The following is a 57,671-nucleotide window of genomic DNA, read 5'->3' as shown; positions in this document are numbered from 1 at the left end:
GGATCAGAAAGGTCTGCGTGCGCAGTCACTGAAAGAGATCAAAGGCGTGCAGTGGATCCCGGACTGGGGTCAGGCGCGTATCGAGTCGATGGTCGCTAACCGTCCTGACTGGTGTATCTCCCGTCAGCGTACCTGGGGCGTACCGATGTCACTGTTCGTGCACAAAGACACTGAAGAGCTGCATCCGCGTACTCTCGAACTGATGGAAGAAGTGGCAAAACGCGTTGAAGTTGATGGCATTCAGGCGTGGTGGGATCTTGATGCGAAAGAGATCCTCGGCGACGAAGCTGACCAGTACGTGAAAGTGCCTGATACGCTGGATGTGTGGTTTGACTCTGGATCTACCCACTCTTCCGTTGTTGACGTGCGTCCGGAATTTGCCGGCCACGCTGCGGACATGTATCTGGAAGGTTCTGACCAACACCGTGGTTGGTTCATGTCTTCCCTGATGATCTCCACTGCGATGAAAGGCAAAGCGCCGTATCGTCAGGTACTGACTCACGGCTTTACCGTGGATGGTCAGGGTCGCAAGATGTCTAAATCCATCGGCAACACCGTTTCGCCGCAGGATGTGATGAACAAACTTGGCGCGGATATTCTGCGTCTGTGGGTGGCATCAACCGACTACACCGGCGAAATGGCTGTTTCTGACGAGATCCTGAAACGTGCTGCTGACAGCTATCGTCGTATCCGTAACACCGCGCGCTTCCTGCTGGCAAACCTCAATGGTTTCGATCCAGCAAAAGATATGGTGAAACCGGAAGAGATGGTGGTACTGGACAGATGGGCCGTGGGTTGTGCGAAAGCGGCTCAGGAAGACATCCTCAAGGCTTACGAAGCATACGATTTCCACGAAGTGGTACAGCGCCTGATGCGCTTCTGCTCCGTTGAGATGGGCTCTTTCTACCTCGACATCATCAAAGACCGTCAGTACACCGCTAAAGCGGACAGCGTGGCGCGTCGTAGCTGCCAGACTGCGCTGTATCACATCGCAGAAGCGCTGGTTCGCTGGATGGCGCCGATCCTCTCCTTCACCGCTGATGAAGTGTGGGGCTACCTGCCGGGCGAGCGTGAAAAATATGTCTTCACCGGTGAGTGGTACGAAGGCCTGTTTGGTCTGGCAGACAGCGAAGCGATGAACGATGCATTCTGGGACGAGCTGCTGAAAGTGCGTGGCGAAGTGAACAAAGTCATCGAGCAGGCTCGTGCGGATAAGAAAGTCGGCGGTTCTCTGGAAGCGGCAGTGACCCTGTACGCGGAACCCGAACTGGCGGCGAAACTGACCGCGCTGGGTGATGAATTACGATTTGTCCTGTTGACCTCTGGCGCTGCCGTTGCAGACTATAACGACGCACCTGCTGATGCGCAGCAGAGCGAAGTACTCAAAGGGCTGAAAGTCGCGTTGAGTAAAGCCGAAGGTGATAAGTGCCCACGCTGCTGGCACTACACCCAGGATGTCGGCAAGGTGGCGGAACACGCAGAAATCTGCGGCCGCTGTGTCAGCAACGTCGCCGGCGACGGTGAAAAACGTAAGTTTGCTTGATGAGTCAATCGATCTGTTCAACAGGGCTACGCTGGCTGTGGCTGGTGGTAGTCGTGCTGATTATCGATCTGGGCAGCAAATATCTGATCCTCCAGAACTTTGCTCTGGGGGATACGGTTCCGCTGTTCCCGTCGCTTAATCTGCATTATGCGCGTAACTATGGCGCGGCGTTTAGTTTCCTTGCCGATAGCGGCGGCTGGCAGCGTTGGTTTTTTGCCGGTATTGCGATTGGTATTAGTGTGATCCTGACGGTGATGATGTATCGCTCGAAGGCTACGCAAAAGCTAAACAATATCGCTTACGCGCTGATTATTGGCGGCGCACTGGGCAACCTGTTCGACCGTCTGTGGCACGGCTTTGTGGTCGATATGATCGACTTCTACGTCGGCGACTGGCATTTCGCCACCTTCAACCTCGCCGATAGCGCAATCTGTGTCGGTGCGGCATTGATTGTGCTGGAAGGTTTTTTACCTTCTAAAGCGAAAAAGCAATAATAAACCCTGCCGGATGCGATGCTGACGCATCTTATCCGGCCTACCGATTGCTGCGAAATCGTAGGCCGCATCCGGCAAAAATCCTCAAATACAAGAGCAAACCTGCATGTCTGAATCTGTACAGAGCAATAGCGCCGTCCTGGTGCACTTCACGCTAAAACTCGACGATGGCACTACCGCCGAGTCTACCCGCAACAACGGTAAACCGGCGCTGTTCCGCCTGGGTGATGCTTCTCTTTCCGAAGGGCTGGAGCAACATCTGCTGGGGCTGAAAGTGGGCGATAAAACCACCTTCTCGCTGGAGCCAGATGCGGCGTTTGGCGTGCCGTCACCAGACCTGATTCAGTACTTCTCCCGCCGTGAGTTTATGGATGCAGGCGAGCCAGAAATTGGCGCAATAATGCTTTTTACCGCAATGGATGGCAGTGAGATGCCTGGCGTGATCCGCGAAATTAACGGCGACTCCATTACCGTTGATTTCAACCATCCGCTGGCCGGGCAGACCGTTCATTTTGATATTGAAGTGCTGGAAATCGATCCGGCACTGGAGGCGTAACATGCAGATCCTGTTGGCCAACCCGCGTGGTTTTTGTGCCGGGGTAGACCGCGCTATCAGCATTGTTGAAAACGCGCTGGCCATTTACGGCGCACCGATTTATGTCCGCCACGAAGTGGTGCATAACCGCTACGTGGTCGATAGCCTGCGCGAGCGTGGGGCTATCTTTATTGAGCAGATCAGCGAAGTGCCGGACGGCGCGATCCTGATTTTCTCTGCGCATGGCGTTTCTCAGGCCGTACGTAACGAAGCGAAAAGCCGTGATTTGACGGTATTCGACGCCACCTGTCCGCTGGTGACCAAAGTGCATATGGAAGTCGCCCGCGCCAGTCGTCGTGGCGAAGAGTCTATTCTCATCGGCCACGCCGGGCACCCGGAAGTGGAAGGTACGATGGGGCAGTACAGCAACCCGGAAGGGGGAATGTATCTGGTCGAATCGCCGGACGATGTGTGGAAGCTCACGGTCAAAAACGAAGAGAAACTCTCCTTTATGACCCAAACCACGCTGTCGGTGGATGACACGTCTGATGTTATCGACGCGCTGCGTAAACGCTTCCCGAAAATTGTCGGGCCGCGCAAAGATGACATTTGTTACGCCACTACCAACCGTCAGGAAGCGGTTCGCGCCCTGGCAGAGCAGGCGGAAGTTGTATTGGTGGTCGGTTCGAAAAACTCCTCCAACTCCAACCGTCTGGCGGAACTGGCACAGCGTATGGGCAAACGCGCGTTTTTAATTGACGATGCGGCAGATATCCAGGAAGAGTGGGTGAAAGAAGCGAAATGTGTCGGTGTGACTGCGGGCGCATCAGCTCCGGATATTCTGGTACAGAACGTCGTCGCACGTTTACAGCAGCTTGGCGGTGGTGAAGCCATTTCGCTTGAAGGCCGTGAAGAAAACATTGTTTTCGAAGTGCCGAAAGAGCTGCGTGTCGATATTCGTGAAGTTGATTAAGTCATTAGCAGCCTAAGTTATGCGAAAATGCCGGTCTTATTACCGGCATTTTTTATGGAGAAAACATGCGCTTGCCGATTTTTTTGGATACCGACCCTGGTATCGACGATGCCGCAGCGATTGCTGCCGCGATCTTTGCCCCACAACTCGATCTCCAATTGATGACGACTGTCGGAGGCAATGTATCGGTGCAGAAAACTACCCGAAATGCGCTGCAATTGCTGCATTTCTGGGATGCGGATATCCCACTCGCCCAGGGGGCGGCAACACCGTTGGTACGCGCACCGCGTGATGCGTCTTATGTTCATGGCGAATCCGGCATGGATGGTTATGACTTCGTTGAGCACAATCGAAAACCACTGGAGAAACCGGCGTTTCTGGCGATTCGTGATGCGCTAATGTGCGCGCCTGAACCCGTTACCCTGGTGGCGATCGGGCCGTTGACGAATATCGCGCTATTGCTTTCACAGTGCCCGGAATGCAAACCGCATATTCGTCGTCTGGTGATCATGGGCGGTTCTGCCGGTCGTGGCAATTTCACGCCGAATGCCGAGTTTAATATTGCGATTGATCCTGAAGCGGCGGCCCAGGTCTTCCAGAGCGGACTGGAGATTGTGATGTGTGGCCTGGACGTCACCAATCAGGCGATGCTCACTCCCGAATATCTCACCACACTACCGGAATTGAATCGCACCGGAAAAATGCTTCATGCACTGTTTAGTCACTACCGCAGCGGCAGTATGCAAAGTGGCCTGCGAATGCACGATCTCTGTGCCATTGCCTGGCTGGTTCGCCCGGACTTGTTCACTCTCAAGCCGTGTTTTGTGGCGGTAGAAACACAAGGTGAATTTACTACGGGTACGACAGTCGTCGATATTGACGGTCGGCTGGATAAACCGGCAAATGTTCAGGTTGCGCTGGATCTGGACGTGAAAGGTTTCCAGCAGTGGGTGGCGGAGGTGCTGGCGCTGGCGCCGTAACCTGTCACATGTTATCGGCATGTAGTCATTCACTGACTCATGCCTTTCACTGATATCCCTCCCTGTTTATCATTAATTTCTAATTATCAGCGTTTTTGGCTGGCGGCGTAGCGATGCGCTGGTTACTCTGAAAACGGTCTATGCAAATTAACAAAAGAGAATAGCTATGCATGATGCAAACATCCGCGTTGCCATCGCGGGAGCCGGGGGGCGTATGGGCCGCCAGTTGATTCAGGCGGCGCTGGCATTAGAGGGCGTGCAGCTTGGCGCGGCGCTGGAACGCGAAGGATCTTCTTTACTGGGCAGCGATGCTGGCGAACTGGCTGGAGCAGGAAAAACCGGCGTTATCGTACAAAGCAGCCTTGATGTTGTAAAAGATGATTTTGATGTGTTTATCGATTTTACCCGTCCGGAAGGTACGCTGAACCATCTCGCTTTTTGCCGCCAACATGGCAAAGGGATGGTGATTGGCACCACGGGTTTTGATGACGCAGGTAAACAGGCGATTGGTGAAGCTGCCAAAGATATTGCGATTGTCTTTGCCGCCAACTTTAGCGTCGGTGTCAACGTCATGCTTAAGTTGCTGGAGAAAGCGGCTCAGGTCATGGGTGACTACACTGATATCGAAATTATCGAAGCGCATCATCGACATAAAGTCGATGCGCCGTCAGGCACTGCGCTGGCGATGGGGGAAGCGATTGCCCATGCGTTGGATAAAGATCTGAAAGATTGTGCCGTTTACAGCCGCGAAGGGCATACCGGTGAACGCGTTCCCGGAACGATAGGTTTTGCCACTGTACGTGCCGGAGACATCGTGGGTGAACATACCGCCATGTTTGCCGATATCGGCGAACGTCTGGAGATCACTCATAAGGCTTCCAGCCGCATGACATTTGCTAACGGCGCAGTAAGATCGGCATTGTGGCTGAGTGGCAAGGAAAGTGGTCTTTTTGATATGAGAGATGTGCTTAATCTCAATAAATTGTAACCACAAAACATTTGTAATGGAGCAAAAATAACACATTTAATTTATTGATTATAAAGGGCTTTAATTTTCAGCCCTTTTATTTTTGGTGTTATGTTTTTGAATTTTATTCAAGTGCTAAAAATTACATGTTTTGTCTTCTGCTTTTGTTGTTTTAATGTAAATTTTGACCATCTGGTCCACTTTTTTTCTTCGTGTTCTTTGTTTACACATTCTTCTCGCTGCGCAAGCGTTTTCCAGACCTTGTTAGATTGTGTTTTTGTCGGTTAGTGCCTGTAAAACAGGTGTGAGGCATAAAATTATATAATAAATCCCGCTATTGAGTTGACTTTTAGCGCCCATATCTCCAGAATGCCGCCGTTTGCCAGAAATTCGTCGGTAAGCAGATTTGCATTGATTCATCGCATCATTGTGAATTAATATGCAAATAAAGTGAGTGAATATTCTCTGGAGGGTGTTTTGATTAAGTCAGCGCTATTGGTTCTGGAAGACGGAACCCAGTTTCACGGTCGGGCCATAGGGGCAACAGGTTCGGCGGTTGGGGAAGTCGTTTTCAATACTTCAATGACCGGTTATCAAGAAATCCTCACTGATCCTTCCTATTCTCGTCAAATCGTTACTCTTACTTATCCCCATATTGGCAATGTCGGCACTAATGACGCCGATGAAGAATCTTCTCAGGTACATGCACAAGGTCTGGTGATTCGCGACCTGCCGCTGATTGCCAGCAACTTCCGTAATACCGAAGACCTCTCTTCTTACCTGAAGCGCCATAACATCGTAGCGATTGCCGATATCGATACCCGTAAGCTGACGCGTTTACTGCGCGAGAAAGGCGCACAGAACGGCTGCATCATCGCGGGCGACAACCCGGATGCGGCGCTGGCATTAGAAAAAGCCCGCGCGTTCCCTGGCCTCAATGGTATGGATCTGGCAAAAGAAGTGACTACCGCAGAAGCCTATAGCTGGACACAAGGGAGTTGGACGCTGACCGGCGGCCTGCCAGAAGCGAAAAAAGAAGACGAGCTGCCGTTCCACGTCGTGGCTTATGATTTCGGTGCCAAGCGCAACATCCTGCGGATGCTGGTGGACAGAGGCTGTCGCCTGACCATCGTTCCGGCGCAAACCTCTGCGGAAGACGTGTTGAAAATGAATCCGGACGGTATCTTCCTCTCCAACGGCCCTGGCGATCCGGCACCGTGCGATTACGCCATTACCGCCATCCAGAAATTCCTCGAAACCGACATCCCGGTATTTGGTATCTGCCTCGGTCATCAGCTGCTGGCGCTGGCAAGTGGGGCGAAGACCATCAAAATGAAATTTGGTCACCACGGCGGCAACCATCCGGTGAAAGATATTGAGAAAAATGTGGTGATGATCACCGCGCAAAACCACGGTTTTGCGGTGGACGAAGCAACATTACCTGCAAACCTGCGTGTTACACATAAATCCCTGTTCGACGGTACGTTACAAGGGATTCATCGCACCGATAAACCGGCGTTCAGCTTCCAGGGGCACCCTGAAGCCAGCCCTGGTCCACACGACGCAGCGCCGTTGTTCGACCACTTTATCGAGTTAATTGAGCAGTACCGTAAAACCGCTAAGTAATCAGGAGTAAAAGAGCCATGCCAAAACGTACAGATATAAAAAGTATCCTGATTCTGGGTGCGGGCCCGATTGTTATCGGTCAGGCGTGTGAGTTTGACTACTCTGGCGCGCAAGCATGTAAAGCCCTTCGCGAAGAGGGTTACCGCGTCATTCTGGTGAACTCCAACCCGGCGACCATCATGACCGACCCGGAAATGGCTGATGCGACCTACATCGAGCCGATTCACTGGGAAGTGGTACGTAAGATTATTGAAAAAGAGCGTCCGGATGCGGTGCTGCCAACGATGGGCGGTCAGACGGCGCTGAACTGTGCGCTTGAGCTTGAGCGTCAGGGCGTGCTGGAAGAGTTCGGTGTGACCATGATTGGTGCTACCGCCGACGCGATTGATAAAGCAGAAGACCGCCGCCGTTTCGACGTGGCGATGAAGAAAATCGGCCTTGAAACCGCGCGTTCTGGTATCGCACATACTATGGAAGAGGCGCTGGCGGTTGCCGCTGAAGTTGGCTTCCCGTGCATCATTCGACCTAGCTTTACTATGGGCGGTAGTGGTGGCGGTATCGCCTATAACCGCGAAGAGTTTGAAGAAATTTGCGCCCGTGGTCTGGATCTCTCCCCGACCAAAGAGTTGCTGATTGATGAGTCGCTGATCGGCTGGAAAGAGTACGAGATGGAAGTGGTGCGTGATAAAAACGACAACTGCATCATCGTCTGCTCTATCGAAAACTTCGATGCGATGGGCATCCACACCGGTGACTCCATCACCGTGGCGCCAGCCCAGACGCTGACCGACAAAGAATATCAAATCATGCGTAACGCCTCGATGGCGGTACTGCGTGAAATTGGCGTTGAAACTGGCGGTTCCAACGTTCAGTTTGCGGTTAACCCGAAAAACGGTCGCCTGATTGTTATCGAAATGAACCCGCGTGTGTCGCGTTCTTCGGCGCTGGCATCGAAAGCCACCGGCTTCCCGATTGCCAAAGTGGCGGCGAAACTGGCGGTGGGTTACACCCTTGACGAGCTGATGAACGACATCACCGGCGGGCGTACTCCGGCCTCCTTCGAGCCATCCATCGACTACGTGGTCACTAAAATTCCTCGCTTCAACTTCGAGAAATTCGCCGGTGCGAACGACCGTCTGACCACTCAGATGAAATCGGTTGGCGAAGTGATGGCGATTGGTCGCACGCAGCAGGAGTCCTTGCAAAAAGCCCTGCGCGGCCTGGAAGTGGGTGCGACCGGCTTCGACCCGAAAGTGAGCCTCGACGACCCGGAAGCCCTGACCAAAATCCGCCGCGAACTGAAAGATGCTGGCGCAGAGCGTATCTGGTACATCGCCGATGCCTTCCGTGCGGGCTTGTCTGTAGACGGCGTTTTCAACCTGACCAACATTGATCGCTGGTTCCTGGTGCAAATTGAAGAGCTGGTGCGTCTGGAAGAGAAAGTGGCAGAAGTGGGCATCACAGGCCTGAACGCTGACTTCCTGCGCCAGTTGAAACGCAAAGGCTTTGCTGATGCGCGTCTGGCAAAACTGGCGGGCGTGCGCGAAGCGGAAATCCGCAAGCTGCGCGACCAGTATGATTTGCATCCGGTCTACAAACGTGTGGATACCTGTGCGGCAGAGTTCGCTACCGACACCGCTTATATGTACTCCACCTATGAAGAAGAGTGCGAAGCGAATCCGTCTACTGACCGTGAAAAAATCATGGTGCTCGGCGGCGGCCCGAACCGTATCGGTCAGGGTATCGAATTCGACTACTGCTGCGTACACGCCTCGCTGGCGCTGCGTGAAGATGGTTACGAAACCATTATGGTTAACTGTAACCCGGAAACTGTCTCTACCGACTACGACACGTCCGACCGTCTCTACTTTGAGCCGGTAACTCTGGAAGATGTGCTGGAAATCGTGCGTATTGAGAAGCCGAAAGGCGTTATCGTTCAGTACGGCGGTCAGACCCCGCTGAAACTGGCGCGCGCACTGGAAGCCGCTGGCGTGCCGGTTATCGGCACCAGCCCGGATGCCATCGACCGTGCAGAAGACCGTGAACGCTTCCAGCACGCGGTTGACCGTCTGAAACTGAAACAACCGGCGAACGCTACCGTTACCGCTATTGAAATGGCGGTTGAGAAGGCGAAAGAGATTGGCTACCCGCTGGTGGTGCGCCCATCTTACGTTCTCGGCGGTCGGGCGATGGAAATTGTCTACGATGAAGCCGACCTGCGCCGTTACTTCCAGACGGCGGTGAGTGTCTCTAACGATGCGCCGGTGCTGCTGGATCATTTCCTTGATGACGCGGTAGAAGTTGATGTGGACGCCATCTGCGACGGCGAAATGGTGCTGATTGGCGGCATCATGGAGCACATCGAGCAGGCAGGCGTGCACTCCGGCGACTCCGCGTGTTCTCTGCCTGCGTACACACTGAGCCAGGAAATTCAGGATGTGATGCGCCAGCAGGTGCAGAAACTGGCCTTCGAATTGCAGGTGCGCGGTCTGATGAACGTGCAGTTTGCAGTGAAAAACAACGAAGTCTACCTGATTGAAGTTAACCCGCGTGCGGCGCGTACCGTTCCGTTCGTCTCCAAAGCCACCGGTGTACCGCTGGCAAAAGTGGCGGCGCGCGTGATGGCAGGGAAATCGCTGGCTGAGCAGGGCGTAACTAAAGAAGTTATCCCGCCGTACTACTCGGTGAAAGAAGTGGTGCTGCCGTTCAACAAATTCCCCGGCGTTGACCCGCTGTTAGGGCCAGAAATGCGCTCCACCGGGGAAGTGATGGGCGTCGGTCGCACCTTCGCTGAAGCGTTTGCTAAAGCGCAACTGGGTAGTAACTCCACCATGAAGAAACACGGTCGTGCGCTGCTCTCCGTGCGTGAAGGCGACAAAGAACGCGTGGTTGATCTGGCGGCAAAACTGCTGAAACAGGGCTTCGAGCTGGATGCGACCCACGGTACGGCGATTGTGCTGGGCGAAGCGGGTATTAATCCACGTCTGGTGAACAAAGTGCATGAAGGTCGTCCGCACATTCAGGATCGTATTAAGAATGGCGAATATACCTACATCATCAACACCACGTCAGGTCGTCGCGCGATTGAAGACTCCCGCGTGATTCGTCGCAGCGCGCTGCAATATAAAGTACATTACGACACCACCCTGAACGGCGGTTTTGCTACCGCGATGGCACTGAATGCAGATGCGACCGAAAAAGTTATTTCGGTACAGGAAATGCACGCGCAGATCAAATAATAGCGTGTCATGGCAGATATTTTTTATCCGCCAATTTGATCGAATAACTAATACGGTTCTCTGATGAGAACCGTTTTTTTTACCAGTAAGGATAATCTTTCCGGGAAACTCTATTTTTGATGATGTAAGCAGGATTTAGCTCACACTTATTGACAGGGAAGTTGCATACTATCGATATATCCACAATTTTAATATGGCCTTGTTTGATTGCTTCAAAACGAGTCATAGCCAGACTTTTAATTTGTGAAACTGGAGTTCGTATGTGTGAAGGATATGTTGAAAAACCACTCTATTTGTTAATCGCCGAATGGATGATGGCTGAAAATCGCTGGGTGATAGCAAGAGAGATCTCTATTCATTTCGATATTGAACACAGCAAGGCGATTAATACCCTAACTTATATTCTGTCGGAAGTCGCAGAAATAAGCTGCGAAGTTAAGATGATCCCTAATAAGCTGGAAGGGCGGGGATGTCAGTGCCAGCGACTGGTTAAAGTGGTCGATATTGATGAGCAAATTTACGCGCGCCTGCGCAATAACAGCCGGGAAAAATTAGTCGGCGTAAGAAAGACGCCGCGTATTCCTGCCGTCCCGCTCACAGAACTTAACCGTGAGCAGAAGTGGCAGATGATGTTGTCGAAGAGTATGCGTCGTTAATTTAATTTCGTTGATACCGTGCGGCCTGGTTGCCGGATGCGATGCTGGCGCATCTTATCCGGCCTACGGTTGCGCTCCTGGTTGGTCGGATAAGGCGTTTACGCCGCATCCGATGATGTTACCGCTTTGGCGTCACATCCGTCGTCCCCTGCAAACGGGGACGATTTTCCTCCATTTGCCTCAACGGTTGCGTTTCATGTAACGCTGCATGGCAGCGCCCGACAAGATCCTGATACTCTTTGGTATTCAATTGCTTCCAGTGCAACTCGTCATCGCTGACGCTGCGCACGGCACGGGCTGGCGTGCCCATCAACAACTGGCGTTTCTCGCCGCGAAAGCCTGCTTTGACAAAGCTCATGGCGGCAACAATGCTCTCTTCACCAATGACCGCGCCATCCATAATCACGCTGTTCATCCCGACCAATGCATCACGACCGATCACACAGCCATGCAGGATCGCGCCATGACCGATATGACCGTTTTCCCCGACAATGGTGTCAGTATCGCTGTAGCCATGCATAATGCAGCCATCCTGAATATTGGCTCCCGCTTGCACAATCAGTCGTCCGTAATCACCACGCAGCGAGGCGAGGGGACCGATGTAGACACCGGCTCCCACAATTACATCGCCAATCAATACCGCACTGGGATGGACAAACGCCGTCGGGTGAACCACCGGAATTAATCCCTCAAAGGCGTAATAGCTCACGGTTATTAACGCCCTTTCCACACCGGATCGCGCTTCTCAGCAAACGCCAGCGGCCCTTCAATGGCATCTTCCGAATGCAGAACTGAGGGATAGTTTTTCAACACACCGCTGCGAATATAGCGATATGCTTCTTCAACCGGCATTTCGCTGGTGGTGCGATAGATCTCTTTCAGTGCCGCAATTGCCAGCGGGGCGCTATTAACAAGCTGCTGCGCCAGTTCGCGGGCGTTATCCATCAGTTCAGCCTGGCTAACCACGCGGTTGACTACCCCCCAATGCAGCGCCTCTTCTGCGCCCATTCGTCTGCCGGTCATCACCATTTCATTGACGACGGCAGGTGGCAGGATCTTCGGCAGACGCAGCACGCCGCCGCTGTCCGGGACAATACCCAGTTTGGCTTCCGGCAGGGCGAAGCTGGCATTATCGGCACAAACAATAAAATCTGCCGCCAGCGCCAGTTCAAAGCCGCCGCCAAAGGCGTAGCCGTTCACGGCTGCGATAACCGGTTTATCGAGATTGAAAATTTCGGTTAACCCAGCAAATCCGCCTGGCCCGAAATCAGCATCCGGCGCTTCGCCTTCTGCTGCCGCTTTTAAATCCCAGCCGGCGGAAAAGAATTTCTCTCCGGCTCCGGTAATAATAGCGACGCGCAATTGCGGATCGTCACGGAAATTAAGAAATACTTCGCCCATCTCAAAGCTGGTTTTTGCATCAATAGCATTGGCTTTTGGACGATCAAGGGTAATTTCCAGAATTGATCCATTGCGGGTCAGATGTAATGATTCACTCATTCCTTTTCTCCATTTTTATTTTTTCAGGGACGACAACATCTCTGCAAAGAATGCATTTATTTTTAGAGCGTGATTATTAGCTGGCAGGATAATTCCCTGCCATTATGTTTATTTCAGATTCTTTCTGATTATTTTCCCCGAGCAATTACGCGGCAGATCTTTTCTGATCTCCAGATAAGAAGGCACTTTAAATTTCGCCATATTTTGTTCACAGAAGCAGAAAAATTCTTCCTCGCTCAATGTTTCACCTTCATTCAGCACCACAAAGGCCTTGATAGCTTCATCGCGAATAGAATCTTTAATACCAACAACCACGATATCCTGAATTTTCGGATGGGTGGCGATGATATTTTCCAGCTCCACGCAGGAAACATTCTCGCCACCGCGTTTGATCATATTGCAGCGACGATCGACGAAATAAAAAAAGCCCTCTTCGTCGCGGTATCCGGTATCGCCAGTATGAAGCCAGCCATCGGCTTCCAGGACTTTGGCGGTGGCTTGCGGGTTGAGAAAGTACTCTTTGAAGATGGTTTTCCCTGGTACGCCTTTAATACAGATTTCACCGATCTCACCTGCCGGGAGCGGGCGATTGTGATCGTCGCGGATCTCCGCTTCGTAGCAAAACCCCGCCCGACCAATCGACGGCCAGCGTCGTTTATCGCCAGGGCGATCGCCGATAATGCCCACAATGGTTTCTGTCATCCCATAAGACGTCAGCAAGCGAACGCCGAAGCGTTCACAAAAAGCGTCTTTTTCCTGCTCCGACAGGTTGAGATAAAACATCACTTCCCGCAGGCAGTGTTGTCGGTCGTTCGCAGAAGGCGGCTGCACCATCAACGTACGAATCATCATCGGAATACATTCGGTAACGGTGGCATGGTACTTCTGTACCTGTCCCCAGAAGGCGCGGGCGCTGTATTTCTCGACCAGCACAAAGGTGGCTCCGGCAGAAAACGCCGCCATCGCCGCAGTGCACTGGCAATCGATATGAAATGCAGGCATTACCGTCAGGTAGACGTCATCGTCACGCAGGGCGCACTGCCAGGCGGAGTAATATCCGGCGAAGCGCAGATTGTAATGGGTAATCACCACCCCTTTCGGTCGGGAGGTGGTGCCGGAGGTAAAGAGAATTTCCGCCGTATCGTCGGTCGATAGCGGCGGCGCATAGCACAAGGTGGCAGGTTGTTGCTCTTTCAGTTGAGTAAACGAACTGACGCCATCATCAGCGGGAAACGCCACATCGGTCAGGCAAATGTGCCGTAGCTGCGTGGTATCTTCCTGCTGAATCTGTTGATACATGGAGTAGAATTGCGCACTGGTCACCAGCAGACACGCCTGGCTGTTTTGCAGGATCCACGCACTTTCTTCGCGCAGCAGGCGGGCGTTAATCGGCACCATAATCGCGCCAATTTTTGCCAGCCCGAACCAGCAAAAGATAAATTCCGGGCAGTTGTCCAGATGCAGCGCGACCTTGTCGCCTTTGCGGATCCCCAGCGTATAAAACAGGTTTGCCGTGCGGTTAATCTCCTGATTTAACTCAAGATAACTGTACCGGTTAACGACTCCGCCGCTGGATTCACAAATCAGCGCCGTTTTATGACCGTAAACGTCCGCCAGATCGTCCCACATTTGACGTAGATGTTGTCCGCCAATGATATCCATTGCACCTCTATCCATTTTGTTCGTTTGTTATTGAGCGGGCGCTAGTCGGGTAACCCGACCTACGCCACGCGTTTAATCCTCAACTTTGGCCAGACCTTTGCTGACCAACTCCTGAATGTCGTTTTCGCTGTAGCCGATATTTTTCAAAATGGCAGCCGTGTCCATGCCGTGTGATGGCATTCCGCGCCAGATTTGGCCGGGGTTATTTTTGAATTTCGGCATGATGTTCGGTCCTTTGCAGGTGCGACCATCCATCGTTTGCCACTGGGTGATTGATTCGCGGGCAACGTACTGCGGATTGCTTTCCAGTTCCGGTACGGTCAGCACTTTGGCGCAGGCGATATTCAGTTCGGCAAAGCGTTCTTTTACTTCCGCGATGGTGTGTGCTGCCAGCCAGGTATCGAGTTTCTCTTCAACCAGCGGGCCGTAAGGGCATTCGATACGGTGGATAAGCTGAGTGCCTTCCGGGATTTCCGGCGTACCAAGCAGATGCGCAAGACCAATATCTTTAAAGCACTCTGCGATCTGAGTAATACCCACCAGTTCCATCACAATGTAGCCGTCGGCGCATTTGTACAGACCGCAACCAGCGTAGTAGGGATCTTTACCTTTGGTCATGCGCGGGCACATTTCGCCACCGTTGAAGTAATCCATCATGAAGTACTGACCCATGCGCAGCATCACTTCATACATGGCGATGTCGATACTTTCGCCTTTACCGGTTTCGCGCACTTTGTGCAGTGCCGCCAGCGCCGCCGTGGTGGCGGTCAGGCCGGAGAAGTAATCGGCGGTATACGGGAAGGCAGGCATTGGCTGGTCAACATCACCGTTCTGAATCAGGTAACCACTGAAGGCCTGGGCGATGGTGTTATAGGCCGGAAGGTTGGTGTACTCCTCGGTGCCGTACTGACCAAAACCGGACAGGTGAGCGATAACCAGTTTCGGGTTGTGCTGCCACAGGACTTCATCAGTAATGCCACGACGGGCAAAGGCTGGGCCTTTACTGGCTTCGATGAAGATATCGGTGGTTTCCATTAATTTCAGAAACGCTTCGCGGCCTTCATCTTTGAAGATATTTAATGACAGCGCGTGCAGGTTGCGACGAGAAAGCTGCGGGTAGTTTGGTTGAACGCGAATGGTGTCGGCCCAGGCGACGTTCTCGATCCAGATAACTTCCGCCCCCCATTCTGCGAACATTTGCCCGGCGAATGGCCCGGCGATTTCGATACCGGAGAAGACAACGCGCAATCCGGCCAGCGGCCCGAATTTCGGCATGGGTAGATGATCCATATTAGCTCCTGAAAAATTTATGTAGCGCATGACTGCCGGATGCGGCGTAAACGCCTTATCCGGCCAACCGTAGGCCTGATAAGACGCGGCAAGCGTCGCATCAGGCAGCGCACGGACTTAGCGGTATTGCTTCAGCACCGCACGACCCAGCGTCAGGATCTGCATTTCGTCAGATCCCCCGGAGACGCGGTCTACACGCAGGTCACGCCAGAAGCGGCTGATGCGGTGGTTACCCGCAATCCCGACGCCGCCCAGCACCTGCATTGCGCTGTCCACCACTTCAAATGCCGCATTGGCGCAGAAGTATTTGCACATCGCAGCATCGCCAGAGGTGATGGTGCCGTTGTCTGCTTTCCACGCTGCTTCATACAGCATGTTTTTCATGGAGTTTAATTTGATCGCCATGTGGGCGAATTTTTCCTGAATCAACTGGAAACGACCAATAGCCTCGCCAAACTGCACTCGCTGATTGGCGTAGCGCGCCGCATCTTCAAAGGCGCACATCGCCGTACCGTAGTTGGTGAGGGCTACCAGGAAACGTTCGTGGTCGAACTCTTCTTTCACGCGGTTAAAGCCGTTACCTTCCCGACCGAACATGTCTTTCTCGTCCAGTTCCACATCGTCAAAGGTGATTTCACAGCAGCTATCCATACGCAGACCGAGCTTCTCAAGTTTGGTCACTTTGATGCCCGGTTTGCTCATATCAACAAACCATTCGGTGTAGACAGGTTTGTCCGGAGAAGCACCGTCGCGCGCCATCACCACGATGTACGGGGTGTAGGCGCTGCTGGTAATAAAACACTTACTACCATTAAGATAAATCTTACCATTTCTACGGGTATAAGTCGTTTTCAGGCTACCCACGTCGGAGCCCGCGCCCGGTTCGGTAATCGCTGAGTTCCACATCTGCTTACCCGTGCCACGGAACGCCATAATCTTGTCGATCTGCTCTTGTGTGCCTTCGCGCAGGAAGGTGTTAAACCCACCCGGCAACTGGTACAGCACGTAGGTTGGCGCCCCCAGACGCCCCAGTTCCATCCACACGGCGGCGAGGGTGACGAATCCTGCGTCCAGACCACCGTGTTCTTCGGGGATCAGCAGGCTATCGATACCCATATCCGCCAGTGCTTTAACAAATCGTTCCGGGTAGACGCTGTCACGGTCGCACTCGGCAAAATAGGCTTCCCAGTTTTCACTGGCCATCAGTTCACGGATACCGGCGACAAACAGTTCCTGCTCATCATTTAAATTAAAATCCATCTTTCAACCTCTTGATATTTTTGGAGTTAATTAATCTTTCCAGTTCTGTTTCGCGTCTTTAATAAAGGAGAGCGTCACCATAATGTTGACGAAGAACAGCGGGCATCCTCCGGCGATAATGGCGGTTTGAATCGGTTTCAGGCCGCCGAGCGCCAGCAGAACAATGCCGATAATGCCAACCAGAATTGACCAGCCGATACGCACCAGCAGCGGCGGCTCTTCGCCGTCGCGTACTTCGCGGCAGGTGGACATCGCCAGGGTATAAGAGCAGGCGTTAACCAGCGTAACGGTGGCAATAAAGCAAAGAATGAAGAAGCCCCACATGGTGGCGGTGCTGAGCGGCAGAGCGGCCCAGGTTTCGATGATGGCGCGCGCCACACCGTACTGTTCGATCAGGTTCGGAATGTTGATGATGTTTTTATCTATCAACAGCAAAGTGTTACTACCAAGCACGGTCCACAAGATCCAGGTGGAGGCTGTCAGCCCCAGCACCATGCCGAAGCACAGTTCACGCACGGTACGACCACGGGAAATACGCGCCAGGAAGATACTCATCTGGATAGCGTAAATCACCCACCATGCCCAGTAGAAAACCGTCCAGCCCTGCGGGAAGCCGCCTTTGGCGATAGGATCGGTATAGAACAACATGCGCGGCAGATACATCAGCAACATCCCCACCGAGTCGGTGAAGTAGTTCATGATGAAGCTAGCACCACTGACGATAAACACCCAACCCAGCATCAGGAAGCTCAGGTAGCTACGCACATCACTGGCGATACGTACCCCTTTTTGCAGGCCGCAGGCGACGCAAATGGCGTTGAGGATAATCCAGCAGGTAATGATGATGGCGTCCAGTTGCAGGGTATGCGGAATGCCAAACAACCACTGCATACACTCGGTCACCAGCGGTGTGGCAAGGCCGAGACTGGTGCCCATCGCGAAGATCAAGGCGACGAGATAGAAGTTATCGACAATAGTACCGAACAACCCTTTGGCGTGTTTTTCACCTACCAGCGGCACCAGGGTGGAGCTGGGGCGAATCACTTCCATTTTGCGGACAAAGAAGAAGTAAGCGAAGGCGACTGAAAGGAAGCTGTAAGTGGCCCACGGCAGAGGTCCCCAGTGGAACAAGCTGTAAGCCAGCCCTAACTCTTTCGCGCCGGTTGAGTTAGGTTCTAAGCCAAACGGCGGGGTGGAGATGTAGTAGTAGATCTCAATAGAGCCCCAGAACAGTACGGCAGCAGACGTACAGGAGGCGAACATCATAAAGATCCAACTGGCGGTACTAAATTCAGGCGGTTCGTTACCTAAACGCTTTTTGGCATACGGGCCAAACACCAGCCAGAACCAGCCGAAAAGCATCACCACCATATACCATTCAAATGCCCATCCCCATACATTGGTGACGTAACTGAATACAGCATTAATAACGACATTCGCCGCATCCAGATCTCTGACTGTAAGCCAGCAAAGTATGCCAACGATTATTAACGGCGGAAAGAATACCTTCGGTTCTATTCCCGTTTTTCTCTTTTTATCTTTCATGAGTTAATTCCACTGTGAAAACGAATATTTATTTTGCGTTCCCGTTTGTTTTATTTTGTTAACATTTAATATAATTATTATTAACCTCGTGGACGCGTTAATGGCTAACTCATAATGGGTATTCAATTGGCTGTATTCTGTGATTTTAATCACATTTTTCTATCGGGTAAAAACAAGAGCTTTTGATGTTAATATTATTTATTAATCAATTAGTTATGTTTGGTTGTGCGTAAAAAAATAGCATCTGACTTTCAATATTGGTGATCCATAAAACAATATTGAAAATTTCTTTTTGCTACGCCGTGTTTTCAATATTGGTGAGGGACTTAACAATATTGAAAGTTGGATTTATCTGCGTGTGACATTTTCAATATTGGTGATTAAAGTTTTATTTCCAAATTAAAGGGCGTGATATCTGTAATTAACACCACCGATATGAACGACGTTTCCTTCATGATTTCTGGAGATGCAATGAAGATTATTACTTGCTATAAGTGCGTGCCTGATGAACAGGATATTGCGGTCAATAATGCTGATGGTTCATTAGACTTCAGCAAAGCCGATGCCAAAATAAGCCAATACGATCTCAACGCTATTGAAGCGGCTTGCCAGTTAAAACAGCAGGCGGCAGAGGCGCAGGTGACGGCCTTAAGTGTGGGTGGTAAAGCCCTGACCAACGCCAAAGGGCGTAAAGATGTGTTGTCGCGCGGCCCGGATGAACTGATTGTAGTGATTGATGATCAGTTCGAGCAGGCACTGCCACAACAAACTGCGACCGTACTGGCTGCGGCTGCCCAGAAAGCAGGCTTTGATCTGATCCTCTGCGGCGATGGTTCTTCCGACCTTTATGCCCAGCAGGTTGGTTTGCTGGTGGGCGAAATCCTCAATATTCCGGCAGTTAACGGCGTGGGCAAAATTATCTCCCTGACGGCAGATACCCTCACCGTTGAGCGCGAACTGGAAGATGAAACCGAAACCTTAAGCATTCCGCTGCCTGCGGTTGTTGCTGTTTCCACTGATATCAACTCCCCACAAATTCCTTCGATGAAAGCCATTCTCGGCGCGGCGAAAAAGCCAGTCCAGGTATGGTCGGCGGCGGATATCGGTTTTAACGCAGAGGCAGCCTGGTCAGAACAACAGGTTGCCGCGCCGAAACAGCGCGAGCGTCAGCGCATCGTGATTGAAGGCGACGGCGAAGAACAGATCGCCGCATTTGCTGAAAATCTTCGCAAAGTCATTTAATTACAGGGGATGCTATGAACACGTTTTCTCAAGTCTGGGTATTCAGCGATACCCCTTCTCGTCTGCCGGAACTGATGAACGGTGCGCAGGCTTTAGCTAATCAAATCAACACCTTTGTCCTCAATGATGCCGACGGCGCACAGGCAATCCAGCTTGGCGCTAATCATGTCTGGAAATTAAACGGCAAACCGGACGATCGGATGATCGAAGATTACGCCGGTGTCATGGCTGACACTATTCGCCAGCACGGCGCAGACGGTCTGGTGCTGTTGCCAAACACCCGTCGCGGCAAATTACTGGCGGCAAAACTGGGTTATCGCCTTAAAGCGGCGGTGTCTAACGATGCTAGCACCGTCAGCGTACAGGACGGTAAAGCGACAGTGAAACACATGGTTTACGGTGGTCTGGCGATTGGCGAAGAACGCATTGTCACGCCGTATGCGGTACTGACCATCAGCAGCGGCACGTTCGATGCGGCTCAGCCAGACGCGTCACGTACTGGCGAAACGCACACCGTGGAGTGGCAGGCTCCGGCTGTGGCGATTACCCGCACGGCAACCCAGGCGCGCCAGAGCAACAGCGTCGATCTCGACAAAGCCCGCCTGGTGGTCAGCGTCGGTCGCGGTATTGGCAGCAAAGAGAACATTGCGCTGGCAGAACAGCTTTGCAAGGCGATAGGTGCGGAGTTGGCCTGTTCTCGTCCGGTGGCAGAAAACGAAAAATGGATGGAGCACGAACGCTATGTCGGTATCTCCAACCTGATGCTGAAACCTGAACTGTACCTGGCTGTGGGGATCTCCGGGCAGATCCAGCACATGGTTGGCGCTAACGCGTCGCAAACCATTTTCGCCATCAATAAAGATAAAAATGCGCCGATCTTCCAGTACGCGGATTACGGCATTGTTGGCGACGCCGTGAAGATCCTTCCGGCGCTGACCGCAGCTTTAGCGCGTTGATCCACTCTGGCAGGGCTGCATTTCGGCCCTGCCGCTGACAGGGAGCTCTTATGTCCGAAGATATCTTTGACGCCATCATCGTCGGTGCAGGGCTTGCCGGTTCGGTTGCCGCACTGGTGCTCGCCCGCGAAGGGGCGCAAGTGTTAGTTATCGAGCGTGGCAATTCCGCAGGTGCCAAGAACGTCACCGGCGGGCGTCTCTATGCCCACAGTCTGGAACACATTATTCCAGGTTTCGCCGAATCTGCCCCCGTAGAACGCCTGATTACCCATGAAAAACTCGCGTTTATGACGGAAAAGTCAGCGATGACTATGGACTACTGCAACGGTGACGAAACCTCGCCATCCCAGCGTTCTTACTCTGTTTTGCGCAGTAAATTTGATGCCTGGTTAATGGAGCAGGCCGAAGAAGCGGGCGCGCAGTTAATTACCGGGATTCGTGTCGATAACCTCGTACAGCGCGATGGCAAAGTCGTCGGTGTAGAAGCCGATGGCGATGTGATTGAAGCGAAAACGGTGATCCTTGCTGATGGGGTGAACTCCATCCTTGCCGAAAAGTTGGGGATGGCAAAACGCGTCAAACCGACGGATGTGGCGGTTGGCGTGAAGGAACTGATCGAGTTACCGAAGTCGGTTATTGAAGACCGTTTTCAGTTGCAGGGTAATCAGGGGGCGGCTTGCCTATTTGCGGGTTCCCCCACCGATGGCCTGATGGGCGGCGGCTTCCTTTATACCAATGAAAATACCCTGTCGCTGGGGCTGGTTTGCGGCCTGCATCATCTGCATGACGCAAAAAAATCGGTGCCGCAAATGCTGGAAGATTTCAAACAACATCCGGCCGTTGCACCGCTGATCGCGGGCGGCAAGCTGGTGGAATATTCCGCTCACGTAGTGCCGGAAGCAGGCATCAACATGCTGCCGGAGTTGGTTGGTGACGGCGTACTGATTGCCGGTGATGCCGCCGGAATGTGTATGAACCTCGGTTTTACCATTCGCGGTATGGATCTGGCGATTGCCGCCGGGGAAGCCGCAGCAAAAACCGTGCTTTCAGCGATGAAAAGCGACGATTTCAGTAAGCAAAAACTGGCGGAATATCGTCAGCATCTTGAGAGTGGCCCGCTGCGCGATATGCGTATGTACCAAAAACTACCGGCGTTCCTTGATAACCCACGCATGTTTAGCGGCTACCCGGAACTGGCGGTGGGCGTGGCGCGTGACCTGTTCACCATTGATGGCAGCGCGCCGGAACTGATGCGCAAGAAAATCCTCCGCCACGGCAAGAAAGTGGGCTTCATCAATCTGATCAAGGATGGCATGAAAGGAGTGACCGTTTTATGACTTCTCCCGTCAATGTGGACGTCAAACTGGGCGTCAATAAATTCAATGTCGATGAAGAGCATCCGCACATTGTTGTGAAGGCCGATGCCGATAAACAGGCGCTGGAGCTGCTGGTGAAAGCGTGCCCCGCAGGTCTGTACAAGAAGCAGGATGACGGCAGTGTGCGCTTCGATTACGCCGGATGTCTGGAGTGCGGCACCTGTCGCATTCTGGGGCTGGGGTCGGCGCTGGAACAGTGGGAATACCCGCGCGGCACCTTTGGTGTGGAGTTCCGTTACGGCTGATGTTGGTTTGATACGTAACGCCGTACTAACTCTCATTGCAAAAAAACAGGAATAACCCATGCAACCGTCCAGAAACTTTGACGATCTTAAATTCTCTTCTATTCACCGCCGCATTTTGCTGTGGGGAAGCGGTGGTCCGTTTCTGGATGGTTATGTACTGGTAATGATTGGCGTGGCGCTGGAGCAACTGACTCCGGCGCTGAAACTGGACGCTGACTGGATTGGCTTGCTGGGCGCGGGAACGCTCGCCGGGCTGTTCGTCGGCACATCGCTGTTTGGCTATATCTCCGATAAAGTTGGACGGCGCAAAATGTTCCTCATTGATATTATCGCCATTGGCGTGATATCGGTGGCGACGATGTTTGTCTCATCCCCCGTCGAACTGCTGGTGATGCGGGTACTCATCGGCATTGTCATCGGCGCGGATTATCCCATCGCCACCTCGATGATCACCGAGTTCTCCAGCACCCGTCAGCGGGCGTTTTCCATCAGCTTTATTGCTGCCATGTGGTATGTCGGCGCAACCTGTGCCGATCTGGTTGGCTACTGGCTTTATGATGTGGAAGGTGGCTGGCGCTGGATGTTGGGCAGCGCGGCGATCCCCTGTTTGTTGATTTTGATTGGTCGATTCGAACTGCCTGAATCTCCCCGCTGGTTGTTACGCAAAGGGCGAGTAAAAGAGTGCGAAGAGATGATGATAAAACTGTTTGGCGAACCGGTGGCTTTCGATGAAGAGCAGCCGCAGCAAACCCGTTTTCGCGATCTGTTTAATCGCCGCCATTTTCCTTTTGTCCTGTTTGTTGCCGCCATCTGGACCTGCCAGGTGATCCCAATGTTCGCCATCTACACCTTTGGCCCGCAAATCGTTGGTTTGTTGGGGCTGGGCGTCGGCAAAAATGCGGCGCTGGGAAACGTGGTGATTAGCCTGTTCTTTATGCTCGGCTGTATTCCGCCGATGCTGTGGCTAAACACTGCCGGACGGCGTCCATTGTTGATTGGCAGCTTTGCCATGATGACGCTGGCGCTGGCGGTTTTGGGGCTGATCCCGGATATGGGGATCTGGCTGGTAGTAATGGCCTTTGCGGTGTATGCCTTTTTTTCTGGCGGGCCGGGTAATTTGCAGTGGCTCTATCCTAATGAACTCTTCCCGACAGATATTCGCGCCTCTGCCGTGGGCGTGATTATGTCCTTAAGCCGTATTGGCACCATTGTTTCGACCTGGGCACTGCCGATCTTTATCAATAATTACGGTATCAGTAACACGATGCTAATGGGGGCGGGGATCTCGCTGTTTGGCTTGTTGATTTCCGTAGCGTTTGCCCCGGAAACACGTGGGATGTCACTGGCGCAGACCAGCAATATGACGATCCGCAGGCAGCGAGCGGGGTAATTTATTCAGATTTCTCTCTTTTCTGAATCAATATTATTGACTATAAGCCGCGTGAATATGTGACTACACTTTGTGGGAAAATAAAGGCGTAAACACGCGGGCTAATAACTATGATCCTCATAATTTATGCGCATCCGTATCCGCATCATTCCCATGCGAATAAACGGATGCTTGAACAGGCAAGGACGCTGGAAGGCGTCGAAATTCGCTCTCTTTATCAACTCTATCCTGACTTCAATATCGATATTGCCGCCGAGCAGGAGGCGCTGTCTCGCGCCGATCTGATCGTCTGGCAGCACCCGATGCAGTGGTACAGCATTCCACCGCTCCTTAAACTTTGGATCGATAAAGTCCTCTCGCACGGCTGGGCTTACGGTCACGGCGGTACGGCGCTGCATGGCAAACACTTGCTGTGGGCGGTGACGACCGGCGGCGGGGAAAGCCATTTTGAAATAGGTGCGCATCCGGGCTTTGATGTGCTGTCGCAGCCGCTACAGGCGACGGCAATCTACTGCGGGCTGAACTGGCTGCCGCCGTTTGCCATGCACTGCACCTTTATTTGTGACGACGAAACCCTCGAAGGGCAGGCGCGTCATTATAAGCAACGTCTGCTGGAATGGCAGGAGGTACATCATGGATAGCCATACGCTGATTCAGGCGCTGATTTATCTCGGTTCGGCGGCGCTGATTGTACCCATTGCGGTACGCCTCGGTCTGGGATCGGTACTTGGCTACCTGATCGCGGGCTGCATTATTGGCCCGTGGGGGCTGCGACTGGTGACTGATGCCGAATCTATTCTGCACTTTGCCGAGATTGGCGTGGTGCTGATGCTATTTATTATCGGCCTCGAACTCGATCCACAAAGGTTGTGGAAGCTGCGTGCGGCAGTGTTCGGCGGTGGCGCATTGCAGATGGTGATTTGCGGCGGCCTACTGGGGCTCTTCTGCATGTTACTTGGGCTGCGCTGGCAGGTAGCGGAATTGATCGGCATGACGCTGGCGCTCTCCTCTACGGCGATTGCCATGCAGGCGATGAATGAGCGTAACCTGATGGTGACGCAAATGGGACGCAGCGCCTTTGCGGTGCTGCTGTTCCAGGATATCGCCGCGATCCCGCTGGTGGCGATGATCCCGCTACTGGCGGCGAGCAGTGCCTCGACGACGATGGGCGCATTTGCTCTCTCGGCGTTAAAAGTGGCGGGTGCGCTGGTGCTGGTGGTATTGCTGGGGCGCTATGTCACGCGTCCGGCACTGCGTTTTGTTGCCCGCTCTGGCTTGCGGGAAGTATTCAGCGCCGTGGCTTTATTCCTCGTGTTTGGCTTTGGTTTGCTGCTGGAAGAGGTTGGCTTGTCGATGGCGATGGGCGCGTTTCTGGCGGGCGTACTGCTGGCAAGCTCGGAATACCGTCATGCGCTGGAAAGCGATATCGAACCATTTAAAGGTTTGCTGCTGGGGCTGTTTTTCATCGGTGTTGGCATGTCGATAGACTTTGGCACGCTGCTTGAAAACCCATTACGCATTGTCATTTTGCTGCTTGGTTTCCTCATCATCAAAATTGCCATGTTGTGGCTGATTGCCCGGCCATTACAGGTGCCGAATAAACAGCGTCGTTGGTTTGCGGTGCTGTTAGGGCAGGGCAGCGAGTTTGCCTTTGTGGTGTTTGGTGCGGCGCAAATGGCAAATGTGCTGGAGCCGGAGTGGGCGAAATCTCTGACCCTGGCGGTGGCGCTGTCGATGGCGGCAACGCCGATTCTGCTGGTGATCCTCAATCGCCTTGAGCAATCTTCTACTGAAGAAGCGCGTGAAGCCGATGAGATCGATGAAGAACAGCCGCGCGTGATTATCGCCGGATTCGGTCGTTTTGGGCAGATCACCGGACGTTTATTGCTCTCCAGTGGGGTGAAAATGGTGGTGCTCGATCACGATCCTGACCATATCGAAACCTTGCGTAAATTCGGCATGAAAGTCTTTTACGGTGATGCCACGCGGATGGATTTACTGGAATCTGCGGGAGCGGCGAAAGCGGAAGTGCTGATTAACGCCATCGACGATCCGCAAACCAATCTGCAACTGACGGAGATGGTGAAAGAACATTTTCCGCATTTGCAGATTATTGCCCGCGCCCGCGATATCGATCACTACATCCGTTTGCGACAGGCTGGCGTTGAAAAGCCGGAGCGTGAAACCTTTGAAGGTGCGCTGAAAACCGGGCGTCTGGCACTGGAAAGTTTAGGTCTGGGGCCGTATGAAGCGCGAGAACGCGCCGATGTGTTCCGCCGCTTTAATATTGAGATGGTGGAAGAGATGGCAATGGTTGAGAACGACACCAAAGCCCGCGCGGCGGTCTATAAACGCACCAGCGCGATGTTAAGTGAGATCATTACCGAAGACCGTGAACATCTGTCATTAATTCAACGACATGGCTGGCAGGGAACCGAAGAAGGTAAACATACCGGCAACATGGCGGATGAACCGGAAACGAAACCCTCATCCTAATAAAGAGTGACGTAAATCACACTTTACAGCTAACTGTTTGTTTTTGTTTCATTGTAATGCGGCGAGTCCAGGGGGAGAGCGTGGACTCGCCAGCAGAATATAAAATTTTCCTCAACATCATCCTCACACCAGTCGACGACGGTTTACGCTTTACGTATAGTGGCGACAATTTTTTTTATCGGGAAATCTCAATGATCAGTCTGATTGCGGCGTTAGCGGTAGATCGCGTTATCGGCATGGAAAACGCCATGCCGTGGAACCTGCCTGCCGATCTCGCCTGGTTTAAACGTAACACCTTAAATAAACCCGTGATTATGGGGCGCCATACCTGGGAATCCATCGGCCGCCCGCTGCCAGGACGCAAGAATATTATCATCAGCAGCCAGCCGGGTACGGACGATCGCGTAACGTGGGTGAAATCGGTGGATGAAGCCATCGCGGCGTGTGGTGACGTACCGGAGATTATGGTGATTGGCGGTGGTCGCGTTTATGAGCAGTTCCTGCCCAAAGCGCAAAAACTGTATCTGACGCATATCGACGCGGAAGTGGAAGGCGATACCCATTTCCCGGACTACGAGCCGGATGACTGGGAATCGGTGTTCAGCGAATTCCACGACGCCGATGCGCAGAACTCTCATAGCTATTGTTTTGAGATTCTGGAACGGCGGTAAGTTTGTATAGAATTTACGGCTAGTGCCGGATGCGACGCCGGTCGCGTCTTATCCGGCCTTCCTGTATCAGGCTGTGTTTAAGACGCCGCCGCTTCGCCCATATCCTTATGCCGGTTCGATGGCTGGACGAAATACTGCTTATCTTCCCAGCGCAGGCAGGTTAATGTCCCACCCCAGCAGCATCCGGTATCCAGCGCGTAAATACCTTCCGGCGTACCTTTTCCTTCCAGCGATGCCCAGTGACCAAACACAATATTGTACTCTTCGCTAACTGGCCCTGGAATGGTAAACCACGGTTTCAATGGTGCTGGCGCGTCTTCTGGCGACTCTTTGCTGTACATATCCAGTTGACCGTTCGGGAAGCAAAAACGCATACGGGTAAAAGCGTTGGTGATAAAACGCAGTCGTGCCAGTCCGCGTAACTCTGGCGTCCAGTTGTTTGGCATGTCGCCGTACATGGCGTCGAGGAAGAAAGGATAGGAGTCACTCGACAATACTGCTTCTACGTCGTGAGCACACTCTTTAGCAGTCTCTAAGTCCCACTGCGGCGTGATCCCCGCGTGAGCCATCACCAGCTTTTTCTCTTCGTCGATTTGCAGCAGAGGTTGGCGACGCAGCCAGTTAAGCAGCTCATCAGCGTCGGGCGCTTCCAGCAGCGGTGTCAGGCGGTCTTTCGGTTTATTACGGCTGATCCCGGCGAATACCGCCAGCAGATGCAGATCGTGATTACCCAGCACCAGACGCACGCTGTCGCCTAAGGATTTTACATAGCGCAGAACATCAAGCGAACCAGGCCCGCGAGCGACCAGGTCACCCGTCAGCCAGAGGGTATCTTTCCCAGGGGTAAATTCTATTTTATGCAGCAAAGCGATCAGTTCATCGTAACAACCATGAACGTCGCCAATAAGGTATGTCGCCATATTATTTTAATGAATGAGTATTGGAACGGAGAGTCGAAATACAGGAATGTCGATGCTGAATGGAACGCCATTTTCATCGATCATTTCGTAGTGACCCTGCATGGTGCCCATCGGTGTTTCGATTATCGCACCGCTGGTGTACTGGTACTCTTCGCCAGGGGCGATATGCGGCTGAACGCCCACCACACCTTCGCCCTGGACTTCGGTTTCACGGCCATTGCCGTTGGTGATCAGCCAGTAACGCCCCAACAACTGCACTGGCGCTCGCCCCAGGTTGCGTATGGTTACGGTATAAGCAAAAACGTAACGTTCATTATCAGGTGAAGATTGTGCTTCAATGTAAACACTTTGAACCTGAATACACACTCGGGGCGAATTGATCATCGTTAACTCTCCTGCAAAGACGCGTTCTCCGCCAGATAGTTCGCCATCTGGCAATATTGCGCGACAGAGATATTTTCCGCTCGCATCGCCGGGTCGATGCCCATTCCCGTTAACACCTCGACGCTAAACAGGTTGCCGAGGCTGTTACGAATGGTTTTACGACGCTGGTTAAAGGCTTCGGTGGTGATACGGCTTAACACGCGAACATCTTTAACCGGGTAAGGCATCGTTGCATGAGGAACCAGGCGCACGACGGCGGAATCCACTTTTGGTGGTGGTGTAAAGGCCGATGGCGGTACTTCCAGCACCGGGATCACGTTGCAATAATATTGCGCCATGACGCTTAATCGACCATACGCTTTGCTGTTCGGTCCTGCAACCAGACGATTCACCACCTCTTTTTGCAACATAAAGTGCATGTCGGCAATGGCATCAGTATAGCTAAACAGATGGAACATCAACGGTGTGGAGATGTTATACGGCAGGTTACCGAAAACTCGTAGCGGCTGACCCATTTTCTCAGCCAGCTCACCGAAGTTAAAGGTCATCGCATCCTGCTGATAAATCGTCAGTTTCGGGCCTAAGAATGGATGCGTTTGCAGACGTGCCGCCAAATCGCGGTCAAGTTCGATGACTGTCAGTTGATCCAGACGTTCGCCGACTGGCTCGGTCAACGCTGCCAGACCGGGGCCGATTTCGACCATCGCCTGACCCTTCTGCGGGTTAATGGCAGAAACAATGCTGTCGATCACGAACTGATCGTTGAGAAAGTTTTGCCCGAAGCGTTTACGGGCTAAGTGGCCCTGGTGGACTCGTTTATTCATTGGGTATTAACAATCATTTTGATGGCGAGATTAAGCGCCGTAATAAAACTGCCGACATCGGCTTTGCCACGTCCCGCCAGTTCCAGCGCGGTGCCGTGGTCCACTGATGTGCGAATAAAGGGCAGGCCCAGCGTAATATTCACACCGCGCCCGAAACCCTGGTATTTTAGCACGGGAAGACCCTGATCGTGGTACATCGCCAGCACTGCGTCGGCGTTGTCGAGATATTTAGGCTGAAACAGGGTATCGGCAGGCAAAGGCCCGTTGAGTTTCATCCCCTGCGCCCGTAACTCGTCGAGCACCGGAATGATGGTGTCTATCTCTTCCGTGCCCATATGACCGCCTTCGCCCGCGTGCGGATTCAGGCCACAGACCAGAATGCGCGGCTCAGCAATACCAAATTTGGTTTGCAAATCGTGATGCAAAATAGAAATGACTTCATGCAGCAGGGGCGGGGTGATGGCGTCAGCGATATCGCGCAGCGGTAAATGCGTCGTTGCCAGCGCCACGCGAAGTTCTTCGGTTGCCAGCATCATCACGACTTTTTTTGCCTGCGAACGCTCTTCGAAAAACTCGGTATGACCGGTAAACGGAATGCCAGCGTCGTTAATGACGCCTTTATGCACGGGGCCGGTAATCAGCGCGGCAAATTCACCGTTCAGACAGCCATCACACGCTCGCGCCAGCGTCTCTACCACGTAATGCCCATTTTCAACCGTTAATTGCCCCGCAGTCACAGGTGCACGTAGCGCGACAGGAAGTAGCGTTAATGTGCCCGCAGTTTGCGGTTGTGCAGGGGAGTCTGGGGAGTAAGGGCGGAGAGTAAGCGGCAAACCGAGCATCGCTGCCCGGTCAGTAAGGAGAGTGGCATCGGCACAAACAACCAGTTCGACCGGCCACTCACGCTGTGCAAGCTGGACAACTAAGTCCGGGCCAATCCCGGCTGGCTCGCCGGGAGTGATCACAACACGTTGGGTTTTAACCATTAGTTGCTCAGGATTTTAACGTAGGCGCTGGCGCGTTGTTCCTGCATCCAGCTTGCTGCTTCTTCCGAGAACTTACGGTTCATCAGCATACGATAAGCACGATCTTTCTGCGCAGCGTCGGTTTTATCGACATTACGGGTATCCAGCAGTTCGATTAAATGCCAGCCGAATGAAGAGTGAACCGGTGCGCTCATTTGACCTTTGTTCAGGCGGGTCAACGCGTCACGGAAGGCCGGATCGAAAATATCTGGCGTAGCCCAGCCGAGATCGCCGCCCTGGTTGGCAGAGCCTGGATCCTGAGAGAACTCTTTCGCCGCAGCGGCAAACGTGGTTTTACCACTCTTGATGTCCGCTGCAATTTGCTCCAGTTTTACGCGAGCCTGTTCGTCAGTCATGATCGGCGACGGTTTCAGCAGAATATGGCGAGCATGAACTTCGGTTACCGAAATATTTTTGCTTTCGCCGCGCAGATCGTTAACTTTCAGGATATGGAAGCCAACGCCAGAACGAATCGGACCAACAATATCGCCTTTCTTCGCGGTGCTTAATGCCTGGGCGAAAATTCCCGGCAGTTCCTGAATGCGACCCCAGCCCATCTGGCCGCCGTTCAGCGCCTGCTGATCGGCAGAGTGAGCGATCGCCAGTTTACCGAAATCAGCGCCATTACGCGCCTGATCGACAATGGCACGCGCCTGTATTTCCGCTTCGTTTACCTGCTCAGAAGACGGGTTTTCCGGCAGCGGGATCAGGATGTGGCTTAAGTTCAGCTCAGTGCTGGCATCGTTTTGATTACCGACTTGTTGCGCCAGAGCTTCAACTTCCTGCGGCAGGATGGTGATGCGACGACGCACTTCGTTGTTACGCACTTCAGAGATAATCATCTCTTTGCGGATCTGGTTACGATAGGTGTTGTAGTTCAGACCATCGTAGGCCAGACGGCTGCGCATCTGATCCAGCGTCATATTGTTCTGTTTGGCAATATTGGCAATCGCCTGATCGAGCTGCTCATCGGAGATTTTCACTCCCATTTTCTGCCCCATCTGCAAGAGGATTTGATCCATGATCAAACGCTCCATGATTTGGTGGCGCAGCGTCGCGTCATCAGGAAGTTGCTGCCTTGCCTGGGCGGCATTCATTTTTACCGACTGCATTAATCCATCAACGTCGCTTTCCAGCACGACGCCGTTATTGACGACGGCTGCGACTTTATCGACTACCTGGGGGGCAGCGAAACTGGTATTCGCGATCATCGCGATACCGAGAAGCAGCGTTTTCCAGTTCTTCATACTTTTTCCATTTCAATTAACCGCACTGCGGATTACGTGGTAAATCAACAAATCACAAAGAGTTTTGATACGGCAGAATGTTCGAACGCAGCATCTCTTGCGTACCCAGACCGTAGTTGGAGCTCAGGCCGCGAAGTTCGATGTTAAAGCCGATTGCGTTGTCATATACCGCATGTTGTTTATCGTTATCCCAACCGTTCAGCTTCCGCTCGTAACCGACGCGAATCGCATAGCAGCAGGAGCTGTATTGCACGCCTAACATTGAGTCGGCTTGCTTGTTCGCATTGGTGTCGTAGTAGTAAGCCCCGACAATTGACCAACGATCGGCGATTGGCCAGCTGGCGACTGCGCCTACCTGCGAAATACCGTTTTTGTACTGCTCGGCGGTGGAATAGTACTTAGGCAGCGTAGCCTGAATATATTCCGGGCTGGCGTAGCGGTAGTTCAGCTGTACCAGACGGTCTTCATCCCGACGGTATTCAATGCTGGTGTTACTGGTGGCTACGTTATCCAGACGAGTATCGTACTGAATGCCGCCACGCAATCCCCAGCGTTCGGAGATGCGCCAGTAGGTATCGCCTGCCCATACCAGTGAGCCCGTTTTGTCGTCATTCTCCCATGTTATGTTGTCATCGCCGGTGCGAGACTCCGTGAAGTAGTAGATTTGACCAACGGAAATATTAAAACGTTCAACGGCTGCGTCATCATATACGCGAGTTGTGACACCGGTCGTCACCTGGTTAGCCGAAGCAATACGGTCAAGACCACCGTAAGTCCGGTCCCGGAACAGGCCAGAGTAGTCAGATTGCAGCAGAGACGAGTCGTAGTTGTAGATATCGCTCTGATCGCGATACGGCACATACAGGTATTGCGCGCGCGGTTCCAGCGTCTGGGTGTAACCCGGCGCCAGCATTTCCATATCGCGTTCAAAGACCATTTTGCCGTCAACTTTGAATTGCGGCATTACACGGTTAACAGAATCTGCCAACTTATTGTTTTGTGGGTTGCTGTTATACCAGTCAAGATTGGTCTGTTGATAATGCGTCGCCATCAGTTTGGCTTCGGTATTCAGACTCCCCCAGTTATTCGACAACGGAAGATTGATTGTCGGTTCAAGGTGCAGACGTGTGGCTTCTGGCATATTGCTATTGGTATTTACAAAATGCACAGCCTGACCATAGATGCGGGTATCAAACGGACCGAGATCGTTATGGTAGTAATTGACGTCTAACTGCGGTTCAGCGGCGTAGCTGTTGCCACTGGTATCATCAAAAACCTGGAATTGTTTATGCGAAAGCGTGGCGTCAAAGTTCTGCACTGCATAGCCAACGCTGAATTTTTGCGTGGCGTAGCCGTCAGTACTGGAACCGTACTTGTTATCGAAGTCATTGAAATAGCTGGGATCGCTGACTTTGGTGTAGTCAATGTTAAAGCGCCACACCTGATCCATGACCCCGGAGTGTTGCCAGTAGAACAACCAGCGACGTGAGTTATCATCGTTCGGGTGTTCATCTTCATAGACTTTATCCGAAGGCAGATAATCCAGTTCCATCAAGCCTGCGCCTGCCTGGGTGAGATAACGGAATTCGTTCTCCCACATGATGTTGCCACGACGATGCATATAATGCGGCGTGATGGTGGCATCCATATTTGGCGCGATGTTCCAGTAATATGGTAGGTAGAACTCAAAGTAGTTGGTAGTGGTGTACTTGGCGTTCGGGATCAAGAAACCAGAGCGACGTTTGTCACCCACCGGCAACTGCAAATATGGGCTATAAAAGATCGGTACCGGACCCACCTTAAAGCGGGCGTTCCAGATCTCCGCAACTTGTTCTTCGCGGTCATGAATAATTTCGCTACCTACCACGCTCCAGGTATCGGAACCTGGCAAACAGGAAGTAAAGCTACCGTTATCCAGAATGGTGTAGCGGTTTTCGCCACGTTGTTTCATCAGGTCCGCTTTACCACGACCCTGGCGACCCACCATCTGGTAATCACCTTCCCAGACGTTGGTATCTTTGGTGTTCAGATTCGCCCAGCCTTTCGGCCCTTTGAGGATCACCTGGTTATCGTCGTAATGGACATTACCGAGCGCATCAACAGTACGTATCGGCTCCGGTTGTCCTGGTGCCTCTTTTTGATGGAGCTGCACTTCGTCGGCCTGCAGACGGCTGTTACCCTGCATGATATCTACGCTGCCAGTAAACACGGCGTCATCGGGGTAATTCCCCTTTGCGTGGTCAGCATTAATCGTCACGGGTAAGTCGTTAGTATCGCCCTGTACCAGAGGACGGTCATAGCTTGGCACGCCCAACATGCACTGTGAGGCGAGGTCGGCTGCCAGTCCCTGTTGACTATAAAGGGCGGTGGCAATCATGGTGGCCAGGAGAGTGGGGATACGTTTTTTCATACGTTGATTTTATTGTTCCATCATCGGTAACGTTGCGCGTGACAAACGGTCAGAGACTAACGTACTCGTCATCTCTACGCTAGTGTTAATCCTGTCCGAATAGCGTCAGTGGTGTTAGGCACGGCATTGAATGACAGGTATGATAATGCAAATTATAGGCGATGTCCCACAATTGACCGCAGCCGGAAAACGGTAAAAGCACCTTTATATTGTGGGAGATAGCCCTGATATCCGTGTGTCGATTTGGGGAATATATGCAGTATTGGGGAAAAATCATTGGCGTGGCCGTGGCCTTACTGATGGGCGGCGGCTTTTGGGGCGTTGTATTAGGTCTGTTAATCGGCCATATGTTTGATAAAGCCCGCAGCCGCAAAATGGCGTGGTTCGCCAACCAGCGCGAGCGTCAGGCGCTGTTTTTTGCCACCACTTTTGAAGTAATGGGGCATTTAACCAAATCCAAAGGACGTGTTACTGAGGCTGATATTCATATTGCCACATTGCTCATGGATCGGATGAATTTACACGGTGCTTCCCGTACTGCGGCGCAAAATGCATTTCGGGTGGGAAAATCAGACAATTACCCGCTGCGCGAAAAGATGCGTCAGTTTCGCAGTGTTTGCTTTGGTCGTTTCGACTTAATTCGTATGTTTCTGGAGATCCAGATTCAGGCGGCGTTTGCTGATGGTTCACTGCACCCGAATGAACGGGCGGTGTTGTATGTGATTGCTGAAGAGTTAGGGATCTCCCGCGCCCAGTTTGACCAGTTTCTGCGCATGATGCAGGGTGGGGCGCAATTTGGCGGCGGTTATCAGCAGCAATCTGGCGGTGGTAACTGGCAGCAAGCGCAGCGTGGCCCGACACTGGAAGATGCCTGTAACGTGCTGGGCGTGAAGCCGACGGACGATGCAACCACCATTAAACGAGCCTACCGTAAGCTGATGAGCGAACACCATCCGGATAAGCTGGTGGCGAAAGGTTTGCCGCCAGAGATGATGGAGATGGCGAAGCAGAAAGCGCAGGAAATTCAGCAGGCGTATGAGCTGATTAAGCAGCAGAAAGGGTTTAAATAAGTTTCAGAGCGAGTAAGAAATTGTAGGCCGGATAAGACGCGCCAGCGTCGCATCCGGCGATCAGCATCCGGCGGCACAAATTGCCGGATGCGGCGTGAACGCCTTATCCGGACTACCGGACTGCGCCGTCGTCACTATCAAAAATCCGCTGGCGCCTTAAACGTCATACTATTGCCATATGCCGGATGGGTAATCGTCAACATCTCTGCATGTAGCAGCAAACGCGGTGCCATCGCCCTGGCTTCTGGTGAAGCATAAAAACGATCGCCGAGAATCGGATGCCCCAGCGCCAGCATATGCACACGTAGCTGATGCGAACGTCCGGTAATCGGCTTTAACACCACTCTTGCCGTGTTATCCGCCGCATAATCCACGACTTCATATTCTGTCTGCGCAGGCTTACCCGTTTCGTAACAGACTTTCTGTTTCGGGCGGTTTGGCCAGTCGCAAATCAACGGCAGATCCACCAGACCTTCCGCAGGGGATGGATGCCCCCAGACGCGAGCCACATACTGTTTTTTCGGCTCGCGCTCGCGGAACTGGCGTTTTAATTCCCGCTCCGCAGCTTTAGTCAGCGCCACTACAATCACGCCGCTGGTGGCCATATCCAGACGATGCACCGATTCCGCCTGCGGATAATCGCGCTGAATGCGCGTCATCACGCTGTCTTTGTGCTCTTCCAGACGTCCCGGCACAGACAACAAACCGCTCGGCTTGTTGACCACCATAATGTGATCATCCTGATACAGGACAACCAGCCAGGGTTCCTGCGGCGGATTGTAGTTTTCCATCCCCATCTTCGGCTCCGTTACTGATGCGTCACAACGATTAAACGCAGGGCATCCAGACGCCAGCCTGCCTGATCCAGACTTTCCATTACCTGCTGACGGTTGCTTTCAATGGCGGCCAGTTCGTCGTCACGAATGTTCGGGTTCACTGCGCGCAGTGCTTCCAGACGCGACAGTTCCGCAGACAGTTTTTCGTCAGCTTCGTTACGCGCCGCATCGATCAGTGCACGGGCAGACTTCTCAATCTGCGCTTCACCCAGTTGCAGGATAGCGTGAACCTCTTGCTGTACGGCGTTAACCAGCTTGCTACCGGTGTGGCGATTCACTGCGTTAAGCTGACGGTTAAAGGTTTCAAACTCCACCTGCGCCGCCAGGTTGTTGCCGTTTTTATCCAGCAGCATACGTACCGGCGTCGGTGGCAGGAAGCGGTTAAGCTGCAACTGCTTCGGAGCCTGGGCTTCAACGACATAAATCAGTTCCACCAACAGCGTACCTACCGGCAACGCTTTGTTTTTCAACAGTGAAATCGTGCTGCTACCGGTATCGCCAGAAAGGATCAGATCCAGACCGTTGCGGATCAGCGGATGCTCCCAGGTAATAAACTGTGCATCTTCACGCGCCAGCGCCACTTCACGATCAAAGGTGATGGTGATGCCATCTTCCGACAGGCCAGGGAAGTCCGGCACCAACATATGATCGGACGGCGTCAGCACGATCATGTTGTCGCCGCGATCGTCCTGATTAATACCGATAATATCGAACAGGTTCATGGCGAAGGCGATCAGGTTGGTATCGTCATCCTGCTCTTCAATGCTTTCTGCCAGTGCCTGGGCTTTTTCGCCACCGTTGGAGTGGATCTCCAGCAGGCGGTCACGACCCTGCTCCAGTTGTGCTTTCAGGGCTTCGTGTTGCTCGCGGCAGTTTTTGATCAGATCGTCAAAGCCTTCGGTTTGATCGGGTGAAGCCAGGTAGTTAATCAGATCGTTGTACACGCTATCGTAGATAGTACGTCCGGTCGGGCAGGTGTGCTCGAACGCATCCAGACCTTCGTGATACCAGCGCACCAGCACCGACTGAGCGGTTTTTTCCAGATAAGGTACGTGGATCTGAATATCGTGCGCCTGACCGATACGATCCAGACGACCAATACGCTGCTCCAGCAGGTCTGGGTTGAACGGTAGATCGAACATTACCATGTGGCTGGCGAACTGGAAGTTACGTCCTTCAGAACCGATTTCCGAGCACAGCAGCACCTGTGCGCCGGTATCTTCTTCGGCGAACCAGGCGGCTGCGCGGTCACGTTCGATAATCGACATGCCTTCGTGGAACACCGCTGCGCGAATACCTTCACGTTCGCGAAGCACCTGCTCCAGTTGCAGCGCGGTGGCGGCTTTGGCGCAGATCACCAACACTTTCTGTGAGCGATGACTGGTCAGATAGCCCATCAGCCACTCAACGCGCGGATCAAAGTTCCACCAGGTGGCGTTATCGCCTTCAAATTCCTGATAAATACGCTCCGGATAGAGCATATCGCGGGCGCGGTCTTCCGCACTTTTACGTGCGCCCATAATGCCGGACACTTTAATAGCCGTCTGATACTGCGTCGGCAGCGGCAGCTTAATGGTGTGCAGCTCGCGTTTCGGGAAGCCTTTTACGCCGTTACGGGTGTTACGGAACAGCACGCGGCTGGTGCCGTGGCGATCCATCAGCATCGAAACCAGTTCCTGGCGGGCGCTCTGGGCATCTTCGCTGTCGCTGTTTGCTGCTTGCAACAGCGGCTCGATATCCTGTTCGCCGATCATCTCACCGAGCATGTTCAGTTCGTCATTGCTCAGTTTGTTACCTGCCAGCAGCATGGCAACGGCGTCCGCAACCGGACGATAATTTTTCTGCTCTTCAACGAATTGCGCAAAATCGTGGAAACGGTTCGGGTCCAGCAGACGCAGACGGGCGAAGTGGCTTTCCATCCCCAGCTGTTCCGGGGTTGCGGTCAGCAGCAGAACGCCCGGCACATGCTCTGCCAGTTGTTCAATGGCCTGATATTCACGGCTCGGTGCATCCTCGCTCCACACCAGGTGATGCGCTTCATCGACTACCAGCAGATCCCACTCGGCTTCACAGAGATGTTCCAGACGCTGTTTGCTGCGGCGGGCAAAATCCAGCGAGCAAATCACCAGCTGTTCGGTGTCGAACGGGTTGTAGGCATCGTGCTGGGCTTCGGCGTAACGCTCATCATCAAACAGGGCAAAGCGCAGGTTGAAACGGCGCAGCATTTCTACCAGCCACTGATGCTGTAAAGTTTCCGGGACGATAATCAGCACACGTTCAGCAGCGCCAGAGAGCAACTGCTGATGCAGGATCATCCCAGCTTCAATGGTTTTCCCTAAACCCACTTCGTCAGCCAGCAGAACGCGCGGCGCGTGGCGGCGACCAACATCATGAGCGATGTTGAGCTGGTGCGGGATCAGACTGGTACGCTGACCGCGCAGGCCGCTGTACGGCATACGGAACTGTTCGCTGGAATACTTGCGCGCGCGATAACGCAGCGCAAAGCGATCCATGCGGTCGATCTGCCCGGCAAACAGGCGGTCTTGCGGTTTGCTGAACACCAGTTTGCTATCAAGGAAAACTTCGCGCAGGGCCACGCCGGCTTCTTCAGTATCCAGGCGAGTACCGATATAGGTCAGCAAGCCATTTTCTTCTTTTACTTCTTCGACTTGCATCTGCCAGCCATCGTGGCTGGTAATGGTATCACCAGGGTTGAACATCACGCGGGTCACGGGGGAATCACTGCGTGCGTACAGACGGTTTTCACCCGTAGATGGGAAAAGCAGAGTGACAGTTCGCGCATCCACCGCGACAACGGTTCCAAGTCCCAATTCGCTTTCTGTATCGCTGATCCAGCGTTGACCAAGTGTAAAAGGCATATGTGTTCGGCTCTATATCTTTAATTGCAGGCAATAACTACCCGCTACCGGGCTTATGTGGTAGTGGCGTTATTCAGGTCCAGGAATGGAAAGGGCGCTATGGTACTGGATGGCAAAGGATTCGTCACGCATCAAAATGGTATCTGACGAACTCTTTTTTTTGCTCAAAATAGCCCAAGTTGCCCGGTCATAAGTGTAGCAAAATTATCCTCAATAAAAGGGAGTATTCCTTCCGCCACCGGTTGAAGCTGGCGAGTCAGATAGTGTTCGTAATCCAGCGGTGAACGTTGATAGTCCAGCGGTTCCGGGCCGTTTATGGTCCAGACATATTTAATGGTGCCACGGTTCTGATATTGCAAAGGACGACCACGCTTTTGGTTTTCTTCATCGGCAAGGCGTGCGGCGCGTACATGAGGCGGCACATTACGCTGATATTCGCTCAGCGGACGGCGAAGGCGTTTACGGTAAACCAGCCGCGCATCCAGTTCACCTGCCATCAGTTTGTCGATGGTCTCGCGGATATAATCCTGATATGGCTCGTTGCGAAAGATGCGCAAATACAGCTCCTGCTGAAACTGCTGAGCCAGTGGCGTCCAGTCGGTGCGCACCGTTTCCAGCCCTTTAAATACCATCCGCTGTTTGTCACCCTCCTGAATCAGCCCGGCATAACGCTTTTTACTGCCGGTATCGGCTCCGCGAATGGTTGGCATCAGAAAACGGCAGAAATGAGTTTCATACTCCAGTTCCAGTGCGCTGGTCAGCCGTTGTTTTTGCAGCGTTTCAGCCCACCAGGCGTTAACGTGCTGCACCAGTGTACGACCGATTTTCGCCGCCTCTTCTTCCGAATGTGCGCCTTTCAGCCAGACAAACGTTGAGTCGGTGTCGCCGTAGATCACGTCATAGCCTTGCGCTTCAATTAACGCTTTGGTTTGCCGCATGATCTGATGTCCGCGCATGGTGATCGACGACGCCAGGCGCGGATCGAAGAACCGGCAGGCAGTCGTACCAAGCACGCCATAAAAGGCATTCATAATGATCTTCAGCGCCTGCGACAGCGGCTTATTGCCCTGACGTTTGGCTTCATCGCGTCCATGCCAGATGTTAGTTACGATCTCTGGCAGGCAATGTTTTTCCCGCGAGAACCAGGCTTCGAGAAAACCTTCGGTACTGTGCTCTGGATCGGGGTGCGCCATGCCTTCCACCAGCCCGACGGGATCAATCAGAAAGGTGTGGATGATCGACGGGTACAGGCTTTTATAGTCCAGCACCAGTACCGAATCATAAAGCCCTGGCCGTGAATCCATCACGTAGCCGCCAGGGCTGGCGTGTGGCGGCACTTCGCCGAGATTAGGCGCGACATAACCAGCGCGGTGCATACGGGGAAAATAGAGATGACCAAACGCCGCCACCGATCCCCCGTGGCGATCTACAGGCAGGCCGTTAACCGTCGCCCGTTCGAGTAAAAACGGCATGATTTCGGTTTTGTGGAAGATCTGGGTGACCAGCTCGCAATCTTTCAGGTTATAAGTCGCAAGCGAAGGTTTATCTTCGGCGAAACGGCGGTCAATCTCGTCCATCCGATCCCACGGGTTATCGATAGATTTGCCTTCGCCTAACAACTCCTGAGCGACGGTTTCCAGCGAGAATGAAGAGAAATTCCAGAACGCGGATTTTAGCGCCTCGATACCGTCGATAATTAGCCGGCCTTTGGCTTGGGCAAAAAAGACGCCGTTTTTAAAGCCGTGCTCACGCCACTCCAGCTCGCTGTTATCACGCCCCAGACGCAGCGGAATGCGGTATCTCTCAGCATGTTTTTGCAGCATTCGCAGATCGAACTGCACCACGTTCCAGCCGATGATCACATCGGGATCGTGGTTGGCAAACCAGGCGTTGAGTTTTTCCAGTAGCTGCGGGCGGCTGGCGACGTATTCCAGTTCGAAATCGAGCGAGGAGGCGTCGCCATTCTCTGGCCCCAGCATATAAACGATGCGCTGCCCGCAACCTTCCAGGCCGATGCAGTACAGCTCACCGTGGCGGGTGGTTTCAATATCTATAGAGACCCACTTGAGCGGCGGGCGGTAGTCGGGATGCGGTTTCAGGCGAGCATTAACGATAGCGCCATCACGCAAATCACCCTCGACCCACACCGGAGCGGTAATAAACCGTTCCATCAGATAGCGTTCTGGCGGGCGCACATCGGCCTCGTAAACGGTAACGCCAGCTTCACGCAGGCGCTTTTCATAATTCATCAACTGGCGATGGGCGCGACAATAAAGGCCATACACCGGCTGGCGGTGAAAATCCTTTAACGCCAGCGGCGTCAGGCGAAATCCTTGCTCACCCTGCAAAATATGTTGAGTGCGGGGAACGTGATCAGCGGGAATAAACGCCACGGACTCTTGCGGCGCAAGCGTGACCTGCAACGGCCCGTTGTCCGTCGCTAACCAAAAGGAAACTTCGGTTCCTTGCGGGGTGTCCCGCCAGTGTCGGGTTAAGATAAAACCTGCCTGCGCCACGCTGAAAATCCAATAAAAAACCAGGCTTGAGTATAGCCTGGTTTTGGTTGACTGGCTGTGGTTTTATACAGTCATTACTGGCCGTAATAGGCTTTTGCGCCATGCTTACGCAGATAGTGCTTATCCAGCAATGTTTGTTGCATATCCGGTAACTGCGGCGCTAACTGACGGCAGAAAATCCCCATATAAGCGACTTCTTCCAGCACGATGGCGTTGTGCACCGCATCTTCGGCATTTTTACCCCACGCAAACGGACCGTGAGAATGCACCAGCACGCCTGGCATTTGCGCCGCATCGATACCCTGTTTTTCGAAGGTTTCTACGATGACGTTACCGGTTTCCCACTCATATTCACCGTTGATTTCTGCGTCGGTCATTTTGCGGGTGCAGGGAATGGTGCCGTAGAAATAGTCGGCGTGGGTGGTGCCGGTTGCTGGAATCGACTGACCCGCCTGCGCCCAGATGGTGGCGTGGCGCGAGTGCGTATGCACAATGCCGCCAATGGACGGGAATGCCTGATAGAGCAACCGGTGAGTTGGCGTGTCGGAGGAGGGCTTTTTCTTGCCCTCAACCACTTCACCGGTTTCGATACTGACCACGACCATATCGTCGGCGGTCATGACGCTGTAATCGACGCCGGAAGGTTTGATCACAAAGACGCCGCGCTCGCGATCAACGGCGCTGACGTTGCCCCAGGTGAGCGTGACCAGGTTGTGTTTTGGGAGCGCCAGATTGGCTTCTAATACCTGGCGTTTGAGATCTTCTAACATGTTGACTCCAGAGAGGTCATTTCCCCTCACCCCGGCCCTCTCCCCAAAGGGGCGAGGGGGAAAAGAATGCCGGATGCGCTTTGCTTATCCGGCCTACAAAATCGCAACGCGTAGGCCTGATAAGACGCGCCAGCGTCGCATCAGGCGCTGAATGCCTGATGCGACTACTTAGCGACGAAATCCGTAATACACTTCGTTCCAGCGCAGCGCGTCTTTAAACGCAGGCAGGCGGGTGTCGTTATCAATCACCGTGATTTCAATGTCGTGCATCTCGGCAAACTGGCGCATATCGTTCAGGTTCAGCGCATGGCTGAAGACGGTATGGTGCGCGCCGCCGGCGAGGATCCACGCTTCGGAAGCGGTTGGCAGATCTGGCTGCGCTTTCCACAGCGCATTCGCCACCGGTAGTTTCGGCAAGGAGTGCGGGGTTTTCACCGTGTCGATGCAGTTAACCAGCAGACGGTAACGATCGCCGAGATCAATCAGGCTGGCGACAATCGCAGGGCCGGTTTGGGTGTTGAAGATCAGGCGGGCAGGATCGTCTTTACCGCCAATGCCAAGGTGCTGAACGTCGAGGATCGGTTTCTCTTCTGCGGCGATCGATGGGCAGACTTCCAGCATATGGGAGCCGAGCACCAGATCATTACCTTTCTCGAAGTGATAGGTGTAGTCCTCCATAAAGGAGGTGCCGCCCTGCAGACCGGTTGACATCACCTTCATGATGCGAAGCAGGGCGGCAGTTTTCCAGTCGCCTTCGCCCGCAAAGCCGTAACCCTGCTGCATCAGACGCTGTACGGCGAGACCCGGAAGCTGTTTCAGGCCGTGCAAATCTTCAAAGGTGGTGGTGAACGCGTGGAAGCCACCTTGTTCCAGGAAACGCTTCATCCCCAGCTCAATACGTGCCGCTTCCAGCACGTTCTGCCGTTTTTCGCCGTGGATTTGTGTGGCAGGCGTCATGATGTAGCTGCTTTCGTACTCATCGACCAGCGCGTTAACATCGCCATCGCTGATGGAGTTTACCACCTGCACCAGATCGCCAACCGCCCAGGTATTCACCGAGAAACCGAACTTGATCTGTGCGGCAACTTTATCGCCGTCAGTGACAGCCACTTCACGCATGTTGTCGCCAAAACGGCAGACTTTCAGATGACGGGTATCCTGTTTAGATACCGCCTGACGCATCCAGGAGCCGATACGCTCATGCGCTTGCTTATCCTGCCAGTGACCGGTAACGACGGCATGTTGCTGACGCATACGCGCGCCGATGAAGCCGAACTCGCGGCCGCCGTGCGCGGTCTGGTTCAGGTTCATAAAGTCCATGTCGATGCTGTCCCACGGCAGCGCCGCGTTGAACTGGGTGTGGAATTGCAGCAACGGTTTGTTGAGCATGGTCAGGCCGTTGATCCACATTTTTGCCGGGGAGAAAGTGTGCAGCCACACCACCAGACCGGCGCAACGATCGTCGTAATTGGCGTCGCGGCAAATAGCGGTGATTTCATCCGGCGTGGTGCCCAGCGGTTTCAGCACCAGTTTGCAGGGCAGTTTCGCTTCAGTATTCAGCGCATTAACGACGTGCTCGGCATGTTGGGTGACCTGACGCAGAGTCTCTGGGCCGTAAAGATGTTGGCTGCCAATGACAAACCACACTTCATAATTATCAAAAATCGTCATAGTCGTGTCCTTATAGAGTCGGAACGGCCTGGGCAGCCTGTGCCGGGGCGGAAGTTGGAAGATAGTGTTGTTCGGCGCTCATCGCCCATTGCTGATAGCGGCGATAAAGCTGTTCAAAGCGTTGTGCCTGTTCGGTGCGCGGTTGCAGGGTTTTTTCTACCGCACTGGCCATTTTTTGCTGTGCTGATGGGATGTCTGCGTGCACTTTCGCGGCGACGGCAGCGAAAATCGCCGCACCGAGCGCACAGCACTGGTCAGAGGCAACAATTTGCAGCGGGCGATTCAGCACGTCGCAGCAGGCCTGCATAATGACCTGGTTTTTCCGCGCGATGCCGCCCAGCGCCATCACGTTATTGACGGCGATCCCCTGATCGGTGAAGCATTCCATAATCGCGCGAGCGCCAAAGGCGGTGGCGGCAATCAAACCGCCGAACAGCGCCGGGGCGTCGGTAGCGAGATTGAGATCGGTAATCACCCCTTTCAGGCGTTGGTTTGCGTTCGGTGTGCGGCGGCCGTTAAACCAGTCGAGCACCACCGGCAGGTGATCCAGAGACGGATTTTTGGCCCACGCCTCGGTCAGCGCCGGAAGCAGTTGTTTCTGGCTGGCGTTGATTTGCTCTTTCAGTTCCGGATGCTGGGCGGCAAGCTGTTCCAGCGGCCAGCCGAGTACGCGACCAAACCAGGCGTAGATATCACCAAACGCCGATTGGCCTGCTTCCAGACCGATAAATCCAGGCACCACGCTGCCATCAACCTGGCCGCAAATACCTTTCACCGCGCGTTCACCGACGCTGTGTTTGTCGGCAATCAGAATGTCGCAGGTGGAAGTGCCGATAACTTTTACCAGCGCGTTAGGCTGTGCGCCTGCGCCAACTGCGCCCATATGGCAGTCAAACGCGCCGCCGGAAATCACCACGCTTTCAGGCAGGCCGAGACGCTGCGCCCATTCCGGACATAAGGTGCCCACCGGAATATCGGCAGTCCAGGTATCAGTGAATAGCGGGGAAGGTAAATGACGGTTGAGGATTGGATCCAGCTCATCAAAGAAACTGGCTGGTGGCAGGCCGCCCCAGCTTTCGTGCCACAGTGATTTATGCCCGGCGCTGCAACGTCCACGACGGATATCCTGCGGGCGGGTGGTGCCGGAAAGCAGGGCTGGCACCCAGTCGCACAGCTCAACCCACGATGCGGCAGATTGCGCCACGGCGTTGTCCTGACGGGTAACGTGGAGAATTTTCGCCCAGAACCATTCGCTGGAATAAATACCGCCAATATAGCGGGAGTAGTCAACGTTGCCCGGTGTGTGACATAAGCGGGTGATCTCTTCTGCTTCTTCAACCGCAGTGTGGTCTTTCCACAATACGAACATCGCGTTCGGGTTTTCGGCAAACTCCGGGCGCAGCGCCAGCACGTTACCGTCAGCGTCAATCGGTGCGGGCGTCGAGCCGGTGCTGTCCACGCCAATTCCGACCACAGTTGCGCGCTGTTCGGCGCTAAGCTCTGCAAGCACGGTTTTCAGCGCCGCTTCCATTGACTCAATGTAGTCACGCGGATGATGACGGAACTGGTTATTCGGGGCATCACAAAATTGCCCTTTCTGCCAACGGGGATACCACTCTACGCTGGTGGCGATCTCTTCACCGGTGGCGCAGTCCACCGCCAAAGCTCGCACAGAATCACTGCCAAAATCGAGGCCAATTGCAATCGCCATCGTTTCACTCCATCCAAAAAAAACGGGTATGGAGAAACAGTAGAGAGTTGCGATAAAAACAGTCAGGCAGTATTCGCTAATCTTATGGATAAAAATGCTATTGCATAGCAAAGTGTGACGCCGTGCAAATAATCAATGTGGACTTTTCTGCCGCGATTATAGACACTTTTGTTACGCGTTTTTGTCATGGCTTTCGTCCCTCCTTGTTACAAAATGCTTTTCACAAGCGGGGTTGCCGGTTGGATTAGTGAAGATAGCCCACCAGAGACGCAATGCTGATGATGTTTAATGCAATATGGACAATTGGTTTCTTCTCTGATTGGCGGGAGTATGAAAAGTATGGCTGAAGCGCAAAATGATCCCCTGCTGCCGGGTTACTCGTTTAACGCCCATCTGGTGGCGGGGTTAACGCCGATTGAGGCCAACGGTTATCTCGATTTTTTTATCGACCGGCCGCTGGGAATGAAAGGCTATATTCTCAACCTCACCATTCGTGGACAGGGTGTGGTGAAAAATCAGGGACGAGAATTTGTCTGCCGGCCGGGCGATATTTTGCTGTTCCCGCCGGGAGAAATTCATCACTACGGTCGTCATCCGGAGGCTCGTGAATGGTATCACCAGTGGGTTTACTTTCGTCCGCGCGCCTACTGGCATGAATGGCTTAACTGGCCGTCAATATTTGCCAATACCGGTTTCTTTCGCCCGGATGAAGCGCACCAGCCGCATTTCAGCGATCTGTTCGGGCAAATCATTAATGCCGGACAAGGGGAAGGGCGCTATTCGGAATTACTGGCGATAAATCTTCTTGAGCAATTGTTACTGCGGCGTATGGAAGCGATTAATGAGTCGCTCCATCCGCCGATGGATAATCGGGTACGCGAGGCTTGTCAGTACATCAGCGATCACCTGGCGGACAGCAATTTTGATATCGCCAGCGTCGCGCAGCATGTCTGCCTGTCGCCGTCGCGTCTGTCGCATCTGTTCCGTCAGCAGTTAGGGATTAGCGTCTTAAGCTGGCGCGAGGACCAGCGCATTAGTCAGGCGAAGCTGCTTTTGAGCACCACCCGGATGCCTATCGCCACCGTCGGGCGCAATGTTGGCTTTGATGATCAACTCTATTTTTCCAGGGTATTTAAAAAATGTACCGGGGCGAGCCCTAGTGAGTTCCGTGCTGGTTGTGAAGAAAAAGTGAATGATGTAGCTGTCAGGTTGTCATAACTGGTAACGAATCAGACAATTGATGGCTTGACGGAGTGGCAATGGGTTTGCAGAATCCCTGCTTCGTCCCTTTGACAGGCACATTATGCAAGCATTGCTGGAACACTTTATTACCCAATCCACCGTGTACTCATTGATGGCGGTGTTATTGGTGGCTTTTCTGGAGTCGCTGGCGCTGGTCGGGTTGATTCTACCCGGTACGGTGCTGATGGCGGGGCTGGGGGCGCTGATTGGCAGTGGCGAGTTAAGTTTCTGGCACGCCTGGCTGGCAGGGATTATTGGCTGCCTGATGGGCGACTGGATCTCCTTCTGGCTGGGCTGGCGTTTTAAAAAGCCGTTGCATCGTTGGTCATTTCTGAAGAAAAACAAAGCACTACTCGACAAAACCGAACATGCGCTGCATCAGCACAGCATGTTCACCATTCTGGTCGGTCGTTTTGTCGGCCCGACGCGTCCGCTGGTGCCAATGGTGGCGGGGATGCTGGATCTGCCGGTGGCGAAATTTATCACGCCAAATATTATCGGCTGTTTGTTGTGGCCGCCGTTTTACTTCCTGCCGGGGATTCTGGCGGGCGCGGCGATTGATATTCCTGCCGGAATGCAGAGCGGTGAGTTTAAGTGGCTGTTGCTGGCGACGGCGGTGTTTTTGTGGGTTGGCGGCTGGCTGTGTTGGCGGTTATGGCGCAGCGGTAAAGCAACTGACCGTTTAAGTCATTATTTGTCGCGTGGTCATTTGTTGTGGCTGACACCGTTGATATCTGCCACTGGCGTGGTGGCGCTGGTGGTGTTAATTCGCCATCCGTTGATGCCGGTGTATATCGATATTTTGCGTAAAGTGGTTGGGGTTTAGGGGATAGTTCGCACCGGCACTGGTTTGTTCCCCTCACCCTAACCCTCTCCCCAGAGGGGCGAGGGGACTGTCCGTGCGCTTTTAACCTTTAATTCCCAACAGCGCCGAAGCACTCGCTTTACCGCTCAACAACTCATCAGTCTTACCCTGCCAGGCGATTCGCCCGTCGGCGACCACCACCGAGCGCGTGGCGATCCGCGCCGCATCTTCCACACTGTGCGATACCATCAACAGCGTCATTTTTTGCTGCTGGCAGCTCGTGCTCACCAGCGTCAGCATCTCCTGACGTAACGCCGGATCGAGCGCGGAGAACGGTTCATCAAGCAATAAAATCGGCTGTTCGCGTACCAGACAACGCGCTAACGCTACGCGCTGCCGCTGACCGCCGGAAAGCTCGCCAGGTAACCGCGCCATTAAATTATCAATCCCCATCTGACGGGCGATAGCGTGCATTTTCTCCTGTTGTACCGCGTTCAACTTCAATCCCGGATTCAAACCCAGCCCGATGTTCTGCTCGACCGTCAGGTGACTGAACAGGTTGTTCTCCTGAAACAGCATTGACACCGGACGGCGTGACGGCGGCGTCGTGGTGTGCTCAACGCCGTCGATAGTCAGCGAACCGCTGGCTGGCGTCAGAAAACCGGCGATCAAATTCAGCAGGGTACTTTTACCTGCGCCGCTTGGCCCGAGGATCGCCACCTGCTCGCCGCGTTCCACCGTTAAGCTAAAACGCATCGGCAAATGGTGGTAAAGCCAGGTGATATCAGTCAGTTTTAACATTTCGCCCCGGTAGTTTTTCAATCACGGTAAACAGCAGAAAACAGAGCAGCAGCAGAATTAACGCGGTGACCGCACCGTCCTGGCTGCGATAAGAGCCAATTTGCTGGTAGAGATAAAACGGCAGGGTGCGGAAATCGTCGTTACCGAACAACGCCACCACGCCAAAATCACCAATCGACAGCACGCAGGCAAAGGCCAACGCCTGCGCCAGCGGGCGTTTCAGCGCGCGAAACTCGACCACTTTTAAGCGCGACCAGCCTTCAATGCCCAGCGACTGACACAACATGCTGTAGCGGGTGGTGATATCGCGCATCGGATTTTCCAGCACCTTCAGCGCGTAAGGGATCGCCATTAACGCATTGGTGAAAATCACAATGCCGTCAGCAGATTGCGGCAGGCCAGTCGTATTGTTGAGCAGCAAAAAGAAACCCGTTGCCAGTACAATACCCGGCATGGCGAGGATCAACATGCCGCTCATCTCCAGCGCCTGACCCGCCAGTATTTTTTGCCGCGCCCGTAGTTCGCGACTGCTCCACAGCAGCATCATGGTCAGCACCACGCACAATACGCCTGCTGCCAGCGCAATACGCAACGAGGTCCACAGCGCCTGCCACAGCACCGGTTGCGTCAGCACTTCCGGTAGCTGGCGATTCACGCCATCAACAATGACCGCCAGTAACGGTGGCAGCAACAGCAGCAGCGCCAGCACAATCAACACAGTGTCGCAAATGCGGCTATGCAGACGATCGTCCGGGTCGCGCCAGCCTTGCAGCATCGTGGTGCCGGGCGCAATGGCCTTACTTAATCGCTGACTCAACAGCACCAGCCCAAGGCAGCACACCATCTGGATCAGCGCCAGCATCGCCGCGCGGGCGGGATCGTAGTCGTAGCTCAGCGCCTGATAGATTGCCAGTTCGATAGTCGTCGCCTGTGGCCCGCCGCCCAGCGACAGCACGGTGGCGAAGCTGGCGAAACAGAGCATAAAGATCAGCGCAGCAACCGGCGGGATTTGTCGCCGTAACCACGGCCATTCGACGAAACGAAAGAAGTGCCAGCCGCGCATCCCAAGCTGTGCGGCAAGCTGGCGCTGCTCGCCGGGAATATTTTCCAGTGCCTGAAGTAATAAACGGCTCGCCATCGGCAGATTAAAAAATACGTGCGCCAGCAAAATGCCTTGCAGGCCGTAGGGGGAAAATGTCCATTCCAGACCAAGCGTTTGCCAGAGTGATGCCAGCCAGCCCTGGCGACCATAGACGCTAAGAATGCCGAAAACGGCGACCAGCACCGGCAGGATCAAGGTCATTGCGCACAGACGTAACAGCGCCAGCCGACCCGGAAAGCGCCTGCGATAGAGCGCGCGGGCAAGGAATATCGCGGGTACGACAGAGAGCAACGCCGAGAGAAACGCCTGCCAGAAGGAGAAGCGCACCACATGCCACAGGTAGCTGTCCTGCCAGATTGCCGCCCAGCTACCCTGCGGCGCGTTCCACCACAGGGCGAGAAACGCCGCCAGTGCAACCGCTACCACCAGCGTGGCGGCGCTTACGCCTGGAATTAACCAGCCGGGAATTAACGGCTGACGGCGCGTTGCCATTCGCTAATCCATGCCTGACGTTGTGCCGCCACTTCGGCTGGCGTGAACTCCAGCGTGGTTGCTGGTTTGGTCAATTGTTCAAAACCGGCAGGCAGCGTGACGTTTGCCACCGGATACATCCAGTTGCCGGTTGGGATCGCATTCTGGAAAGCCGGAGAAACCATAAACTGAAGGAACTTTTGCGCCAGCTCCGGCTGCTTGCTGGCAGCGGTGCGGGCAGCGACTTCCACTTGCAGATAGTGACCTTCGCTGAAGTTCGCAGCGGCGTAGTTATCTTTCTTCTCTTCGAGAATGTGATAAGCCGGAGAGGTGGTGTAACTCAGTACCAGATCGCTTTCGCCTTTTAAAAACAGGCCGTAGGCTTCGCTCCAGCCCTTCGTTACCGTGACGGTTTTTTTCGCCAGTTTCTGCCAGGCTTGCGGGGCGTTATTGCCATAGACTTTTTGCATCCACAACAGCAGACCCAGCCCCGGCGTACTGGTACGCGGATCTTCATAAATCACTCGCCAGTTCTGATCGCTCTCAACCAGCTCTTTCAGGCTTTGCGGCGGATTTTTTAGTTTGTTCTTGTCATAGACGAAGGCGAAATAACCGTAATCAAACGGTACGAACGTGTCATTATTCCAGCCGCCGGGAACGTTAACGGCATCCGCTGCCACACCGCTTTTAGCAAACAGCCCAGTTTTGCTTGCGGCATCTAACAGATTGTTATCCAGCCCCAGCACCACATCGGCTTTGCTGTTTTTGCCTTCCATCCGCAGACGGTTGAGCAGTGAGACACCATCTTCCAGCGCCACCAGTTTCAGTTCGCAGTTACAGTCGGCTTCAAAGGCTTTTTTAACCACCGGACCAGGCCCCCAGTCGGCGGCGAAGGAGTCGTAGGTATAAACAGTCAGAACGGGTTTAGCGAAAACGGGCGCTGTGCACAGCAACAGCAGGGGAAGACATTTTTTTAACACTTTGCACCTCAAAAAAGAGTGGCAAAGGACTTGAGAAGGAGCCTCAAATCCCTTCGCCGGCGTTATCCGGATCAGGTTCGACGGGTATTTTCTCAGCGCACGCGTCTGCGTGGCACCCCGTTGAGAACGGCGTTAGTGTAGTGATTTTGTTATCAACCAGCAATCATGGATCCGGCGGCGCAAACCACGCCGATTTAAAATCGAACCAACCGAGGGTATTCATGCGCAGGCCGCGCATACTGCGTTGCCCCTGAATAATCAGCCAGTGATGGATCAGCGGCACCATTGCTTTGCTGGCGACCAGTTGCTGGCACCAGTTCGCCAGATTCATCTCGCCATTGCGCCAGCGGGCGGCGTCGGCTTGCCAGTCGATCTGAATACAGTGTTGTAGCAACGGCACCTCGCACAAGTGCGCGAACAGCGAAAAATCTAGCGGTAGCGTAAAGTTGGCGCTGTTAAGCCAGATGTCGCTTTCGATCTCACCTTCGTGCCACTGATCGTAGCTGATCTCTTTGATTTCCAGCGTGACATGGTGACTTGCCAGAATCTGCTGCATGATCCTGGCAATGACCCGATGTTCAATATGATCCTGGTAAAAGGTCAGGGTGAGATGTTCCAGTCCGGCTGGTTTTTCGCAATGTGTCGGGCGGGCATGGTGCCAGCGGGGGAGCATTCCATAAGCCGGGAACCATAGTTGCTGGTACTGTTCCTCGGCGAAATAAACCAGATTGGTCGGAGAAAGCACATAGCTTACCCAGTTTCTGACTTGCTGATTCGCCCCGCGATGGGTGCGGCTGTCGAACAGTAAATAGTAGCAACCTTCCTCCAGACGGCTTTCAATCTCTTTTTCCTCGCCCTGTGGTCCTTTCAGCATCAGCCCTCCGGCTGGCTCGTCGGCAATTTCCGGCAAGACCCAGACGTTAACCTCGTCGATTAGCGCGCGATAACCGAAGAAGTCATCGAATGCCTGAATTTTCAGTTGATTGGCGCTGTTACGCATTACCGCATACGGACCGGTGCCGATAGGATGGCTGGCAAAGTTGCTGAGGGTTTCCCATTCACGCGGCAGGATCATCGCCGGAACTTGCCCCAGCAGTAACGGCAACCAGCGGTCTGGCTGCGTGAGATGGATATCCAGCGTCCAGGGCGTCGGCGATACAATTTCAGCAATATGCGAATAGAGCGGCAGCGTATTGATCCGTTTCAATGAGGTGATCACGTCGTCCATTTCCAGTTCACGACCATGATGAAAATGGACACCCGGACGTAAAAAGAAGCGCCAGTGAAGCGGGGAAATTTGTTGCCAGTGGTGGGCGATGTCCGCTTCCAGTTCCCCATTTTCCTCATTTATGCGGGTTAACGCGCTGAAGATTTGCCGGGCGATATGCGTTTCGGAACGGCGTAATGCGCTGCCAGGCAGCAGGTTGCGCAACGGACGATAGTAGAGGACGCGCAGGATGTGCCGTCCCTGGCGGAAGCTACGCCCCAGATGAGAGACCAGCATTTGCCGCACGGCGCTTTTATCACCGACAAGTTGTACCAGTTGGTCGATGCGATCCTGCTCCAGCAGATCCTCTGCCCGCTGTTGTTGTAGCGCCAGCCCGGTATAGAGGAACGTTAAACGCGAGCGTTTGCCGCGCCCGACTTCCGCTTCCCACGTCAGCCAGCCGCGATCCTGCATGGTGTTGAGCAGGGTGCGCATATGACGACGGGAGCAGCTCAATAACTCCGCCAGTTCGTTCAGCGTTGTCTCCTGAGATTTACCCTCACAGCATTGCCACAGGCGGATGAACTGTTGTTGCAGACGAGCAGATGGCATAAAAGGGGAACTCCTGCGCAAAAGTCAGCAATTTTATTTTCCCTATATTAAGTCAATAATTCTTAACGATGAAGCAATGAGGTATCCCATGCGTCAGTTTTAGCGGCACTATTTTATCGTGACAGAGAAGATGTGCTGGCTTCGCGGGTTAAGCGTTCTACAACGTTTAGCTATGCCTGAAGAACAAGATGCAGTGGGAGGGGAGTGATTCTGACTACTGATTTGCAGACATCATGTGTGACTGAGTATTGGTGTTAATCGCCACGCCAGCAGTGAATACCTGCTGGCTTTTTTCTTTTTAGCGATTGAGTGCCGGACGGTGTACAAACTAACGCATAAACGCCGGTTGCTTCTCTTCATAAGCCGCAATGGCGTCGTCGTGCTGCAGGGTCAGACCGATGCTGTCCAGACCATTCATCATGCAGTGGCGGCGGAAGGCATCGATGGTAAAGCGATAGGTTTTCTCTCCCGCTTTCACCTCTTGCGCCTCCAGATCCACATCGAAGTGAATCCCCGGATTGGCTTTCACCAGGGCAAACAGCTCGTCCACTTCTTCATCGCTTAATTTCACCGGCAGCAACTGGTTATTAAAGCTGTTACCGTAAAAGATATCGGCGAAACTCGGCGCAATCACCACTTTAAAACCGTAATCGGTCAACGCCCACGGCGCGTGCTCACGCGAGGAACCGCAGCCGAAGTTTTCTCGCGCCAGCAAAATGGAAGCCCCTTGATATTGCGGGAAGTTCAGCACAAAGTCCGGGTTTGGCTGTTGGCCTTTTTCATCGAGAAAACGCCAGTCGTTAAACAGATGCGCGCCAAAACCAGTGCGCGTCACTTTCTGCAAAAACTGTTTCGGGATAATCGCATCGGTATCGACATTGGCGGCATCCAGCGGAACCACCAGGCCTGTGTGTTTGATAAATTTCTCTGCCATAGTGTGCTCCTTATTTGATGTTGCGAATGTCGGCGAAATGTCCGGTCACGGCAGCGGCGGCCGCCATTGCCGGGCTGACCAGATGCGTGCGCCCGCCGCGCCCCTGGCGGCCTTCAAAGTTACGGTTGCTGGTAGAGGCACAACGCTCGCCCGGATTCAGACGGTCGTTGTTCATCGCCAGACACATTGAGCAGCCAGGCAAGCGCCATTCAAAACCGGCTTCAATAAAGATTTTGTCCAGACCTTCTGCTTCTGCCTGGGCTTTTACCGGACCGGAGCCGGGAACCACCAGTGCCTGTACGCCTGGCGCGACTTTCCGGCCTTTGGCGATTTCCGCCGCCGCGCGTAAATCTTCAATACGTGAGTTGGTACAGGAGCCGATAAACACTTTGTCGATAGCCACTTCGGTCAGCGGAATACCCGGTTTCAGCCCCATATAGGCCAACGCTTTTTCTGCCGACGCGCGTTCAACCGGATCGGTAAACGAAGCGGGATCAGGGATATTCTCGTTAACGGAGATCACCTGTCCTGGGTTAGTTCCCCAGGTCACCTGCGGGGCGATCTCTTCTGCCTGTAAAGTAACAACGGTATCGAAAGTTGCGCCTTCGTCGGTTTGCAGGGTTTTCCAGTAGGCGACGGCGTCGTCGAAATCTTTGCCTTTCGGCGCATGAAGACGGCCTTTGACATAGTTAAAGGTGGTTTCGTCCGGCGCAACCAGACCAGCTTTCGCACCCATTTCGATTGCCATATTGCACAGAGTCATGCGGCCTTCCATGCTTAAATCACGGATTGCTTCGCCGCAAAACTCCACCACATGCCCGGTGCCGCCTGCGCTGCCGGTTTTACCGATGATCGCCAGCACGATATCTTTCGCGGTAATGCCAGGCGCAGCTTTGCCCTGGACTTCAATTTTCATGGTCTTCGCACGACCCTGTTTCAGGGTTTGCGTTGCCAGTACGTGTTCAACTTCGGAAGTACCGATACCAAACGCCAGTGCGCCAAACGCGCCGTGAGTGGCGGTATGCGAGTCGCCGCAGACAATGGTCATCCCCGGCAAGGTGACACCCTGTTCTGGCCCCATCACGTGGACGATCCCCTGATACGGGTGATTCAGGTCATACAGCTCAACGCCAAACTCTTTGCAGTTTTTGATCAGTTCCTGCATCTGGATGCGCGCCATTTCACCGCAGGCATTAATGTCTTTGGTCTGGGTAGAGACGTTGTGATCCATGGTGGCGAAGGTTTTACCTGGCTGACGCACCGGGCGGCCGTGGGCGCGCAGGCCATCGAACGCCTGCGGTGAGGTCACTTCATGTACCAGATGGCGGTCGATATATAACAGAGGGGTTTCGTTTTCAGCTTCGTAGACTACGTGAGCGTCGAACAATTTTTCGTATAACGTCTTAGTCATGATTACACCCCTTCAGCCACATAGCGGGCAATGATATCGCCCATTTCATCGGTACTAACGGCGGCAGCGCCACGGGCTAAATCCCCGGTGCGAATGCCTTCTTCTAATGCGCGGTTAATGGCGCGTTCAATGGCGGAAGCCGCATCATCGGCATCCAGGCTGTAGCGCAGCAGCAGTGCCAGCGACAGAATTTGCGCAATCGGGTTGGCGATGTTTTTGCCTGCGATATCTGGTGCTGAGCCGCCCGCCGGTTCATACAGACCAAAACCTTGCTCGTTCAGGCTGGCGGAAGGCAACATCCCCATCGAGCCAGTGATCATCGCGCACTCATCAGAAAGAATGTCGCCAAACAGGTTGGAGCACAGCAGAACGTCAAACTGCGATGGATCTTTAATCAGCTGCATGGTGGCATTGTCGATGTACATATGCGCCAGTTCGACATCCGGATATTCAATGGCGATCTCGTTAACGATCTCCCGCCATAAAATAGAGGATTGCAGCACGTTGGCTTTATCGATCGACGTCACTTTGTGGCGACGCTTGCGGGCAGATTCAAACGCGATGCGAGCGATACGCTCGATCTCAAAACGGTGATACACCTCGGTATCAAACGCTTTTTCATATTGTCCGCTACCTTCGCGGCCTTTGGGCTGACCGAAATAGATGCCGCCAGTCAGTTCGCGCACGCACAGGATGTCGAAGCCGTTAGCGGCAATGTCTGCTCGCAGCGGGCAGAACGCTTCCAGTCCCTGATACAGTTTTGCCGGACGCAGGTTGCTGAATAATTTGAAGTGCTTACGCAAAGGCAACAGCGCGCCGCGTTCCGGTTGCTGGTCTGGTGGTAAATGTTCCCACTTCGGGCCACCAACTGAGCCAAACAGCACAGCATCGGCTTGCTCACAACCTTCAACCGTCGCAGGCGGCAGTGGTTGCCCGTGGTTATCAATGGCTGCGCCGCCTACATCGTAATGGCTGGTGGTGATGCGCATCGCAAAGCGGTTGCGCACGGCGTCCAGCACTTTCAGCGCCTGGGTCATCACTTCCGGCCCGATCCCATCTCCGGGCAATACGGCAATATGATAATTCTTCGACATCACACGGTTTCCTTGTTGTTTTCGTTGTGTTGAGCTTTGCGTTGCAACTCTTTTTCGACTTCTGCGGCGCGCCAGATATTGTTCAGCACGTGTACCATCGCTTTGGCGGAGGACTCGACAATATCAGTGGCCAGGCCGACGCCGTGGAAGCGGCGACCATTGTAGTTGGCGACAATATCCACCTGACCCAGCGCATCTTTACCGTGACCTTTGGCGGTCAGGCTGTATTTCACCAGTTCGACGTTGTAGTCAGTGATGCGATTAATTGCCTGGTAGACGGCATCGACCGGGCCGTTGCCGTTGGCGGCTTCCGCTTTTACTTCCTCGCCACAGACCAGTTTGACGGCGGCGGTGGCGATATCGTTAGAGCCAGACTGCACGCTGAAGTAATCCAGACGGAAATGCTCCGGTTCTTCTTGCTGTTTACCGATGAAGGCCAGCGCCTCCAGGTCGTAATCAAACACCTGACCTTTCTTATCTGCCAGTTTCAGGAACGCGTCGTACAGGTTGTCTAAATTATATTCACTTTCTTTATATCCCATCTCATCCATGCGGTGTTTCACCGCCGCACGACCGGAACGAGAGGTCAAATTCAACTGGATTTGGTTCAGACCAATAGATTCTGGTGTCATGATTTCGTAGTTTTCGCGGTTTTTCAGCACACCATCCTGGTGAATACCTGAGGAGTGTGCGAACGCACCGCTGCCGACAATGGCTTTGTTTACCGGGATCGGCATATTACAAATCTGGCTAACTAGCTGGCTGGTGCGCCATATTTCCTGGTGATTAATGGCGGTGTGGACGTTGAGAATATCCTTACGTACCTTAATCGCCATGATCACTTCTTCCAGCGAACAGTTACCGGCACGCTCGCCGATCCCGTTCATCGCGCCTTCTACCTGCCGCGCTCCGGCATGTACCGCCGCCAGTGAGTTGCCGACCGCCAGGCCTAAGTCGTCGTGGGTATGCACGGAAATAATGGCTTTATCGATGTTCGGTACACGTTCATACAGGCCGCTGATGATTCCGGCGAACTCAAACGGCATGGTGTAGCCCACGGTATCCGGAATGTTGATGGTGGTGGCGCCGGCGTTAATTGCCGCTTCGACCACTCGTGCCAGATCGGCAATCGGTGTACGCCCGGCATCTTCGCAAGAAAATTCAACATCATCGGTGTAATTGCGTGCGCGTTTCACCATATAAATAGCGCGTTCGATCACCTCATCCAGTGTGCTGCGCAGCTTGGTGGCGATGTGCATTGGGGAGGTAGCAATAAAGGTATGAATACGGAAGGCTTCGGCGACTTTCAGAGATTCGGCCGCTACGTCGATATCTTTCTCCACGCAGCGGGCTAACGCACATACGCGGCTATTTTTGATCTGGCGGGCGATGGTTTGCACCGATTCAAAATCGCCCGGCGAAGAGACGGGGAAACCAACTTCCATCACATCAACCCCCATACGCTCAAGACCCAGCGCAATTTGCAGTTTTTCTTTCACACTCAAGCTTGCCTGTAACGCCTGTTCACCGTCGCGCAATGTGGTATCGAAAATAATGACTTGCTGGCTCATGGTTTGGGTCCTTATCTCTTTTAGAGCGCCTCGCTTCGGGCATAAAAAAACCCGCGCAATGGCGCGGGTTTTTTGTTTGACTGCGTGCTGGCTTAATGCTGAATGCCGCTCACTCGTCTACCGCGCAAAGAAGATGCGTTTAGTAGTAGTAGACCGATAAAGCGAACGATGTGAGTCATTAAATCAGCTCCAGATGAATGCGATATGCTTTTAGAGTTACTGGATACAAAAACGGATGTCAACCCTGACGCAACAAAAACGTCCCGTCAGCGTGAGTTCTGCATGAGTTGAATTAGCTAATTGTGCTGCGCGGGTTAAAACAGTCGATATTAATTTCTGCTTAACAACACATACCTTTCATTGGTGGACATACTTCAGAATAATTTATGGCATTTAATCAATGAGGTAAGAAGGAGGGAAATTTATTCTTTACCCTATCTATCCTGATGATTTGTATTGAATTATATTTTGAGTGAATGTTTTGATATTGATTTTATGAATATTATTGATCGATTAATGTTAAGAATTAATG

At 53.4% G+C, this 57,671-nt stretch carries 47 protein-coding genes, 1 pseudogene and 1 riboswitch (1 of these 49 running past the window's edge); of the genes and pseudogenes, 21 read left to right on the top strand and 27 right to left on the bottom strand.

What is annotated here, in order from left to right:
* The 9 genes from ileS to caiF form a co-directional block, all read left to right on the top strand.
* Nucleotides 1-1,543, top strand: partial view of an isoleucine--tRNA ligase gene (ileS, locus tag A7098_RS08990; RefSeq protein WP_105280688.1) — the 3' portion only. Its footprint begins 1,274 nt before the window's first position; the window shows 1,543 of its 2,817 coding nt (coding positions 1,275-2,817); its start codon lies beyond the left edge, outside the window; its stop codon occupies nucleotides 1,541-1,543.
* Nucleotides 1,543-2,037, top strand: a complete 495-nt coding sequence (gene lspA, locus A7098_RS08985; protein ID WP_000083378.1) for a signal peptidase II — start codon at nucleotides 1,543-1,545, stop codon at nucleotides 2,035-2,037. The genes ileS and lspA overlap by 1 nt, the downstream gene beginning before the upstream one ends.
* Before the next feature lie 106 nt (nucleotides 2,038-2,143).
* Nucleotides 2,144-2,593 carry an FKBP-type peptidyl-prolyl cis-trans isomerase gene (fkpB, locus tag A7098_RS08980; RefSeq protein ID WP_000004655.1) on the top strand — a complete coding sequence of 150 codons (450 nt, stop codon included), beginning with the start codon at nucleotides 2,144-2,146 and terminating at the stop codon, nucleotides 2,591-2,593.
* A 1-nt stretch (nucleotide 2,594) separates the two neighbouring features.
* Nucleotides 2,595-3,545 (top strand): 4-hydroxy-3-methylbut-2-enyl diphosphate reductase, encoded by a 951-nt coding sequence (gene ispH / locus A7098_RS08975; RefSeq protein ID WP_001166392.1) that lies wholly within the window; start codon nucleotides 2,595-2,597, stop codon nucleotides 3,543-3,545.
* A gap of 65 nt (nucleotides 3,546-3,610) precedes the next feature.
* Nucleotides 3,611-4,525 carry a ribonucleoside hydrolase RihC gene (rihC, locus tag A7098_RS08970; protein ID WP_105280687.1) on the top strand — a complete coding sequence of 305 codons (915 nt, stop codon included), beginning with the start codon at nucleotides 3,611-3,613 and terminating at the stop codon, nucleotides 4,523-4,525.
* 166 nt (nucleotides 4,526-4,691) lie between these two features.
* Nucleotides 4,692-5,513 carry a 4-hydroxy-tetrahydrodipicolinate reductase gene (gene dapB / locus A7098_RS08965; protein WP_000543577.1) on the top strand — a complete coding sequence of 274 codons (822 nt, stop codon included), beginning with the start codon at nucleotides 4,692-4,694 and terminating at the stop codon, nucleotides 5,511-5,513.
* Between the two features lie 456 nt (nucleotides 5,514-5,969).
* Entirely contained in the window at nucleotides 5,970-7,118 is a 1,149-nt protein-coding gene (carA, locus tag A7098_RS08960) for a glutamine-hydrolyzing carbamoyl-phosphate synthase small subunit (RefSeq protein WP_010345452.1), read from the top strand.
* Between the two features lie 17 nt (nucleotides 7,119-7,135).
* Nucleotides 7,136-10,357, top strand: a complete 3,222-nt coding sequence (gene carB / locus A7098_RS08955; protein WP_001126394.1) for a carbamoyl-phosphate synthase large subunit — start codon at nucleotides 7,136-7,138, stop codon at nucleotides 10,355-10,357.
* 260 nt (nucleotides 10,358-10,617) lie between these two features.
* Nucleotides 10,618-11,013 (top strand): carnitine metabolism transcriptional regulator CaiF, encoded by a 396-nt coding sequence (caiF, locus tag A7098_RS08945; protein WP_000333116.1) that lies wholly within the window; start codon nucleotides 10,618-10,620, stop codon nucleotides 11,011-11,013.
* 118 nt (nucleotides 11,014-11,131) lie between these two features.
* Here the strand turns inward: caiF and caiE are convergent, their stop codons facing one another.
* The 6 genes from caiE to caiT form a co-directional block, all read right to left on the bottom strand.
* Nucleotides 11,132-11,722, bottom strand: coding sequence for a carnitine operon protein CaiE (caiE, locus tag A7098_RS08940; RefSeq protein WP_085460304.1), 591 nt, complete (start codon nucleotides 11,720-11,722; stop codon nucleotides 11,132-11,134).
* Nucleotides 11,723-11,727: 5 nt separating this feature from the next.
* The gene (gene caiD, locus A7098_RS08935) at nucleotides 11,728-12,513 is read right to left on the bottom strand and encodes a crotonobetainyl-CoA hydratase (RefSeq protein WP_105280686.1); all 786 of its coding nucleotides are present in this window, start codon (nucleotides 12,511-12,513) and stop codon (nucleotides 11,728-11,730) included.
* Nucleotides 12,514-12,621: 108 nt separating this feature from the next.
* The gene (gene caiC, locus A7098_RS08930) at nucleotides 12,622-14,175 is read right to left on the bottom strand and encodes a crotonobetaine/carnitine-CoA ligase (RefSeq protein WP_105280685.1); all 1,554 of its coding nucleotides are present in this window, start codon (nucleotides 14,173-14,175) and stop codon (nucleotides 12,622-12,624) included.
* A 72-nt stretch (nucleotides 14,176-14,247) separates the two neighbouring features.
* Nucleotides 14,248-15,465: an L-carnitine CoA-transferase gene (gene caiB, locus A7098_RS08925; RefSeq protein WP_000349946.1), complete on the bottom strand. Its 1,218-nt coding sequence runs from the start codon at nucleotides 15,463-15,465 to the stop codon at nucleotides 14,248-14,250.
* 117 nt (nucleotides 15,466-15,582) lie between these two features.
* On the bottom strand, nucleotides 15,583-16,725 hold the full coding sequence (gene caiA, locus A7098_RS08920) for a crotonobetainyl-CoA dehydrogenase (protein ID WP_000347117.1): 1,143 nt from the start codon (nucleotides 16,723-16,725) through the stop codon (nucleotides 15,583-15,585).
* A gap of 30 nt (nucleotides 16,726-16,755) precedes the next feature.
* On the bottom strand, nucleotides 16,756-18,270 hold the full coding sequence (caiT, locus tag A7098_RS08915; protein ID WP_032224380.1) for an L-carnitine/gamma-butyrobetaine antiporter: 1,515 nt from the start codon (nucleotides 18,268-18,270) through the stop codon (nucleotides 16,756-16,758).
* 471 nt (nucleotides 18,271-18,741) lie between these two features.
* On the opposite strand from caiT, the gene A7098_RS08910 reads away from it, so the two are divergent.
* From A7098_RS08910 to folA, 8 genes are all read left to right on the top strand, one after another.
* Nucleotides 18,742-19,512 carry an electron transfer flavoprotein FixA gene (locus A7098_RS08910; protein WP_105280684.1) on the top strand — a complete coding sequence of 257 codons (771 nt, stop codon included), beginning with the start codon at nucleotides 18,742-18,744 and terminating at the stop codon, nucleotides 19,510-19,512.
* A 14-nt stretch (nucleotides 19,513-19,526) separates the two neighbouring features.
* Complete coding sequence (locus A7098_RS08905; RefSeq protein ID WP_001091503.1) at nucleotides 19,527-20,468, top strand: electron transfer flavoprotein subunit alpha/FixB family protein; 942 nt, start codon at nucleotides 19,527-19,529, stop codon at nucleotides 20,466-20,468.
* 50 nt (nucleotides 20,469-20,518) lie between these two features.
* The gene (locus A7098_RS08900; RefSeq protein WP_001287739.1) at nucleotides 20,519-21,805 is read left to right on the top strand and encodes an FAD-dependent oxidoreductase; all 1,287 of its coding nucleotides are present in this window, start codon (nucleotides 20,519-20,521) and stop codon (nucleotides 21,803-21,805) included.
* Nucleotides 21,802-22,089, top strand: a complete 288-nt coding sequence (gene fixX / locus A7098_RS08895) for a ferredoxin-like protein FixX (RefSeq protein WP_000203741.1) — start codon at nucleotides 21,802-21,804, stop codon at nucleotides 22,087-22,089. Before A7098_RS08900 ends, fixX begins: the two co-directional genes overlap by 4 nt.
* A 58-nt stretch (nucleotides 22,090-22,147) precedes the next feature.
* A complete protein-coding gene (locus A7098_RS08890) occupies nucleotides 22,148-23,479 on the top strand; it encodes an MFS transporter (protein ID WP_001183199.1) in 1,332 nt (443 codons plus the stop codon).
* A 110-nt stretch (nucleotides 23,480-23,589) separates the two neighbouring features.
* Nucleotides 23,590-24,120 (top strand): glutathione-regulated potassium-efflux system oxidoreductase KefF, encoded by a 531-nt coding sequence (gene kefF / locus A7098_RS08885; RefSeq protein WP_105280683.1) that lies wholly within the window; start codon nucleotides 23,590-23,592, stop codon nucleotides 24,118-24,120.
* Nucleotides 24,113-25,975 carry a glutathione-regulated potassium-efflux system protein KefC gene (gene kefC / locus A7098_RS08880; protein ID WP_105280682.1) on the top strand — a complete coding sequence of 621 codons (1,863 nt, stop codon included), beginning with the start codon at nucleotides 24,113-24,115 and terminating at the stop codon, nucleotides 25,973-25,975. The genes kefF and kefC overlap by 8 nt, the downstream gene beginning before the upstream one ends.
* A gap of 191 nt (nucleotides 25,976-26,166) precedes the next feature.
* Nucleotides 26,167-26,646 carry a type 3 dihydrofolate reductase gene (folA, locus tag A7098_RS08875; RefSeq protein WP_024212612.1) on the top strand — a complete coding sequence of 160 codons (480 nt, stop codon included), beginning with the start codon at nucleotides 26,167-26,169 and terminating at the stop codon, nucleotides 26,644-26,646.
* 77 nt (nucleotides 26,647-26,723) lie between these two features.
* On the opposite strand, the gene apaH is transcribed toward folA, so the two are convergent.
* The 6 genes from apaH to lptD are packed head-to-tail and all read right to left on the bottom strand — an operon-like array spanning nucleotide 26,724 to nucleotide 33,456.
* Nucleotides 26,724-27,566: a bis(5'-nucleosyl)-tetraphosphatase (symmetrical) ApaH gene (gene apaH, locus A7098_RS08870; protein WP_000257166.1), complete on the bottom strand. Its 843-nt coding sequence runs from the start codon at nucleotides 27,564-27,566 to the stop codon at nucleotides 26,724-26,726.
* Between the two features lie 6 nt (nucleotides 27,567-27,572).
* Nucleotides 27,573-27,950 (bottom strand): Co2+/Mg2+ efflux protein ApaG, encoded by a 378-nt coding sequence (gene apaG / locus A7098_RS08865; RefSeq protein ID WP_000610899.1) that lies wholly within the window; start codon nucleotides 27,948-27,950, stop codon nucleotides 27,573-27,575.
* Between the two features lie 2 nt (nucleotides 27,951-27,952).
* A complete protein-coding gene (gene rsmA / locus A7098_RS08860; protein WP_001042779.1) occupies nucleotides 27,953-28,774 on the bottom strand; it encodes a 16S rRNA (adenine(1518)-N(6)/adenine(1519)-N(6))-dimethyltransferase RsmA in 822 nt (273 codons plus the stop codon).
* A complete protein-coding gene (pdxA, locus tag A7098_RS08855) occupies nucleotides 28,771-29,760 on the bottom strand; it encodes a 4-hydroxythreonine-4-phosphate dehydrogenase PdxA (RefSeq protein WP_000241237.1) in 990 nt (329 codons plus the stop codon). Before pdxA ends, rsmA begins: the two co-directional genes overlap by 4 nt.
* A complete protein-coding gene (gene surA, locus A7098_RS08850; protein WP_105280681.1) occupies nucleotides 29,760-31,046 on the bottom strand; it encodes a peptidylprolyl isomerase SurA in 1,287 nt (428 codons plus the stop codon). The genes pdxA and surA overlap by 1 nt, the downstream gene beginning before the upstream one ends.
* Nucleotides 31,047-31,098: 52 nt before the next feature.
* Nucleotides 31,099-33,456 (bottom strand): LPS assembly protein LptD, encoded by a 2,358-nt coding sequence (lptD, locus tag A7098_RS08845; protein ID WP_105280680.1) that lies wholly within the window; start codon nucleotides 33,454-33,456, stop codon nucleotides 31,099-31,101.
* Nucleotides 33,457-33,710: 254 nt separating this feature from the next.
* Here lptD and djlA point away from each other — a divergent pair, with 254 nt between their 5' ends.
* Nucleotides 33,711-34,526 (top strand): co-chaperone DjlA, encoded by an 816-nt coding sequence (gene djlA / locus A7098_RS08840; protein ID WP_001200584.1) that lies wholly within the window; start codon nucleotides 33,711-33,713, stop codon nucleotides 34,524-34,526.
* Between the two features lie 137 nt (nucleotides 34,527-34,663).
* Here djlA and rluA read toward each other — a convergent pair whose 3' ends face one another.
* The 6 genes from rluA to araB all read right to left on the bottom strand — a co-directional run bounded on the left by rluA (nucleotide 34,664) and on the right by araB (nucleotide 44,909).
* Nucleotides 34,664-35,323 carry a bifunctional tRNA pseudouridine(32) synthase/23S rRNA pseudouridine(746) synthase RluA gene (gene rluA / locus A7098_RS08835; protein WP_000525207.1) on the bottom strand — a complete coding sequence of 220 codons (660 nt, stop codon included), beginning with the start codon at nucleotides 35,321-35,323 and terminating at the stop codon, nucleotides 34,664-34,666.
* Between the two features lie 11 nt (nucleotides 35,324-35,334).
* Nucleotides 35,335-38,241, bottom strand: coding sequence for an RNA polymerase-associated protein RapA (gene rapA / locus A7098_RS08830; RefSeq protein ID WP_085460313.1), 2,907 nt, complete (start codon nucleotides 38,239-38,241; stop codon nucleotides 35,335-35,337).
* Between the two features lie 164 nt (nucleotides 38,242-38,405).
* Nucleotides 38,406-40,757 carry a DNA polymerase II gene (gene polB / locus A7098_RS08825; RefSeq protein WP_105280679.1) on the bottom strand — a complete coding sequence of 784 codons (2,352 nt, stop codon included), beginning with the start codon at nucleotides 40,755-40,757 and terminating at the stop codon, nucleotides 38,406-38,408.
* A 74-nt stretch (nucleotides 40,758-40,831) separates the two neighbouring features.
* The gene (gene araD / locus A7098_RS08820; RefSeq protein WP_000888664.1) at nucleotides 40,832-41,527 is read right to left on the bottom strand and encodes an L-ribulose-5-phosphate 4-epimerase; all 696 of its coding nucleotides are present in this window, start codon (nucleotides 41,525-41,527) and stop codon (nucleotides 40,832-40,834) included.
* Nucleotides 41,528-41,695: 168 nt separating this feature from the next.
* Nucleotides 41,696-43,198, bottom strand: coding sequence for an L-arabinose isomerase (gene araA, locus A7098_RS08815; protein WP_000151749.1), 1,503 nt, complete (start codon nucleotides 43,196-43,198; stop codon nucleotides 41,696-41,698).
* Between the two features lie 10 nt (nucleotides 43,199-43,208).
* On the bottom strand, nucleotides 43,209-44,909 hold the full coding sequence (araB, locus tag A7098_RS08810; RefSeq protein ID WP_032224395.1) for a ribulokinase: 1,701 nt from the start codon (nucleotides 44,907-44,909) through the stop codon (nucleotides 43,209-43,211).
* A 339-nt stretch (nucleotides 44,910-45,248) separates the two neighbouring features.
* Here araB and araC point away from each other — a divergent pair, with 339 nt between their 5' ends.
* Both araC and A7098_RS08795 read left to right on the top strand, forming a co-directional pair.
* The gene (gene araC, locus A7098_RS08800) at nucleotides 45,249-46,127 is read left to right on the top strand and encodes an arabinose operon transcriptional regulator AraC (protein ID WP_016159393.1); all 879 of its coding nucleotides are present in this window, start codon (nucleotides 45,249-45,251) and stop codon (nucleotides 46,125-46,127) included.
* Nucleotides 46,128-46,212: 85 nt separating this feature from the next.
* Entirely contained in the window at nucleotides 46,213-46,977 is a 765-nt protein-coding gene (locus A7098_RS08795; protein ID WP_001148380.1) for a VTT domain-containing protein, read from the top strand.
* 81 nt (nucleotides 46,978-47,058) lie between these two features.
* Here the strand turns inward: A7098_RS08795 and thiQ are convergent, their stop codons facing one another.
* The 4 genes from thiQ to sgrR all read right to left on the bottom strand — a co-directional run bounded on the left by thiQ (nucleotide 47,059) and on the right by sgrR (nucleotide 52,129).
* Nucleotides 47,059-47,757 (bottom strand): thiamine ABC transporter ATP-binding protein ThiQ, encoded by a 699-nt coding sequence (gene thiQ, locus A7098_RS08790; RefSeq protein WP_105280678.1) that lies wholly within the window; start codon nucleotides 47,755-47,757, stop codon nucleotides 47,059-47,061.
* The gene (thiP, locus tag A7098_RS08785; RefSeq protein WP_105280677.1) at nucleotides 47,741-49,351 is read right to left on the bottom strand and encodes a thiamine/thiamine pyrophosphate ABC transporter permease ThiP; all 1,611 of its coding nucleotides are present in this window, start codon (nucleotides 49,349-49,351) and stop codon (nucleotides 47,741-47,743) included. The genes thiQ and thiP overlap by 17 nt, the downstream gene beginning before the upstream one ends.
* On the bottom strand, nucleotides 49,327-50,310 hold the full coding sequence (gene thiB / locus A7098_RS08780; protein ID WP_105280676.1) for a thiamine ABC transporter substrate binding subunit: 984 nt from the start codon (nucleotides 50,308-50,310) through the stop codon (nucleotides 49,327-49,329). Before thiB ends, thiP begins: the two co-directional genes overlap by 25 nt.
* Nucleotides 50,311-50,340: 30 nt before the next feature.
* Nucleotides 50,341-50,440, bottom strand: a riboswitch (TPP riboswitch).
* 33 nt (nucleotides 50,441-50,473) lie between these two features.
* Nucleotides 50,474-52,129: a DNA-binding transcriptional regulator SgrR gene (gene sgrR, locus A7098_RS08775; protein ID WP_105280675.1), complete on the bottom strand. Its 1,656-nt coding sequence runs from the start codon at nucleotides 52,127-52,129 to the stop codon at nucleotides 50,474-50,476.
* A gap of 115 nt (nucleotides 52,130-52,244) precedes the next feature.
* Here sgrR and A7098_RS24390 point away from each other — a divergent pair.
* A pseudogene (locus tag A7098_RS24390) lies at nucleotides 52,245-52,350 on the top strand (glucose uptake inhibitor SgrT).
* 107 nt (nucleotides 52,351-52,457) lie between these two features.
* Here the strand turns inward: A7098_RS24390 and leuD are convergent.
* The 5 genes from leuD to leuL all read right to left on the bottom strand — a co-directional run bounded on the left by leuD (nucleotide 52,458) and on the right by leuL (nucleotide 57,318).
* Entirely contained in the window at nucleotides 52,458-53,063 is a 606-nt protein-coding gene (gene leuD, locus A7098_RS08765) for a 3-isopropylmalate dehydratase small subunit (RefSeq protein WP_000818244.1), read from the bottom strand.
* A gap of 10 nt (nucleotides 53,064-53,073) precedes the next feature.
* Entirely contained in the window at nucleotides 53,074-54,474 is a 1,401-nt protein-coding gene (gene leuC, locus A7098_RS08760) for a 3-isopropylmalate dehydratase large subunit (protein ID WP_105280674.1), read from the bottom strand.
* A gap of 2 nt (nucleotides 54,475-54,476) precedes the next feature.
* Nucleotides 54,477-55,568 (bottom strand): 3-isopropylmalate dehydrogenase, encoded by a 1,092-nt coding sequence (leuB, locus tag A7098_RS08755; protein ID WP_000042349.1) that lies wholly within the window; start codon nucleotides 55,566-55,568, stop codon nucleotides 54,477-54,479.
* On the bottom strand, nucleotides 55,568-57,139 hold the full coding sequence (gene leuA / locus A7098_RS08750; RefSeq protein WP_105280673.1) for a 2-isopropylmalate synthase: 1,572 nt from the start codon (nucleotides 57,137-57,139) through the stop codon (nucleotides 55,568-55,570). The genes leuB and leuA overlap by 1 nt, the downstream gene beginning before the upstream one ends.
* Nucleotides 57,140-57,231: 92 nt before the next feature.
* Nucleotides 57,232-57,318, bottom strand: coding sequence for a leu operon leader peptide (gene leuL / locus A7098_RS08745; RefSeq protein ID WP_001300467.1), 87 nt, complete (start codon nucleotides 57,316-57,318; stop codon nucleotides 57,232-57,234).
* Nucleotides 57,319-57,671: the final 353 nt, after the last annotated feature.

Origin of the sequence: Escherichia sp. MOD1-EC7011 (assembly GCF_002965005.1) — a bacterium.
Taxonomy (GTDB): Bacteria; Pseudomonadota; Gammaproteobacteria; order Enterobacterales; family Enterobacteriaceae; genus Escherichia; species Escherichia ruysiae.
Note: the sequence above shows the minus strand (reverse complement) of the source record. Positions and strands in the feature narration are given on the sequence as shown.

What these genes read in the sequence shown, in the direction of transcription:
- lspA (WP_000083378.1), top strand. Translation starts at nt 1,543, where the DNA reads ATGAGTCAATCGATCTGTTCAACAGGGCTACGCTGGCTGTGGCTGGTG.
- fkpB (WP_000004655.1), top strand. Translation starts at nt 2,144, where the DNA reads ATGTCTGAATCTGTACAGAGCAATAGCGCCGTCCTGGTGCACTTCACG.
- ispH (WP_001166392.1), top strand. Translation starts at nt 2,595, where the DNA reads ATGCAGATCCTGTTGGCCAACCCGCGTGGTTTTTGTGCCGGGGTAGAC.
- rihC (WP_105280687.1), top strand. Translation starts at nt 3,611, where the DNA reads ATGCGCTTGCCGATTTTTTTGGATACCGACCCTGGTATCGACGATGCC.
- dapB (WP_000543577.1), top strand. Translation starts at nt 4,692, where the DNA reads ATGCATGATGCAAACATCCGCGTTGCCATCGCGGGAGCCGGGGGGCGT.
- carB (WP_001126394.1), top strand. Translation starts at nt 7,136, where the DNA reads ATGCCAAAACGTACAGATATAAAAAGTATCCTGATTCTGGGTGCGGGC.
- caiF (WP_000333116.1), top strand. Translation starts at nt 10,618, where the DNA reads ATGTGTGAAGGATATGTTGAAAAACCACTCTATTTGTTAATCGCCGAA.
- caiD (WP_105280686.1), bottom strand. Translation starts at nt 12,513, where the DNA reads ATGAGTGAATCATTACATCTGACCCGCAATGGATCAATTCTGGAAATT.
- caiC (WP_105280685.1), bottom strand. Translation starts at nt 14,175, where the DNA reads ATGGATATCATTGGCGGACAACATCTACGTCAAATGTGGGACGATCTG.
- caiB (WP_000349946.1), bottom strand. Translation starts at nt 15,465, where the DNA reads ATGGATCATCTACCCATGCCGAAATTCGGGCCGCTGGCCGGATTGCGC.
- caiA (WP_000347117.1), bottom strand. Translation starts at nt 16,725, where the DNA reads ATGGATTTTAATTTAAATGATGAGCAGGAACTGTTTGTCGCCGGTATC.
- caiT (WP_032224380.1), bottom strand. Translation starts at nt 18,270, where the DNA reads ATGAAAGATAAAAAGAGAAAAACGGGAATAGAACCGAAGGTATTCTTT.
- A7098_RS08910 (WP_105280684.1), top strand. Translation starts at nt 18,742, where the DNA reads ATGAAGATTATTACTTGCTATAAGTGCGTGCCTGATGAACAGGATATT.
- A7098_RS08905 (WP_001091503.1), top strand. Translation starts at nt 19,527, where the DNA reads ATGAACACGTTTTCTCAAGTCTGGGTATTCAGCGATACCCCTTCTCGT.
- A7098_RS08900 (WP_001287739.1), top strand. Translation starts at nt 20,519, where the DNA reads ATGTCCGAAGATATCTTTGACGCCATCATCGTCGGTGCAGGGCTTGCC.
- fixX (WP_000203741.1), top strand. Translation starts at nt 21,802, where the DNA reads ATGACTTCTCCCGTCAATGTGGACGTCAAACTGGGCGTCAATAAATTC.
- A7098_RS08890 (WP_001183199.1), top strand. Translation starts at nt 22,148, where the DNA reads ATGCAACCGTCCAGAAACTTTGACGATCTTAAATTCTCTTCTATTCAC.
- kefF (WP_105280683.1), top strand. Translation starts at nt 23,590, where the DNA reads ATGATCCTCATAATTTATGCGCATCCGTATCCGCATCATTCCCATGCG.
- kefC (WP_105280682.1), top strand. Translation starts at nt 24,113, where the DNA reads ATGGATAGCCATACGCTGATTCAGGCGCTGATTTATCTCGGTTCGGCG.
- folA (WP_024212612.1), top strand. Translation starts at nt 26,167, where the DNA reads ATGATCAGTCTGATTGCGGCGTTAGCGGTAGATCGCGTTATCGGCATG.
- apaH (WP_000257166.1), bottom strand. Translation starts at nt 27,566, where the DNA reads ATGGCGACATACCTTATTGGCGACGTTCATGGTTGTTACGATGAACTG.
- apaG (WP_000610899.1), bottom strand. Translation starts at nt 27,950, where the DNA reads ATGATCAATTCGCCCCGAGTGTGTATTCAGGTTCAAAGTGTTTACATT.
- rsmA (WP_001042779.1), bottom strand. Translation starts at nt 28,774, where the DNA reads ATGAATAAACGAGTCCACCAGGGCCACTTAGCCCGTAAACGCTTCGGG.
- pdxA (WP_000241237.1), bottom strand. Translation starts at nt 29,760, where the DNA reads ATGGTTAAAACCCAACGTGTTGTGATCACTCCCGGCGAGCCAGCCGGG.
- surA (WP_105280681.1), bottom strand. Translation starts at nt 31,046, where the DNA reads ATGAAGAACTGGAAAACGCTGCTTCTCGGTATCGCGATGATCGCGAAT.
- lptD (WP_105280680.1), bottom strand. Translation starts at nt 33,456, where the DNA reads ATGAAAAAACGTATCCCCACTCTCCTGGCCACCATGATTGCCACCGCC.
- djlA (WP_001200584.1), top strand. Translation starts at nt 33,711, where the DNA reads ATGCAGTATTGGGGAAAAATCATTGGCGTGGCCGTGGCCTTACTGATG.
- rluA (WP_000525207.1), bottom strand. Translation starts at nt 35,323, where the DNA reads ATGGGGATGGAAAACTACAATCCGCCGCAGGAACCCTGGCTGGTTGTC.
- rapA (WP_085460313.1), bottom strand. Translation starts at nt 38,241, where the DNA reads ATGCCTTTTACACTTGGTCAACGCTGGATCAGCGATACAGAAAGCGAA.
- araD (WP_000888664.1), bottom strand. Translation starts at nt 41,527, where the DNA reads ATGTTAGAAGATCTCAAACGCCAGGTATTAGAAGCCAATCTGGCGCTC.
- araA (WP_000151749.1), bottom strand. Translation starts at nt 43,198, where the DNA reads ATGACGATTTTTGATAATTATGAAGTGTGGTTTGTCATTGGCAGCCAA.
- araB (WP_032224395.1), bottom strand. Translation starts at nt 44,909, where the DNA reads ATGGCGATTGCAATTGGCCTCGATTTTGGCAGTGATTCTGTGCGAGCT.
- araC (WP_016159393.1), top strand. Translation starts at nt 45,249, where the DNA reads ATGGCTGAAGCGCAAAATGATCCCCTGCTGCCGGGTTACTCGTTTAAC.
- A7098_RS08795 (WP_001148380.1), top strand. Translation starts at nt 46,213, where the DNA reads ATGCAAGCATTGCTGGAACACTTTATTACCCAATCCACCGTGTACTCA.
- thiQ (WP_105280678.1), bottom strand. Translation starts at nt 47,757, where the DNA reads ATGTTAAAACTGACTGATATCACCTGGCTTTACCACCATTTGCCGATG.
- thiP (WP_105280677.1), bottom strand. Translation starts at nt 49,351, where the DNA reads ATGGCAACGCGCCGTCAGCCGTTAATTCCCGGCTGGTTAATTCCAGGC.
- sgrR (WP_105280675.1), bottom strand. Translation starts at nt 52,129, where the DNA reads ATGCCATCTGCTCGTCTGCAACAACAGTTCATCCGCCTGTGGCAATGC.
- leuD (WP_000818244.1), bottom strand. Translation starts at nt 53,063, where the DNA reads ATGGCAGAGAAATTTATCAAACACACAGGCCTGGTGGTTCCGCTGGAT.
- leuC (WP_105280674.1), bottom strand. Translation starts at nt 54,474, where the DNA reads ATGACTAAGACGTTATACGAAAAATTGTTCGACGCTCACGTAGTCTAC.
- leuB (WP_000042349.1), bottom strand. Translation starts at nt 55,568, where the DNA reads ATGTCGAAGAATTATCATATTGCCGTATTGCCCGGAGATGGGATCGGG.
- leuA (WP_105280673.1), bottom strand. Translation starts at nt 57,139, where the DNA reads ATGAGCCAGCAAGTCATTATTTTCGATACCACATTGCGCGACGGTGAA.
- leuL (WP_001300467.1), bottom strand. Translation starts at nt 57,318, where the DNA reads ATGACTCACATCGTTCGCTTTATCGGTCTACTACTACTAAACGCATCT.